The following is a 57,671-nucleotide window of genomic DNA, read 5'->3' on the forward strand; positions in this document are numbered from 1 at the left end:
AATCCTATCTATGGTAGTCGTTAGAACTTTTTACTCGGAGTTTGTAGGCCCTTGCAATGGAACATCTTGACGAGATCTCCGTTGCGGATCTTCAGGACGTACTCGACAACGTAGACGGAAAGAAGCCGACTCAGCGACTGTTAGCCGCGATCGCGTACAAAAATGGCGTTCCACAGATTGAACTTGCCGAGTGGTACGGAGTCGAACGGAAAACGATCTATAATTGGCTCACGCGACTCGACACTGACGAGTCGCTCGAGCAAGCCGTGACTGATACTCATCGATCTGGGAGGAAACCTAAACTCTCAGAAACAGAGCAAGAACAGTTCGAAACAACCGTCCACGAATCGCCTGCGGAAGTTGGGCTCGACGCGCCGGCGTGGACGCCGGCGCTCGTCCAGCAGTATCTCGACGAGACGTACGATGTCCAATACTCACTCCCGAGTTGTCGGCGGTTGCTGAAAGAAGCGGGATTGACCTACCAGAAACCACGGCGTTCAGCCGCCGAAGCTGACGAAGACGAGCAAGCGGCGTTCCACGACAAACTCAACAAAAGCGGCGGGAGCTGGACGCTACCGTAGTCTGTATCGATCAACCCAAGGTCCAGGTCGAACCGCGTGCCGCGCGGAAACCACGCGGCACGCGGCCAGCTGTCGAAGTCTCTGCCCAACACGACTGGACGTGTCTACGTCACCGCCGACTACGCAAAGCATTTCATTTTCGTAGTATACAAAGTATTCGAAGATGATTTGCTTGTCGTGCTCGATGGAGCGTCGTATTTCCAGCCGTCACGGGCCGCTGGGTCCGTGACGCCCTCGCCTTCGTCACGTTACCAGCGTATTCACCAGAGCTCAATCCAGTCGAAGAGTGCTGGAGACAGCTGCAATCAGCGCTGAGCAACCGATTCTTTGACTCATTTTCTGAGCAAACAACAGCGATCGATACCACTCTTGATCAACTCTCCATTCCAAAGATGAGTAACCATTTCTAACGTCTACTATAGATGGTAGGTGTGACGACGAGAAACACGGCGTCATCGAGGTCGTGTTTCTCACGAAGTTCTTGCAGAAACCGTTGGGTCAATGTCGTCGTGGTCGTTGTAAAGAGGCTAAATGCAGGAAAACGTCGGAGAGTTCGAGCGAACAGCAATCGGTAGCAGGCTGGACGTGCCGCTACTGGAGTCGTTGGAGGAGTAGGTACCCGAGTGCTCCGAGGACAAAGGCGATTCCGACGTTGGTCACCAGCCCTACGAGTCCGATTCCAATCGTAAGCGCCAGATGATCGGTCTTGAGTCCTGCTCGTCCGAGTTCAACGGCGATCAAGGCGAGGACCACGCCGAGCATCGACAGGGGGAACGCGGCAACGATCCCGACAGCGATCACGGCGGAAATCGCATAAATCACCCCCAGAATGAGGTTCGACCCGGCGTTGCGTGCACCGAACGCATACTTTCCGGCCACGCCTCCGCTCCCGTGGCACATCGGCATCGCCCCGAGCGGGATCGCAATCAGGTTCATGACACCCATACTGGATGCGAGTTCGTCAGCTGAGACATCTGCATCGTAGAAATCTGAAAGGAGCAGTGAGGTCGCGACGGCCGCGTTCCCAACCGTCATTGCAAGCTGTGCGACCGTCCCCTCTACAGCTGCGATCGAGAGTGCCTGTGTATCTGGAAGGTCGACTGCGACGGTCGGATATACCGGTGTTGGAAGGCCTGTCTGAGCAACGGTGATACCAACACCGACACAGAGGACAACGAGTGCGCTCGCTCGGTGATGCCCAGCGAGGATGACAATACCGGCGGTAGCAACCGCGATGAGTCCGTACGGAACACTGTTGAGACTGAGTTGAATGCCTGTCTCGAGGAGGATAAGCGCGACCGCGACTTGGACGCCGCGAATCACGGGCTGGCCGATGTACTGGGTAATCCTGCCGAGTGTTCCGGTCCATCCGACGACGAGAAGAATACCTCCGGCGAAAAGGCCTGCGACCGCGAGTTCGCCTGCGGTAAGTGACCCAGCGATCACCAGCGCAGCGAGGGCCTTCATCGGTTCGACGGACATCGGCAACCCGTAGTAGAGTCCCCACACGACCTGGAATACCGCGAATCCGAGAAGGAGCTGGGTGAGCGAGAGGTCGGTCAGCGCACCGATAGCGACGACGATGGGGAAGACTGTAACCGAATCTCCTAACGCGCCAGTAAACTCACCGACTGAAAAATCGATGGCGGGTGTCTGTTCGTAATCGCTCGGATGAGCCACTATCTGGGGATGTGGGCTCTGAACTTATGAATTCATTCAGTAACGAGATTCGGTGACCAGTTATCTCTTCACAACTAGAAATGGTTACTTACTCAGTTTGCCCCCGCCGACGCTAAATCACTATTGCTCTTCTTCGCTGAGACCGTCGAAGAATCGGGAAACCCGGCGTTTGAGCTCATTTAACTGCGCTATGGTATCAGACGTATCGAGGTCCCAGACTTCACTCTCTCCCGACCATCCGTCTGGCTGGAACTGCTCGACCGAACAGCCCATCGTCACGACGTGCGTCGCGTCTTCGATGTCTGTTGGGGTAATCTCACGGGGCTTGCGATCACTGATGTCGATTCCTTCCTCCTGGAGGGCTTCAATAACGTCATCGTGGACGGAGTCGGCGGGATCCACGCCGCCGGTGACAATCTCGATATCGAGCCCTCGGTTGTCTCGCTCGCGTTCCGCAAGTACTGTCGCCATCTGACTCCGCCCAGCGTTTCCGACACAGACGAACGCGATTTTTGTCATCAGGTCTACTACGTCCTAAACGCATATGAACTCGGTTCCAGTGTTCACCTCCGCAACGCGAAACTCACTGGTCTTCCTCCCACTGTCGCTCGCGCTCCCGTCGGGCAACGCGCTCGCACCGGCGGTTGTCTTCATCCAGATACTCGTTGAACTGATTAGAACGGTTGTTCCTGCATGAGTCAACCCGGTCTGGTTGATCTTGAAGTCACCTGGTCAGATCCTCGATTTTGACGTTGGACGGAGTAATTGAGTCACTCTCAAGGCGTCAATTCAGAACGCAGATTTGGGTCAGCGGAGTTCGTGTGTTTCCTCAGCGAAGCCGACCGCAATCAGGTACTCGAGGAACTCGTCGAACAGCTCGGCGTCGCTGGGCGTGTCGGTCGCAAGGTGACGCGCCCATTCGATGGCCCACCGGAAGACGGGATCCGTTCCGCCTTTGCCATGGACGTACCACCAGCGAGCCCACGGGTGATCGACTCGATTTTGTCGGGAACGTCGGTGGGATCGACGTCGCCTGATTGCGTGTTCGCGATATCGACTGGAATGTCGTCGATTGAGACGTTGTCGGCACTTTGTTGTTGACTTACATGAAGTCACCTCGGGCTGAGAACTCTCGATAGAGCCCTCACCCTCTCTGGAGGGCAAAGAAACACTCACGACGGCTGGTTCTCCGGAGTTTCAGCGGCCGATAGTGCCCTGGCGCGTGACCGGAGCGTCGGGGTTGATGTTGAACGCGACGATGGTGGAGTCCTCGGTTGCGGTGACAGTTACGTCGCTGTCGTCGGGCACGAGTGCGCTCTCAGTGTACCCCACTGGCTCATTTCCGACGTCGACTGCTCCGTCGAAGACATAAAGGTAGGTGTACCATCCCGGCCGCGATGGGAGCGTGGTCGTTGCGCCGGCGTCGAGTTGGCAGTCGTAGAAGTCGACATCGTTGCGGACGTACAACGGGGCGTCAGTCTCCTCGGGGCCGAACAGGGGGCGCCACTCGCCGGCGACCGGGTCGGGGATCGGCTCGTGCTGGATGCCGGGCTCGAGGTCGAGGCTGTGCGGGCGGACGAAGATCTGGAGCATTCGCAGCGGCGGGTCGTCGGCGAGTGTCTCCTCGGCGTGCCAGAAGCCACTGCCGGCGTTCATCACCATCAGGTAGTCGGGATCGGTGACGAGTTCGTTGCCCTGACGGTCGTCGTGGCGCATCACGCCGTTGGGAACCCAGGAAATGCTCTCCTCGTTGCGGTGCTGGTGCATCCGGATCAGCGTGCCCGGGTCCATGAACGACTCGACGACGGTCGCGAGCGGACCGTAGCCGTGGTCGTGGTGGTCCGGTACAGCGCGACCAGGGAAGTTGAAGTGAATTCGGAACTTCCCCTGATTTTGCGAGATATCCGTCCGTGGGGCGGTATAGATTCGTGGCTGGGTCTGTGCCGACGCAGAATCGTCCATTAGCTGCTAGTAGTTCCTCGGGCGCTATATGGGTTCTGCGCGGTGATCCCCTCACCTATCGGAGTGGAGCTCTTGTACGGCATCTAGTAACCACTCGCGCCGGCTCTAGGGGTACCCGCCGAAACTCTTTCCGTATCAATCGTCATCGCCGGGAAGAGCGGGCTTACGGCGATTTCGCCGGAGGGGATCCGGATGATGCGCTGCTCGTCCCATTACGCCGGAAGACGAGCAACGCGGCTAGCACCGCCGCAATAATTCCGACGGGGAGACCCCCGAATATCATCGCTGTTGCGAGGCCAACCGCCTGCGTCCAGAGAACCACCGCCGCGAGTCCACCACCAACGACGAACCCGACGATTCCCGCTGCCGTCGGCCGGAGGCGACCCACCGTCCGTGCAGTGGCTCGGCCAGTGTCAGCGACTTCTTCCCGGTACGTGACGCCCTGATACGTGAGCACGGCCAGCACGATTCCGGACACGAGGCCGGCAGGGAGCCCTAGCATCACGGAGGGCCAGACGTAGGGGTCGAGGGCCTCGCTCACGCCGACCCCGACCACGAGAAGACCGAGAAGGCCGACGAACACACTCACAGCGACCTTGAGGATACTGTTCATGGTTCTTATACGGCAGCTGAGAATATATCCCTCTCCGTTGGTTCCCAATCGCAGAGAGGGACGGCTGCTGGACGAGAGGCGAGAACCCGATCTCGTCGAGTAAATTCGCGAACGGACGACTGCAGGGGCGCCGACGTTGCCACCGACGCTCGAAAGTCCTCGGCGACCTCGAGCAGTCCAGCTGATGGAGAGAAGAAGACGGGATCATCAAACCGCTAATTCACTTCGACTAGGGTTCAAAACCGGCCCAAGAATATAATGAGGGAGGCCGATGACGGTCGAGTATGTACCAAACGATTCTGCTGCCGACCGATGGAAGCGACGCCGCAAACAGTGCCGTTGGACAGGCCTACGAGGTAGCCGAGCGCTTCGATGCGACCGTTCACGTGCTCTACGTCATCGACGTGGAGCAAAACTACTCGTTCGAAGCGTCCGAGGAGGAACTGTCCGAAACGTTTAGAGAAGAGGGCGAGACTGTAACGGAGGAAGCGGCCCGCCGGGCGCCGGAGAGCGTCGACGTCGTCACGGCCATCGAGGAAGGGTCACCGCACCAGTGCATTCTCGAGTACGCCGACGAACACGGTGCGGACCTGATCGCGATGGGGACACACGATCGACGCGGTCTCGATCGGTTCTTGATCGGTAGCGTTACGGAGCGCGTCCTGCGTGGGGCAGACGCGTCGGTGCTGGTGACGCGAACGGCGGCGGAGGCCGGCGTCGAAACCGCCGAACGCGCGATCGAAATCGCTCGAGACGTGCTCGCCAGTGAAGGTCACGAGGACGTGACCGTGCTCGAGGAACCGTACGAACAGGGCGGGTACTGGATCGTTCGGACGGAGGCGGATCACGAGCAGTTCAACGTTCACATCGAGCGCTCGAGCGGGGATGCCCGGGTTGCTCGGATCGAGAGGCGGTGACGGTGACTGGTGACCGGTGACTGGTAACTGACACGCGCCACCTCGAACTCGATTCATCGTTGGGCCACGTTATTCCCTCCGTATCTGAAGGCTGGCCGACTGTGGTAGAAACCCGACCACCTGCACTGAACTACGTTGGCGATTTGATGCAGACGACGTCGTCGACGAGCTTTCGGAATCGCTCGGCTGCCGCCGTCGGCTCATCCACGACAAACCGGCGTCTGAGACTGTATGGCTCGTCACTATGTTTAGATGTGACTGACCAGAGCGTACCACCGTCTAAAACATCGCAACTGAACTGGCGACGGGGAGGAAGGTACCCGTCACCAATCCAAGGTCAGGGTCTAAAGGAAAAACAGCGCGAGTTCCCCACCCCACCGTGGGCGGGGGTGAAGCGCGTCACTCCGGCGCGTGTTCCGTCTCCTCGATATACCGTTCAACCACTTCCTCCGATACCGCTCCTGTCGACCCCACGTAGTACCCGACCTTCCAGAACCCACCACCCCAGAAATACGCCTCTCGAATTTCGGGATACCGCTCCAGCAAGTGCTTGCCAGAGTACGACTTGAATTGCCGAGCGATGTCCGCCGGACTGTGCTTCGGGTCAGTTTGCACGAACAGGTGTACGTGGTCGTCTGCAATCTCCAACGCCAGAATCTCGTGCCCGAAGTGGCCAGCAGTCTCACCAAACAACTCTCTCACGTCGCTCTCCACTACATCGAGAACTGAGTGGCGATACTTCGGACACCACACGAAGTGATACTTGCAGGAAATAACCGAATGTGCATGACTTCGGTACTCTTCCATCCCTAATCCCTACATTTATGACTAATCGGGACAACCGTCAAAGTATGGGTGAAGAAGCCACGAAGACGATTCAGACGCGCCTTCACATGGCGTCTGGTGAGCGGTCGTGGCTTCACGACGCCCGCCTAGCGTCACGCGAGATATTCAACCAAACCATCCGCCTCAAACAACAAGGGTACAATCGCACCGAAATACAACGAGAGGTTGACCGCGACGACTTCTTGCGGAACAACAAGTGCGCGGTCGTCGGCAAAGCCCTCCAAACATGGGACTCCTATCAATCGCTCAAAGAGTGGTGGGAGAATCAAGATGACCCTGATGGTGGCAAGCCGACGCCGCCGAGTACGGACAAATCTGGTGCGTACCCGCTCGTCATGGCGCACACGGAAGGCTACCGCCTCACCGTGGACGACGACACGAACCGCGTCCAGTTTCGCATCAGCCCGAAACCCTACAAGAAAGTGAAGGGGCATCTGCGCGGTGAACCGGGCGCGATGGACGAACTTCGTGAGGCCATCACGTCGAAGGAGGTGGATGTGGGGCAGGCCGAACTCCTGTACCGAGATGGCGTGTACTACCTACACGTCACGGTCAAACGCGAGTTAGACGTGCCCGAATCCGACACCGCTGATACTGTGGTTGGCGTAGACATCAACGAGCGTAACGTCGCTCTCACCGCCCTCGACCGCCAGACGATGCAGACGAAGGGCACACTCGTCCTCGACTACGGACGGGTGAAGCAGGAACGTCAACGCTACCACACTATCACCACTCGCTGTCAGGAACACGGCAAGACCAGTATCCATCAGAAACTCGGTGACAAAGAAGAGCGATTCACCGAATGGACACTCCATCGTCTCTCCCGTGCTGTCGTGGAGTTCGCAGAACAGTTCTCGAACCCGGTTATCGTGTTCGAGGATATGAGCGGTATCCGCGACAAAATGCAGTACGGGACGTATTTGAACCGTCGGTTGCACAAACTACCGTTCCACAAGTTCGAGAAATTTGTCTCGTACAAGGCGACGTGGCGAGAGATTCCGACGGATACGGTGGACGCGTACTACAACTCACAGACGTGTTCGTGCTGTGGCGAACGTGGGTATCGGCAGGGATGCCGGTTCCGCTGTACGAACGACGAGTGTGACGTGGTGCAAGACCACGCTGATCGGAATGCGTCGGTGAACATCGCGTGGCGCGAGACGACGAAATTCGACGGTAACGGTACGAATTACCGGACTCACAAAACCCAACCGCAGGTGCGGTTGGTGCGTCTGTCCGGGTCGGGGCACGTAAGCCGCCCAACCTCATCCCGTTCCCTTGCGGAACAGGGAGTGCTAGCGCACGGCTGAGGAAATTAGAAAAGCCTCGGGCCACCGCGCCCGAGGTTGTTTACTAGGTGGGTACTGATCGGATCGATACTGTCGCGCACGGTAGATAGCGCGACAGGTTGTCGTGGTGGTGCGAGTATTATCAATTTCGTCGCGATTCCCACTCACTTGTAATCGTCCCACGCGCTCAAAGCGCAACGTTCGGTGAGCCCGTCTAGTGGGGCTCAGTTGACGTAGAGATGAGAGGCCACGCAATAGAGACTGGAAGCGCAATCAGCCCAAACTGGTGGACTGCGACGATTGACTCGGTCCGCAGACGGGGGACGAGCAAGTGGTTCCAGCAGGGCCAACGTATACGGCACCACTGATCGTACGGCCGCGCATGGAGGCGATGGTTATCACCGACTTCGGCGGTACCGAGGTGTTCGAACGACGTGAGGTCGATCAGCCAACTCCGGGGCCGACCGAGGTCCTGGTTCGTGTCCGCGCTTCGTCGGTCAATCCCGTCGATTGTAAAGTTCGGCAGGCGGGTTCGTGGGCCGGGATCTCTCCGCCGACCATAATCGGATACGACGTCTCTGGCGTGGTCGAAGCGATCGGAGACGAGGTCACCGACTTCGAGGCGGGCGACGAGGTGTTCTACACCCCCGAAATCTTCGGCGAACAGGGTAGTTACGCCGAATATCACGTCGCCGACGAGTCGATCGTCGCCCGTAAGCCCGGGTCGTTATCCCACGAAGAGGCGGCGGCGCTCCCGCTCGCGGGCGGGACCGCGTGGGAGGCAATCGTCGAACGTGGTGACGTGACCGCTGGCGAGACGGTGCTGATCCACGGCGCTGGCGGCGTCGGTTCCCACGCCGTTCAGATTGCCGACGCCGCCGGCGCACGGGTAGCCGCCAGGACGAGTCCCGCGACCGTCGAACAGACCGAAGACCTCGGCGCGACGCTCGCCATCGACTACGAGTCGGAGGCGTTCGTCGACGAGATCGAGTCGTCGTTCGACGAACCAGTCGACCTGGTTTTCGACACCGTCGGTGGCGAGACGCTGGTTGAGAGTACCGACATCACGAAGCCCTACGGACGGCTGGTCACGATCCTCGAGCCGGAAGGCGAGTGGGGCACCGCCTACCAGAAGAACCTGACCGTGGAGATGCTGTTCCTCGAGCGCGATCGACGCCCCCTCGACGGACTGCGTCGGCTCGTCGAACAGGGGCGTCTCGAGCCCGTGATCGATTCGGTCCTGCCGCTGTCGGACGTGGCGAAGGCCCACGAGATGGTCGAGGAGGGCGGCCTCACCGGCAAGATAGTGCTTTCCGTCGACGGCGAATAACGTCGGGAATCGGTCCGTTTCGCGGTCCGGTTTCGGGAAGGACCGCCAATAGGTGAGTGAAAACTTCCGTGGTAATCGACCGGCCGTCTGGCTATATTAATAAACTTGTCACCACATACACCATAATTATAGTATTCTGTAGACCTGTAGTAGAGAAGCCATTACAGGTCGCCATTGTAAATAGCTCCCAAGGTAGAATACGGATGATATTGGGTAAATATTGCAATATTAGCAGAACAAAAGTTGCTCTCGATGTCGAAGGGCAGGGACGACGAGCTACCGACCCAATGCCGTCGACGTACCTAAATAATCAAGAAGAACGAATCGTCTCACCACCGGTTTCTCGTCGCTGATTGGAACTATCTGACTGTTTTCTCTCTCGAGTAGAACAATCGTTCAATTCGATTACGTCGGACGAGATCCCTCGAAAAGAGGCTGCATACGCTCAAAATCCGTCAACCGCTATTCAGCCTCACGAGTTGCGATCGGTGGATGTTAGAATAGTTTGGCAATATCACACAATACAACTACGCCTAAGGATCGTGCCAGTCACTAAGGATATAAATTCATTACATTCTTTATTATCAGCATATGGATAATAAAGACATAACTTTTATTATACAATGGTTTCTGAAGAGTCTCCGCCGGCACAGCTTCACTCGGAGTGTGGCAACGGACCGGGGCGAACGGACGCGATGTCGACGCGTTCGATTACGGAGGAGCGGTTGTAATCGGACCCATTACAGACATAAGCGCGTAATTCATGGGTCGGGAAACGCGATCCCTTCGACAGTGATGATTTCGGCTTCGACGTCCTCGAAGACGGCGCCCCAGCCACCGATCGTGTACTGTCGGCTCCCGGAATCGACGACGAGCGTCGCGTAGCCGGAGAGTTCGGTGACGGTCGGATTACGACGCGGGACGGTTCCGCCATCGACGGTGATAGAGGAGAGTTCACCCCTGACTTCGGTGTACTCGCCGGTTTCCGGCTGCTGGCCGAGCACCCGCACGTCGATCGCCGCACCGTCGTGCCACAACGGCGCGACGTCGAGAATGAACCCCTCGATACTCGCATACGTCGGGAGCCGATTCGGATCGACGTACAGCCGGTTGCTCGGCAGCCAGATGAGCGTCAAGTAGAACCAGTGGAGCACCAGCGTGAGGATGTCATCGTTGATGACGATTCCGTAGGGTTCGCCGTGGTGGATGGCCGGCGCGAAGAACGCCCGCCGTCGGTCGACGATGGCGATGAACGGCCCAGGAAGGGCCCGCCAGCGAACCTGCAACACGCCCGCGTCCCGCGGGTCGATCGACGGCTCCTCCCCGCAGAGCGTGACCCAGGTGTTGACGCCGCGATCGTCCGCGTCCCGCAATGCTGGCTGGAGCTGTTCGAGTTGCACTGGCGTGGCGGCCACTTCTACCGACACGGTCGCGTCCTCGATCGCTTCTCGAGCGTTGTTTACGAGACTCTCGCGACGCTTGAGAACGTTCACCCGAAAGTCCTGTGCGTCGGGGCGTTCCCACCGATCCTCGACCTCGTCTGCGGCGTCGGCCAGCATCTGGCTCTTCTCGCGAAGCTGGTCGATGATCTCGACGGGTTCGCGGGCTCGAGCGTGGAGCTTGTCCCGCTCGATCGTCTCTACGAAGCCGTGGTCCTCCAGGCTGCGGATCGTCTCGTAGATCTGCGGTGCCGGAACGGACGATCGCTCGGCGATGCCGACGACGGACGACGACCCCACCTCGAGGAGTGTCAGGTAGGCGTCGACCTCGTACTCGGTGAGCCCACCTTCCTCGAGCGCCCGTCGCAGCGTGTCGGTATCCATAGGGTATCTCCCACGGCAGTTTCGGTAAAATCTTCCTATTTCGGGCAGAGCGACCACTCAGTGACGTACCACTAACAATCGAGACATGTCCAATATCGATTATTCTCCTCGATAACCGGCAGAAGGGACCTTCCCGAGCGGACACCAAAAAATAGTAACCGAACTACAAAAAAGACGGGTGACAGGAATCGAACTGTCGAACGGCAGGCCCGCCTGAGTTCGCTGCGTCACCACATCACCTCAAAACGTATCGCGGCGAAACGCCGGGAGCGTAGCGCCGCCGATCAGTACGCTGAGTCGACGTCGACGGTCGTGGACTGGTCGCCACAGAAGAGGGTGAAGGTTCCGGGTTCGACTGTCTTCCGTCCGTCGGAATCGATGACCGCGAGTGCGTCGTTTGGAATCGTCACGTCGACGGTCGCTGATTCGTCGACGTCGAGGTCGATCTTCTCGAAGGCGACGTGTTCTCGGACGGGTCGGACACGGGAGGAGACCTCGTCGCGCAGGAACACGTCGAGCGCCCGGGAACCGTCCCGATGGCCGACGTTCTCGACGGTGACCGAGACGGAGACCGATTCGCCCGGACCGATCGACGAATCAGCCGCCTCGAGGTCGCGAATCTCGAAGTCGGTGTAGCTCAGTCCGTGGCCGAACGGGAAAAGCGGGTCGTACGAATCGGGATGTTCGTCGTCGCCGATCGGTGTCGGATGGGCGAGCTGGTCGAAATGCGACGGGAGGTGGCCCGTCGACCTCGGAACTGAGATAGGAAGTCGTCCCGACGGATTGTGCTCGCCGAACAACGTTTCCGCGATCGCCGTTCCCCCTTCGCTACCGGGGTAGTAGGACATGAGAATCGCCGGAACCTCCGCAGCCGCCCACTCGACCGCGAGCGGCCGGCCGGTGATCAGGACGAGCACTGTCGGCGTTCCCGTGCCGTGGATTCGCTCGAGGAGGTCGTGCTGGGCGTCCGGGAGTTCGAGTTGCGTTCGGGTCGGGAACGCACCGGTTTCGCCGGCGACCTGCTGGGGACCGAACTCGTGGTAGTACCAGTTTTCTCCGAGGGCAACGACGGCGACGTCCGCGTCAGCCGCAGCGTCGACGGCGGCGTCGACATCGTCTGGCTCGTCGATGCCCGCGCCGCGCTCGTACCGGACGGTCGTCCGTTCGTCGGCCGCGGCTTCGACGCCCTCGAGCAGGGTCGTCCCTGCGTCGGTCACCGGCTGCTGGACGCTCCAGCCGCCCAACTGGTTGCGTAGCGAATCGGCGTTCGGGCCGGTGACGAGCACCTCGTCGAGCTCGGAATCGAGCGGGAGGACGCCGTCATTTTTGAGCAGGGTCTGGGACTCACGGGCGGCCTCGAGCGCCGCGGCGCGGTGCTCGGGTGCACCGACGGTCTCCGTCGCGGCCCCGGGATCGACGTAGGGGTCGTCGAACAGACCGAGGTCGACCTTGAGTCGGAGAATGCGGCGAACGGCGTCGTCGAGGCGGGACTGTGGGAGTTCGCCGCTCTCGACGAGGTCGCGGACGTGCGCCGCGTACTCGGCACGTCCGATCGAGATGCTGTCGAGGCCGGCGGTAATCGCTCGCCGCGCGGAGTCGCGTCGGTCGCGCGTGACGCGGTGATCCTCGTGTAAGTGATCGACGCCGCCCCAGTCGGAGACGACGGCGCCGTCGAACCCGAGGCGTTCTCGCAGGAGCTCGGTCAATATGTGGGCAGAACCGTGGGCAGGATCACCGTTGACGGCGTTGTAACACGGCATCACCAGCGAGACCCCGGCGTCGATCGCGGCTTCGAACGGCGGGAGAAACGTACGGTGTAGCGTCGCTGGATCGCACTCGACGGCGCCCGTATCCTCGCCACCGGTCGGATCGCCGTACGCCGGGAAGTGCTTGATCGTCGCGGCTACGCGGTGGTCGCCTTCTGACTCGAGGCCGCGGACGGTTGCGGCGGCGAACGCGCCACAGAGCAGCGGACTCTCTCCGAACGTCTCGAAGGTTCGTCCCCACCTGGGATCCCGGGCGACGTCGCCCGTCGGAGCGTAGTTGACGTTCGCGCCAGTTGCGCGCATCTCGGTCGCGGTAATCCGCCCCGCGGTTCGTGCGAGCGGTGTCCGGCGGGTCGCGGCCAGGCCGAGCCCGTGGGGAAAGACCGCCGCGTGATCGACGTAGCCGTGACCGTGGACCGCGTCGACGGGAATGAAGAGCGGAATTCCGTGGTCGGTCTCTTCGACGGCGGCACGTTGCATCTCGTTTGCCACCTCGGCGACGCGTTCGGGGTCGTGAAACCACGAGACGCCGATACCGAAGGCTGCGACGGTACCGAGGTGGTGATCTCGGATCATCGTTTTGGCATCGTCGATCGTCACGTCCTCACCCATCGATCCGACCCACGTCCCGACGAGCTGGCCGGCTTTCTCCTCCAGGGAGAGTTCGTCCAGAATTGCGTCCGGATCGGGGACTCTAGTCCCCGAGCTATCGACTCGTTTTTGAGCCATACGCCATGCAGAACCACGGAGGAAATAAAGACTGCGGTCGTCCCCGCTTCGAGGGTGCGCAGGCGTATGAAGCACTACTGCAGCCGTTCCAGAATTCGATTTAGCAGCAGTCCTCGTGCCGAGGCCGTCGTGAGTAGGGCGAACGGACGAGGTGACGAGTGAGCGTTACCACCCTTCCCGTCATCATAGTAGTAACATTTATTACGACAGACTATGAGCAGGGTAGTGTATGTCACGCAGAGGTGACTCCAGCATCTCACGGCGCGAACTCGTGGGTGTCATGGGAGCAAGTGCGACGGCAGCGGCGCTCGCAGGGTGTGTCGGACTCGGAGACAACCCCGGCGAACAGGACGCAAGTGGCGTTCCGACCGACGCGGAGCTGTCCGACAGCCTCCAGATATGGAGTCTGGGGACGCAACCCGACGGTCTCGAGGTGGTCGCCGAACAGTACGTAGAAGAGACCGGCGACGACGTCGACATCCAGGTCGAGGAACTCGGCTACGGCGAACTCCACGATTCTCAGCAGGCGGCAGTCGCGGCCGGCGACGGCGGTCCCGACGTCGGCGCCTACGAAGGTCGGTGGACGAACCAGCTCATCGGTACGGGCGGGCTGGTCGATCTCGAGGGCGAGCTCGACGAAGAAACCGTAGACGGCATGGTCGACTGGACGTGGAACATGCTCTCGGACGACACCGGCGACGGTCGGTACGGCGTTCCGATCGACATCGCGCCCGTCGTTACATTCTACAATCGGGAACTCTACGACCAGATCGGTATCTCGCCGGAGGACATCGAGACGTACGACGACGTCATCGAGTACGCAGCCGAACTGCCCGACGACGTGTCCTGGATGGGGATGGGAAGTGGCGTCCTCGAGTGGCGCTGGGAGATGCTGTTGCGCCAGCAAGGCGGCGAGGTTTACGACGAGGAGGGAAACCTCATGATCAACACCGAGGAGACCCGCCGAGCAGCCGAACTCATCAAGGAACTGTACGAGACGGACACGGCGATCGACGAGGAGGAGTTCACCGAACCGTGGGTTACGGGTCTCTCCGGAAACCAGATCGCAACGGTCACCAGTGGCGCGTGGATGGCCGGCGCACTCATCGGTACGGTTCCCGACATGGAGGGGCAGTGGGGAATCCACCTCCCGCCTGCCGTCACCGAGGGCGGCGGCCGTGCGACGAACCACGGCGGCTCGAACATGGTCATTCCCAACCACAAGGAACCGGAGACCGTCGCCCGCGCGTGGGACTTCCTCGATTTCGCGCTGACGAACGAAGAGCAGGTGATGACAATCGCCCAGGAAGCAGGCATCTTCCCGCCGCTCGAGTCCACCTACGACGACGACTGGTGGGAACAGGAACAGGAGTTCTTCGGCGGGGATACGTACGAACCGATCGTCGACGTCGCCGCCGACATCCCGACGATGCGGCTGACCGCAGATCACCGCGAGGTGTACGATCGGATGGGCGATTTCCTCGCGGATTACGTCGTCGACAACTACGACTCGGCCGAAGCGATGGCCGAAGACGCCGAACAAACGCTGGCCAACGACCTCGGTCGGGAGATTGCCTGATACATGTCGCTACGGGACAAACGGCGGGTGCAGTCGGTAAAAACGAGCCTTCGTACGACGCGCAACGGCGTCCGCGACTCGCTCCCGAGCTTTCCGGGCGTTCCGTACCTGTACATCCTCCCGTTTTACGTGCTCTTCGCGCTGTTCATGGCGTTTCCGGTCGCGTACACGTTCTACCTGTCGTTCTTCCGGTATAACGGGCGCGGATCGGGATACATCCTCGAGATTGACCTGCTCGTTGTCGAGACGGGCGTGCCCCGGCTGTCGAACCTCGAGTTCGTTGGACTGGCCAACTACCAGCGGCTGTTCGGCGACGCGCTGTTCCTTCAATCGGTGGAGAACACGATCGTCGTCATGCTGTTGCAGATGCCGTTGATGGTGCTGGTATCGCTGCTCGTTGCGTTGATGCTGAACGCGAAATTCATGCAGTACTCGGGGTACTTCCGAACGGCGATTGCGCTGCCGGTCACCGCGAACTACGTCGCGTACTCGGCGATCTTCCTCGTGATGTTCGCCGAAAACTTCGGGTTCATCAACTACATGCTCGGCGCTGCGGGGTTGCCGACCGTTCCGTGGCGCTCCGACGGGTTCTGGGCGAAAGTTTCGCTGGCGGTCGCGCTGGACTGGCGATGGATGGGCTACAACATGCTTATCCTCTTTGCCGGTCTGCAGGGGATCGACCGACGGCTCTACGAGGCTGCGGAAATCGACGGCGCGAACCGATGGGAAAAATTTCGGTTCGTCACGCTTCCCCAACTCAGGCCGATCATGTTGTTCGTGATTATTCTCTCGACCATCGGTTCGCTGCAGCTGTTCGCGGAACCGATGGTCATTACCGACGGTGGCCCAGCCAATCAGTCGATAACGGTCGTGATGTACATGTACCAGGAGGCGTTCAGCCGGTTCAATCTGGGGTACGCGAGTGCGATTACCTACGCGCTCGTCGTATTCGTCACCATACTGGCGTACATTCAGTTGAAGATCGGAGGTGAGTAACTGTGTCGACAACTCGATCGAAGGATCCGCTTCCCGTCCGATTCGCCGTCTACATCGGACTGCTCGTCATCGTCGCGATCACGTTCGTTCCGCTCTACTGGATGATCGTCGCCGCGTCGCTTCCCCAGGAGGAGTTCTTCACCCTCCCGCCGCGGCTCCTCCCGGGAACGCACTTCGTCGAGAACGTGCAGGCTCTCGAAGCGCGGTTCCCCTACCTGCGCAGCGTCTGGAACAGCGTCTTCGTCGCGACAGTTTACACGATCATCTCGCTGTTTCTGTGTGCGCTCGCGGGCTTCGCGTTCGCGAAGTACGAGTTTGCGTACCGGGAGCCGCTGTTTTATTTCATCCTGGCGACGCTCGTGTTGCCGGTTCAGATCATGGTCATTCCGATGTACCTGCTCATGGCTCAACTTGGGTTACTCGACACCCACCTCGCGTTGATACTGCCGTTCCTCGCGAATCCCGTCGGGATCTTCCTCATGCGCCAGAGCATGCTCTCGATCCCCGACTCGTGGCTCGACGCTGCGCGAATCGACGGCGCTTCGGAGTTCCAGATCTTCTATCGCATCGCACTGCCGGCGATGAAGCCGATGTTAGCCGCCCTCGCGGTTATTCTCTTTATCTCCCAGTGGAACATGTTCCTCTACCCGCTGGTGATCTTAGAGAGCGAGGAACTGTTCACGATTCCGCTGGCGATCGAACGGTTGACTGGTCACCATCGGATCTACTTCGACCAGATCATGGCCGCGGCGACGATCGCGATCATCCCGATGATCGTCCTGTTCCTGTGGCTACAGGATCACTTCGTCCGCGGGTTCACGAACTCGATGTAATCGGTTCGTGCCTACCTCACCGTTCTCGCTTCACCCGTTGCCCCTACCCGGCACATTAATACTGATGGAGTGATAGCATACACGCGAATGACGTCGATCGAATTAGCGAGCGTTGACAAAATTTACGACCCCGACGGACAGGCCGTCCAGGCGGTCGACGATCTGAACATCTCGATCCGAGACGGCGAGTTCCTCGTCTTCGTCGGCCCCAGTGGCTGTGGCAAGACGACGACGCTGCGAATGATCGCCGGCCTCGAGTCGGTTACGTCGGGATCGATCGTCTTCGGCGACGAGGACGTTACCGACATGCGTCCGCGCGAGCGGGGCGTGGCGATGGTGTTTCAGGACTACGCGCTGTATCCGCACATGACCGTCCGGAAGAACATCGGGTTCGGACTGCGGCTGTCCTCGGACCACTCGGAGCTAGAGATCGAACAGCACGTCGAGGAGACGGCCGAGATGCTCGGCATCGAGGATCTCCTCGAGGATCAACCTGGTGAGCTCTCGGGCGGCCAGCAACAGCGCGTGGCCCTCGGGCGAGCGATCGTCCGCGATCCGACCGTCTTCCTGCTCGACGAACCGCTGTCGAACCTCGATGCGAAGCTTCGCGACGTCATGCGCAAGGAAATCCTGCGACTCCAGCGAGAACTCCAGGTGACGGCGGTCTACGTCACGCACGACCAGACCGAGGCGATGGCGATGGGCGACCGAGTCGCAGTGATGAACGAGGGCAAACTCCAGCAGGTCGGACCGCCGGAGGAAGTCTACCTGAACCCGGCGAACGAGTTCGTCGCAGGATTCCTGGGCAGCCCGAGCATGAACTTCGTGACGGCGACGGTCGAAGCGGCCGACGGGAGGGTGCAGTTCGACGGTCCGGGGACGTTCACCTATACGGTTTCGAACGATTCGCTCGCCTCGAGTATCGACGAGTACGATCGGCTGACCGTCGGCGTCCGGCCGGAAGACCTCTCGATCGTCGACAATGGTGGCTTCTCCGCCGAGGTCACTGTCGTCGAGGCGATGGGTGACGAAAACGTCGTCTACCTCGAGGTCGGCGACGTGGAGCTAACCGCACGTATCGACTCACACATCCGATTCTCGCGAGGCGATCAGGTCAGACTCGACTTCTCCGACGACGACCTGTACCTGTTCGATCCCGACACCGGCGAAGCGCTCGAGACGAAGACGGCGCGGACGGTCGACTACGCCGATATGCAGAAGGCGGACGCGACCAACCTCGGATGAGTGACACCAGCCAGATGTGGGCGGGAGCACAGAGGTACCACGAACTGAACGACACACCGCAGTGATCACCCGATCGGTCAAACGGATGGTCAATCGGCGTAGACCACTCCTCGAGAGACTAGAGACCGGTATTACGAGCGCCGGAAACTCCGTAGAAATTGACTCGATAACCAACGCGAACGAGCAGAGAAGAATCTACAGTTGATCCGGATATATTACACTTAAACTAGGGCGACTCGAGAGAGGAATTGGTCGTAGGAATCGACGGCTCTCGCGTATGCCGAGGGTAATTCTCCGGTTCAAGGAGCGTTTCGAGATAGGGCGAAAACGAATGCCGCCCACACCGAAGTTTCCTCTGGATCGGCCTCGAGACGAATTAGCCGGCCAGCCCGCTACTGACTCGTCACCAGTCAGTCGGTCGTCCACGACACCTCGAACGTCCGGTCGGACAACGCGGATTTGAACTCGATGCTCCGTTCCGGGAGGTGGTTGATGGCGAGTATCGTGCAGGTCAGAAATAATCGTATTCGTACATTTGTGTGGACGTATCTAGTCCATCCCCTCGAACAACACCCATATATAATTTATTCGTTAATTAGACGTCACCAGAGTAGTGTGGAAAACATTCAAATAACCTCTCAGACTGGCCCGACGTAGCACCCACAATTTGTGGAAGCGGCCAACCTCAATGCTCAGCGTGTGAATTATCATTCGAAGAGGTTTGACAATCATAGTCGATCTACTGTCACAATTCAAATTGGGAATGGCAGTCAGATATCCGTAGTCATCGACGAAAGAGACGCGGCACCGACTCGAGGATTGGGGCGCTTAGTATCGGGCCATCGACAAAAACAGCGACATTGCCGAGATCTCCGCGCCGTAGTTGATTGGTCCGACGTCAACGGTATCGTCCTCGGCGATTGCAAGCAATTCCCGTCTGGTAGGCAGTGATCAGAAGTGACTCTCCGGTCGATTATCCTCGAAGCCGATTGTCCCGTAGTCGTCACCAGCGCCACAGAATATCTTGAACAGATAGTCCAATACTGAATCACGAAATTCACAGACCAACCATTAAACACACATATTCGATTGGAGGTGCTAAACTAGACTTCCTACCATAACAGATATGATATAATCCGCTCGAGCCACTACTCCAGTGTACACCGCCGATCTACCCCTGGCTACCCTTCGACCGGACATTTAATACCGGGCCAGTACATTCGATACGTATGTCCTTCCTCGACCAGGATTACCTCCTCGAGTCGGAGTCCGCGCGAACGCTTTACGACGAGATTGCAGATCTCCCTATTCTCGACCCGCACAGTCACCTGGACGTCGAGGCGGTCGCCCGAAACGACGGTTGGACCGACATCTGGGAAGTCGAGGGCAAAACTGATCACTACGTCTGGGAGTTGATGCGAAAGCGAGGCGTTCCGGAACGAAAGATTACCGGATCAGCGTCGAACCGGGAGAAGTGGATGGCCCTCGCGGAAGTATTCCCTCGATTCGCGGGTAATCCAACCTACGAGTGGGTTCATCTGGATCTCAAACGGCGGTTCGGGATCGAGAAACCCATCTCCGGTGAGACGGCCGAGGACATCTGGAGGGAGACGAAAGCCGCTCTCGAGTCACCCGAGATGCGACAACAGCCGCTCCTCCGGGAGATGAACGTCGAGGTCGTCTCCAGCACCGACGATCCCACGTCCTCCCTCGAGTACCACCAGCAACTCGAGAGCGAGCTGGACGACGTGACCGTTCGCCCGACGTGGCGACCCGATACGGCGATGAAGATCGACGAAGCGGGCTGGCGGGAGTACGTCGACGAGCTCGGCGCCGCGACCGACACCGACACGTCGAATCTCGAAGGGTTCCTCGCGGCGCTCGAGGTCAGCCACGACCACTTTGAGGTCAACGGGTGTGGAGCGAGCGACCACGGTCTGCGTGAGGTCGTCTCCCGGCCTGTCAGCGATAGGCGCGCAGCGGACGTGTATCAACGGGCGTACGCGGGTGAGCCGCTCCCACTTGAGGCAGCGGACGATTTCAAAGCGTACATCCTCGAACGAATCGGCGAACTGAACCGCGACACGGGGTGGGTCACACAGTTCCACATCGGTCCCGTTCGGGACTATCGCGACTCGTTATACGACGAGCTCGGTGCAGACGCCGGCGGAGATATCTCGACCCAGGACGTCGAACTCGTCGAGAATTTCGAGTACTTCCTCAATCGCTTCGACGGTGACCTCGAGATCGTTCTCTACACGGTCGACCCCACGCACTACCCGACGGTCGCGACGATCGCCCGCGCGTTCCCCACCGTCAGCGTCGGCGCCGCGTGGTGGTTCAACGACAGCCCGTTTGGAATAGGCGAGCAACTCGAGTACGTCGGCACCGTCGACCTCCTCGCGAACTATGGCGGGATGGTCAGCGACTCGCGAAAACTCCTCTCGTTCGGTTCCCGTTTCGAGATGTTCCGACGATCGCTCGCGAACACCGTCGGATCGATGGTCGAACGAGGACAGATCCCTATCGACGTCGCGGCCGACCTCGTTCGTCACGTCGCCTACGATCGGCCGAACGCGCTCTGGGGGTTTTGAACGGGCGAGTCAGACGCCGCTGAACGCCGAGAACCCGCCGTCGACGGGGATTACAGTCCCGTGGACGAACTCCGATCCCGGGGAGAGCAACCAGAGCACAGTCGTCGAGAGGTCCTCTGGGTCACCGAACCGACCCTGCGGCGTGTGGTCGATGATCGACTGGCCGCGGTCGGTGTACTCTCCCGTTTCTTCGTCGATCAGGAGATACCGATTCTGCTCCGTGAGGAAGAATCCAGGAGCGATGGCGTTGACGCGGATGTCCGGCGAGTAATTGTGCGCCACGTGCACCGCTAGCCACTCCGTGAAGTTCGACACAGCGGCTTTCGCCCCTGAATAGGCCGGTATTTTGGTCAGCGGCGTGAACGCGTTCATCGACGAGATGTTGAGAATCACGCCCTCGCCCTGTTCGACCATCTGTTCGCCGAACACCTGCGATGCGAGCACCGTTCCGACGAAATTGACGTTCAATACGTGCTCGAAACCTTCTTTCGAAAGGTCGAAGAAGGACGTCTCGGGGCCCGTCGTCGCTTCGGGGCTGTTTCCGCCCGCCGCATTGATGAGGACGTCAATCCGGCCGTACTCGTCGAGAATCGTCTCCGCAGCGGCCTCCAGTTCCGCCCTGTCGAGGACGGAGGCCGGTACTGTGAGGTGATCGATGCCCAGCGCCTCGAGTTCGTCGCTGGTCTCTTGTAATCCTTCTTCGCCGCGAGCGAGGATCACGACTTTTCCGCCATTTTCGCCGATCGCTCTGGCCATTTCCGAGCCGAGGACGCCGGACCCGCCCGTAATAACACACACGCGACCGTCGATGTCGAACTGATTGGGTACGGTCATTGGAATCGTTCTATCGAATTACTGCGAGACCCATGGTGATGTATTTTCCGTAATCGGCGTCCACCAGCGGGTGTGGGAGTTCTGGAGTTACACCGAAGCGACGTTCAACATCGTTGGAAACTGGAGCTAGTCTCGGCTTGTAAGGGCGACGGGCACCGACCGAATGTACGAGGATCGAAGCCACCGTTTCGATCCTGGGACGACTAACGGGCGAAGCAACCGTCGAATCTACCGCGCCGATCATGGTGTTACAATAGTAAGTATGTAATCCTGGGTTTCAGTAGTGCTTGTACTGGAGTTCGATGACGTTCGCCGTGTTCTGGAGCTCTGGCAATAGTTCCGACTCGATGCGTTCGTCGCTAAATCGATGTTTTGGACCCGCTATCGAAATCGCAGCGTTCCCCGGTTCGTCATCTTCGCCTGGAATCGGAACGGCAATGGACCTGACGCCGTTGACCCGTTCCTCGTCTTCCATCGAGTATCCCTGTGAGCGAATTGTCTCCATTTCTTCGAGGAGAGTGTTCGTGTCCGTGATGGTATTGTCCGTTGCCGCGGGCAATCCATACCGTTCGACGATATCCAGTACCTCGTCGTCCGACAGCTGTGCCAGGAGAGACTTCCCAACGGCGGTCCAGTGCATTCGTGTAAACTCGCCTGTTGGGGCGTTATCGGAGACGCCCTCAGGCGGCTCGGAGCGGTAGACGAGGACACGCATGCCGTCTTCTTCGTAGCCGATGGTTGCGACCTCGCCGGTCGTCCGAGAGAGGTCGTCGACCTCCGACCTCGCGGCGAGATATACCTTCCTCTCGTGTCTCACTCGGCCCCCGATCTCGAGAAAGCGTAAACTGAGTCGATACGTACCGTCTTCGTTGATCACGTATCCGAGGTCCTCGAGCGTTTTGAGATAGACGTGTGCCGTGCTCTTCGGGATGTCGAGGTGGTCGGCGAGTTCCGAGACGCCGCACTGGCCTCGCTCCTGAACGGCGCTAACGATGTTGAACGCATTTGCGACCGCATTGATGCGGTTGGTCGATCCGGCGTCGGTTCGATCCTGGCTCATATCGTCATATCCATCCCGAATCGGGTTAACGGTACCTCATAATTACCGGCATTCTATGTCCAATAATATTGGATAGTCGGTATTTCTGCCGAGGCAGCGCAAGTGGCGACCGCGATCCAATAACTGCTCTACAAAGGTCACTTCCCGTTTTACGAACGATGGATGGATTCGACGCTGGCAGCAAACCAAAATGTATTAATGGGAGAGTGGGGGACTCTTTGACAGACTATGAGCATCGATGTCAGTACGCGAGAATATGAGTCACCGGTCGTGTCTCACGAGTTCCAATCGAACGACCGACAGACGTTCGCGACGACGCCTCGCCGGTAACACGTAAACACTACTCATGCCATCAGAAGACACCCAGTCGTTTTCCCCACCGAGGCTCGTCACACTCCTCCTCATCGGCGTGATCGCATCGTTCTCTGGCGGGCTAATCAATCCCACCATCCCGGCGATTCAGAGTTCGTTTGCACACTTGCCGAACTCGGAAACGCTCGCCCAGCTCGTGAGTACAATGTCGGCGCCGATCGTCGTGATCGTCGCCCCAATCGTTGGATATCTGCTGGATCGACACCGGCGAAAACCCATCCTAATCGCGGCAATACTGATTTACGGGGTCGGGACGAGTATCGCCTTCTTCCTCGATTCGCTCTACCTGATCCTCGCGACGCGGGTTCTCGACGGAATCGCCGTCGCTGCAGTCATGGTGACCGTGCCGACGCTCATCTCGGACTACTACTCGGGCGGCCGGCGCGAGTCAGTGATGGGTTGGTACGGTGCCGTACAGGCGGGTGGCGGGGCGGTTGCGGTCATCATCGGCGGCCTCATCGCTGACGTCAACTGGAAGTATATCTTCCTCGTTTTCGCGCTCGCACTCCTGTTGATCCCGCCCGTGATCCGATATCTCCCCGAACCGGACGTAACGAGAAGTCCGAGCGAGGTCGGACGCCTCGAGGCTGTCGCCAAAATCGTTCGTGATTCGCCGATATTCGTCCTCGTCGGGATCTATCTGGTGGTCGCGTTCGCCATGCTGACGAACAACCTCATCCACATCGAGGCACCGTACTACCTCCAGAACACCCTGGGGATTAGCGGATCCATGACTGGGGTCACGCTGTCTGCCGCCATGGTCGCTGGTGTCGTTGCAGCCGCCTCGTACGGGCGGGTCAAGAAGCGTTGTCGCCACATCACGATCGTCGCGTTCGCGTTCACGACTGCCACGATCGGCTACGTAATCATCAGTGCAATGGACTCCTTCCCGGTCGTCTTCGTCGGCATCGTTATCGGCGCGTGCGGACTCGGTTTCATCCTCCCGACGGCGAACGACTGGGTCGCCGCGGTCGTTCACGAACGGTATCGGGGACGCGCCCTCAGCGGCGTGACGATGATGATGTACCTCGGGTTCGCTATCTCGCCGTTCGCACCCGCCCCGTTGATCGACCAGTTCGGACGGAGTACGACATTCTTCGTCTGGGCCGGGTTCCTATTGGTAGCCGCGGTTGGTGCGACGGCTCTCTGGTGGGTGAGTGAGGACTCAGTCGTCTCCGCTCCGGCGGAGGCGGCCGACTGAGCAATCGAGGCTTCGGATCGTTTTCACGCTTCGCTCCGGCAACTCCCGGCAGGTCTAGCGGTTCGTAGAAGAGTAGTCCGTTGACCGAGTGCTACAGCGAGTCGAGTAGACCCCGCATGTAACCGATCGCGAAGAGTCGGCCCTGGGTGTGATAGCCAGGGTTCGAATTGTCTTCGCCGGCCATCGTCGGAACGTGATCAGGTCGCATCACCACGTCCTCGCCGACTGCCTCGTCGTAGGCCGCCATCGCCGCGTGCATGTCCGTCGGTCCGTCGTCGTGCCACGTTTCGACGAAGCGATCCGCATCCCCCTCGACGTCGCGAAAGTGGACGAACGAGATCCGGTCCCCGAACCGGCGAATCGTCGAGGGGATATCGGCGCCCATCGCCACGAAGTTCCCCTGACAGAACGTGATTCCGTTGTACTCGCTGTCGACGACGTCCACGATCCGCTGGTAGTTTTCGACGCTGTTTGCGATTCGAGGGACGCCACGGACACTCTCACGAGGCGGGTCGTCGGGATGCAATCCGAGTTTGACGTCCGCCTCGGCGGCGACCGGCACGACCTCCTCGAGGAAGTACGCCAGCGCCTCGAAGACCTCCTCGCGACTCTTTTCGGCCGCCGGGACGGTTGGACCTCCCTGCATCTTCGCGTCATCGTATCCGGTGACGAGCGAGTTGCCGCGGGCCGGCTCGTGGGCTTCGGTGCGCGCCCAGCGAACGCCTGCCATCCAGTCGTAACAGACGGTCGAAATGCCGAGATCACCGCAGTACCGAAGAAATCGCTTGAACTCCGCGATATCCTTGTCCCGACCGTCGAGTCCGAGTCGGATCCGATCGGTCAGGGGGACGCTCCCCTCGAGGACGGAAAACTCGAGACCGGCGTTATCGAGCCAGTTACGTAATCCACGCAGTTCGTCGTAGGTCCACGTCGTTTTCCCGTTACCGATCTCGAGAGGGTGAATCACTGCGTTCCCCACGCCCATCTGTTTGGCGAGGTCCCATCGCAGATCCGGTTCGGGGGGTAGCACGAGAGCTAACTCTACCATGTCAATCAATAGTAGCCATCACCACGTATAAATTCTCTTCGACTGCAAGAGATCGATACAACTCTCGAGAACGACCCGGCTTCTGGAGCCGCCGGTGTAACCAAATTGGCGGCAACCAACAACTATTAATATAGTAGTTCGTGAAAGAGTGAGTGTACCATGGCAGACCGTAGCGGCGTAAATAGACGTCAGTTTATTCGAGCAGCGGGTACGACCGGAATCGGCGCTTCGATCGCCGGCTGCCTGGGCGGTAGTTCGTCCGGGGAGGGATCCGGCGACCGAACGATCGAAATGACACTCCTTTCGCAGATGACCGAGGACCAGATCGACGGATTTGAGCCTGCACTTAGGGCTGGGGGGCTCTCCGAAGACATCTCTATCGAGATCGATACGGCGACGCCCGGCCAGCTGGAAGACCAGTATCGGCAGTGGCTCAACGCCGGTCGCGGGAGTCCGGACGTGTTGACGATGGACGTCGGCTGGTCCATTCCGTTCATCCGACGCGGTCAGCTCCTCAACCTCAACGAGCACCTAGACGACAGCGAAATCGACACGCTCGAGTCGGAGTTCAACGACGCGAGCCTCGACTCCAGTCGGGGGCAGGAAGGAAACCTCTACGGAGTCCCGTTCATGTTCGACGTTCGTGGATTGCTCTACCGACGAGATCTGGCCGAACAGGCCGGATACGATCCCGACGCCGAGAACTGGGGGAGCGAACCGCGGTCGTGGCAGGAGGTCTCGGAGATCATCGCCGACGTTCAGGAGCAACAGGATCTGGATTACGGACTCACGATGCCGTTCGAACTCTCCCAGACGATCACCTGCTGTACGTTCAACGCCATGATGTCCCAGTGGGGCGGGGCGTACTTCGGAGGTCGAGACAACCTGTTCGGCCCGATCGGCGACCGACCGATCACCGTCGACGAGGAACCGGTACTGAACGCCCTTCGGATGCTACGAACGTTCTTCCACGGCCACGACGACGAACACTCCTTGGACGAGGAGTTCGCCGGGGAGATCACCCCGACCGAAGCGCTGGGCTGGCGATACACCTCCGACATGGAGTCGTTCCTCAACGGAAACGCCTTCGCGTACACCGAGGGGCAGGTCGGATTCGTGACGCTCGGCGCGACCGACGACTACTTCGGCGAGGCCGTCAACGAGAAACTGGGATTGATGCCGTACCCCTACGGCGTAGAGCAGTCCGAGACCGAGTACGACGGGATCGGCGGCCCGATGTCGCCACTCGCCGGCTACAACCTCTCGGTCAACCCGAACTCGAACAAGACCGACGCCGCACTCGAGGTCATTCGTGCGGCCATGACCGACGAGTTCCATCTCGAGTGGTTCAACGTCGGCGGAAATCCGCCGCCGAAGGAATCGCTTCAGGATTCAGAGGAAGTCATGGGACACGAAACGTACGGGCCGTACATGGACGCGATGTCGGTCGCCGCCGACCACGCGGTTCCTCGTCCGGTGACGCCGATTTACTTCCAGCAGTCGGACATCGTCGCCCAGGAAGTGCACAACGTGGTCTCCCAGGACAAGTCACCCGAACAAGGGATGGCGGACCTCAAGGATCAGTTACAACAAATTGAGGAGGACAATGCCCAGTAATCCGATCGGCCTCTCCGCCCTCAAAGCCGCAACGCCGAACAGCGTCCGACGATCGGGTTCGCGACTCAACGACTGGATCGAGAACCTCTCGGAGGCGGGTTTCGCGTATCTGGTTCTGGGGCCGGTGATCGCGATATTCGCGCTCGTCGCGTTGTGGCCGGTACTGTACACGTTTCAGACGTCGTTCTTCGCCGATAGCTTTAGCCAATTTCGGGGCGAGTTCGTCGGCCTGACGAACTACGTCGACCTGATCACCGGAAATCGGGACGCACTCCTCATCCGTCCGTTCTTCGACCCGAGCAATCCGTTTCAGAGCATTATCCCGACGACGCTCATTTACACGGTTGTCAGCGTCGTGCTCATCACCGTATTGGGCTTCGTCCAGGCATTAGTCCTGAATCAGGCGTTTCGCGGACGCTCGCTCGTCCGAACCGCGGTGTTGATTCCCTGGGCCGTCCCGATCGTTATCCAGGGCATGATCTTCTACCTGCTGTTTATCCCTCAGGCCGGACTGGGGACCCAGGTGCTCAACGACCTGGGACTCATCGGAACGCGACCACTCAACAGCAGCGGGCCGACCCTCGGCGTCGTCACGCTCGCGGCCGTCTGGAAGCGGTCGGCATTCGTCGCGCTAATCGTCCTCTCCGGGCTGCAGAGTATCGACCAGCGACTCTACGACGTCGGAAAGGTCGCCGGCGCCTCGAGATGGGAGCAGTTCCGTTTCATCACGCTGCCCCAGGTGATGCCCGTCCTGCTAGTCGCGATGTTGTTGACGTCGATCGGGTCGATGCGCGTCTACGGCCAGATCGACGCGATTTCGAACTGTAGTACGATGCCGTCGATCACGTGCGCCGTCGTCGGCACGTTCAACGGGAGCCTCTACGGGACCGCCTCCGCGCTGGCGTTCATCACGGCGATCCTGATCGGCCTCGTCTCGATGATTTACCTGATCAAGTTCAACAACTCGAAGATGGGGGGTATCTGAGATGGCAATCGACTCCGCTAGCGAAAGTCGATCGGTGACTGAACGCTGGGTCAAGCGAGCGATTACCAGTTCCGAGACGGTGTATCGAGGGTTATTCTACGTCACGACGGCGCTCTTGCTGTTCATCGCGCTGTTTCCGTTCTACTACCTGGTCGTCATCGCCCTCACCCCGCAGGGACGGACGACCCAGGCCGGCCTCCTCCCGGCGGGGTTCGACCCGAGTTCGTTCGTCGAGATGTTCCAGGTGCTTCCGTTTCACCGGTTCATTTTCAACAGCCTCGTGATCGCTATCGGCGTCACGGCCTTCGTGCTCGTGTTCGCCAGCTTCGCCGGCTACGCGTTCGGACGAATGGAGTTCCGGGGGAAGAAACCGCTGTTCCTCCTCCTGATCGCCGTCTCCTACTTCCCGGGCGCGACGTTTATCGTCGGCCTGTTCCGCCTACTCACGGGGAACGTGTCCGCCTTCGGCGTCAGTAGCCCCGACCTGTTCAACACGCCGGCGGCCGTCGGCCTCCCCCTGACGGCGCTGGCACTTCCGTTCGCCATTCTTCTGTTGACGACGTTCTACAGCCAGATTCCCGACGGTCTCGAGGACGCCGCTCGAGTCACCGGCTCGACTCGTATTGGGGCGCTCTATCGAGTCATCGCACCGCTATCTGCACCAGGACTCGTGACCGCCGGCGTGCTCACGTTCATCACCGCGTACAACGAGTTCTTCTTTTCCCAGTTGATGACCAACGGCTCCGCGGCGGACTGGTCACCTATCGTCTGGGGACTTACGAACTACCAGGCAGAGGTCGCCATCCGGTACGACCTGATGGCTGCGGCGAGCCTCGTCGGCGTGTTACCCGTCGCGATCCTCGTCCTCGTTGCACAGAACCGAATCGTCAGCGGACTCTCTTCGGGTTCGCTGAAAGGCTGACTATACACACTAGACACGACGCTACCCACACATGACCCACCTCAAACTACACGACGTGACGAAGCGGTACAGCGACGTCGTCGCGGTCGACGACGTAAATTTGGACATTCAGGAGGGGGAGTTCGTCTCCCTCATCGGCCCCTCGGGCTGTGGAAAGTCGACGACGCTCGAGACCATCGCCGGGTTGACGAAGCCGTCCGACGGAGCGATTCAAATCGCCGGCAGGGACGTGACGAACGAACCGCCGAAGGACCGGGACATCGCGATGGTCTTCCAGAACATCGCGCTGTTCCCGCACATGACCGTCCGCGAGAACGTGAGCTTCGGGCTTCGGCTGAAGAATTACGATTCCGAGGAGATCGACCAGCGGGTGAAAGAAGCGGCCGACATCCTCCAGATCAACGGTATGCTCGACCGGATGCCCGACGAACTCTCGGGCGGCCAGCAACAGCGCGTCGCCATCGGACGGGCGATCGTCATGGATCCCGAAGTCTTCCTGATGGACGAGCCGCTGGCGAATCTCGACGCCAAACTCAGAGTCCACATGCGGACCGAGCTCCAGCGCCTCCAGCAGGAACTCGACGTGACGACCGTCTACGTCACCCACGACCAGGCCGAGGCGATGACGATGTCCGATCGCGTCGCGATCATCAACGACGGACAGCTCCAGCAGTTCGCGCCGCCCCTCGAGTGTTACGACTATCCCGCCAACCTGTTCGTCGCCGGATTCATCGGCTCCCCCAGTATGCGGTTCCTGACGGGCGAAATGGAGGGGTCGACGTTCGTCGGCTCCGAACTCGACATGCGCGTGGACCTCTCGACGGTGGACCTCGAGGGCCGTTCGGACGTGACTCTCGGCGTTCGTCCCGAGGACGTCCACCTGGCTGCCGACAATTCTCTCGCCATCCCGTCCCGTCCGTTCGAACTCCAGGTCGACGTCGTTCAGCCCATGGGCAACGAACTCGTGGTCTACCTCCGCTCGGACGATGCGGAGACGACGCTCGAGGCCGATTTAGACGACGGGTCACCGGGGCAGACGGATCAGCTCCTGATGACGGCCGATCCCGACCTGGATCTCGAGGCGGGACAGTCGATCGAGGTCGTCCTCGACAGGGAGAAGATCCACCTGTTCGATTCGGGAACGGGTAACGCTATCGTCCACGGCATCGAGGACCCGGTTGAAGTGACGGCACGATAGACCCAGGTTCGAATCGCACTCGAGCGGATGTTCCGATCGCCCGTCAGTCTCTCGCTTCGAACCGGACGACTATTGAGACCGAAAGCTATCGTTCGTCCCTCAAGCCACGGGGACCGCTGCGTTTCGTTCCCCAGGAGTCCCTGATGTCACCGGCGATCACCTGACGCCACCGTAATCTACTTACAATGGCTCCGAGAATAATTGGGTGATGCACCTGTTAGCCTATCCCAGAGAGTCGCAGGCACTCGACGGTACCTGGGAAACGATTCCCGACCAGTACGAGATGATGGAGGGGTACTTCGAGGACATGATCGACGACGACGACGGGGTTCCTGGCGGATTCGCCCCGAAACCTATCTACGAACCGGAGGCGTCAGTCGAGAACGACCCGTGCGATTTCAACGTCTACGACGGTCGGTCGGTCGAGATCCCCTCGAGTTGGGGCGAGGAGATTCCGGAGTTTCGTCACTACGAGGGCTGGGTGTGGTTCGCGAAACACTTCGACTGGGACGTCCAGGCGGCCGAGGATCGGACGTTTCTCCGGTTCGGCGCCGTCAACTACAAGGCCAAGGTGTGGCTCAACGGCGAACTGCTCGGCTCCCACGAGGGTGGTTTCACGCCCTTCAGTTTCGACGTGACTGATCAGCTGGTGGATGGTGAAAACACGCTCGTCGTCCAGGCGGACACCAAGCGCTACGACGACGGGATACCGAACGCCTCTACGGACTGGTTCAACTTCGGCGGTATCAACCGTTCGGTGGAACTGCTCTCCGTCCCGGAGACGTTCGTTCGAAACTTCAAAGTCGAGACGACGCGCTCCGACGAAGGCGTTACCGTCGGACTCACAGCGTGGATCGCGAACACCGACGCCGATACGTCGGTCTCCGCGACGTTCCCGGAACTGGACCACACCGTCGAACTGACGCCGGACGAGGACGGTGAATACGCCGTGGAACTCACCCTCGAGGAAGACGAAGTAAGTCTGTGGAGTCCATCGGATCCGCAACTGTACGCGATTCGGCTCGAGGCCGGAGACGACATCGTCGAGGATACCGTGGGACTTCGCGACATTCGCGTGAGCGAGGGCGACGTCCTGGTGAACGGCGACCCGATCTGGCTCCGCGGCATCGCACTCCACGAGGAGGTTGCCGGGAAGGGGCGCGCGCTCGACATCGAAGACGTCGAAACCCGGTTCCAGTGGATGGCGGAACTGGGGTGCAACTACGCGCGACTCGCTCATTACCCCCACACCGAGGAGATGGCCCGGAAGGCAGACGAGGAGGGCATACTGCTCTGGGAGGAGGTCCCCGCCTACTGGGACATCAACTTTGGCGACGAGGAGGTGCAGGAACTCTACCGGCAGCAACTTCGGGAACTGATCCAGCGCGACTGGAATCGGGCGTCCGTCGCGCTGTGGTCGATCGCGAACGAGACCGACCACACCAACGACACCAGAAACGAGGTCCTGCCCGAGATGGTCGAGTACGTCCGCGAACTCGACGACACGCGACTCGTCACCGCCGCCTGTTTCGTCGACGAAACAGACGACGGCCTCGTTATCCGGGACCCGTTGAAGGAACACCTCGACGTGATCGGTATCAACGAGTACCACGGCTGGTACTACGGCGATGCCGAAACCATGGAGCAGTTTCAGGAGGAGCCAGACGGCACTCCGGTCGTCATCTCGGAGACCGGCGGCGGCGCGAAGTGGGGCCACCACGGCGACGAGGACGAACGGTGGACGGAGGAATTCCAGGCGGCGATCTATCGCGGACAGACGGATGCGGTCAAGGACAACGAGCAGATCGTCGGTATGTCACCGTGGATTCTGTTCGATTTCAGGGCACCGTTGCGACAGAACGAGTTCCAGCGCGGGTACAATCGGAAAGGCGTCGTCGACCAGCACGGTCGAAAGAAGCAGGCGTTCCACGTCCTCAGGGACTTCTACCAGTCCGAACACGTCCAGTAAACGGACTCGGTTCGCACTGAGGACGACGTACTGGTCGGCCTCGAGTCCCCGACCTCATTCGCAGAACAGTACCGCCTTCTCACGGTCTAGTGAGTCAGTTTCGATATAGCACTCCACGATGAGGTCGCGGGCAAGGGCCACACGTTCGATGCGGAAGATGCCGCGAAGCGGTTTCAGCGATCCGGCATCCACTGCATACATACCGGTTCCTGAATTGACAGGGATTCGTCTATCGGAGAGAGGCTTCCAGTCGTCGTATCGACATCGAACGCAACGATTTCGTTCGTGTGTCGGTTTTCTACGAACAGAAACTCCCCATTCGGGGCGATTGCAAAGTGACGGGGCCACTCGCCACCGGTCGGCGTTTGATCTAGTCTGGTGATCGTCGTCTCGTCAACGGTGAACGTGACGATCGTATCCAGGCCACGATTCGAACCGTACACGTAGTCTCCCGACGGGTGGGTGGCGATTTCGGCCGTCTTGTTGTCCTCGTCGACATCCGACGGTACGGTCGAAACGGTCGAGCAGTCGGTCAACAGTCCGTCCGATTGCCGATCCAGGACGGTCACGGTCGAGTCGAGTTCGTTGATCAGATACACCTGCTCGCCGTCCGCGGAGAACGAGAGATGCCGCGGTCCAGAGCCGGGGGAACAGTCGACGACACCGGCACGAGAGAGCGAGGCCCCGTCGCGATCTACCGCGTAGATGTGAACCTGATCGGTGCCGAGATCAGGAACGTACGCGAATCGATTCTCGGGACCGAGCGTGATCGAGTGGGGATGGGGTGCCGTCTGGCGGTCCGGGTCGATACTCGAGCCACGATGTTCGATCACCTCGCAGGGCGACCCGATCCTGCCGTCGAGATCGAGGGGGAGCATCGATATCGCTCCGCCGGTGTAATGGGCGACCAACAGGAACTGACCTGTCTCGTCGACGGAACAGTAACAGGGTCCCGTTGCCCCGCTCGAGGCACTATCTCGCTCGGTCAGTTCGCCGGTGTCGCGATCGACCTCGTATGATTGGACGGCTCCTTCCTCCTCTTCCCGAACGGCGGCGTAGAGGTACGCTCCCGAAGGGTGAAATGCCACGAACGTCGGGTCGGGACCAGCCACCGCCGCGTCGAGTCGCGTCATCGATCCCGTGTCGGGATCGACCGCTACGGTGTGTACGCTCTCGTCGGTCGCTGCGCTGTACGTTCCAACGGCGGCTATGTAATTCTCGCGTATCATGGTCGAATTTGCTCTGAAGGTCTACTGTCTATGTGGATAGCTCTCGGCTGTCTCATGTCCGCTCGTCAGGTTCGGACGGCGGTCCGTCCCACGTCTCGCCGTTGTCGAGCGGTTCGTACCCGAGGCGTTCCCGCGCGTTCTGGATGGAGAACCAGCGACGGTCGTTGTCACTGACGCCGTTGAAGATGTCGAACGTCACGTCTTCATCGACGAGGCAGCACTCGACTAGCTGAGCGAAATCACGACGGGAGTGCCACGTCGCTTTCGTTCGTGCGACCGATCGCTCGTAAGCGTCGCTATCACGATCCATCGTCCCGTTTGCGGCGCGACGCTCCGCTGGACCGTATGGATGGTCGAACCCGCGGGGGAGAACCGAACAGATCCGCAGGGCGTAGAAGTGTCGAGGATACTCGTATCGTTCCACATAGTATCGGCCAAGAGCTTCCCCGAACAGCTTCGTTGCCCCGTAGTACGAGTCTGGTCGAGCCGGATCGGTCGGTTCGAGACACAGGTCGTAGTCGGGGGCGTACAGGTCCGGCGCGTGCTCTTCCTCATACATCCCCATCACGTGGTTCGTCGACGCGAACACGAACGTGTCTACCTCCGCGGTGCGTGCGGCTTCGAGCGCGTTGTTCATTCCGACGATGTTCGGTTCGAGGACGTCCTGCCACTCACCGTCCGTGTAGGGGTACGCCGCGAGATGCACGACGGCGTCCTGGTCGTCGAACGCTGGCCGGATCGCCTCGTACTCAGAGACGTCGGCGACGTACGTGTCGAAGCGACCGTAACGATGACCGGACGGACGGTCGGACCGATTCAGGTAGGTGAACTCGTATCTCGGCTCCCCTTCGAGGTGGTCGATGATTGCGGTCCCACATCTGCCGTAGGACCCGGTCACGAGGACGTTCATACGAATTCGGGTTGGATACGACGGAAATGGACTTGTGGAGTGATGACTCACCGCCCCCTGTTATCCGAACACGACAGGATCCCGTTCAGATAGGCGACCGCGTGGGCACGCGACCGATGGCCCCACTCCGTGTCTCCGATGACGTCGGGAACGTGGTCCGGGACCATGACGCCGTCGAATCCGACCTCGCGGAGTCGTTCGATCGCCACGCCCGGATCGAAGTTGCTCCGCTCGTCGTCCAGGAACGTCTCGGTGAACCGCGGCCAGGTTCCCACGACGTCCCGGAAGTGAACGAACACGATGTCGTCGTTCTCGCCGAAGTGTCCGATTACCTCCTCGATGTCGACGTCCGGCATTTCCGAGAAGCAGCCCAGACAAAGTTTGAGTCCGTGGTTGTCGCTCGGGACGATCTCCATCGCTCGCTGGAACGCCTCGAAGTTACGGAAGAGGCGAGGGATCCCGCCGAGTTGCTCTACCGTCGGCGGATCCGCCGGGTGGAGTGCCAGCCGTACGCCAGCCTCCTCAGCCACGGGAAGCACCTCCTCGAGGAACTGCTCGTAGTTGGCCCACAGTTCGTCCTCTGTGTACTCCCGCTCTACTTCGTCGACGGGTTCGTACGGCGCGTCGAGGTCGTCGATATCGAACTCGCGCCCTCGCGCCCCGCCGCGCAGCCGCACGGTCTGGGACGTTCGCATCGGGACGACGCCGCGAGGGTTCCACTGGTAACCAAGGATCGGGATGTCCGCTCGGCCGAGGTTCCGGATCAGCTGTTTGACCGTCTCGAGCTGGCTCTCTTTGCCCTCCTTGTCGAGCATGATCTTCCCGTAGACGTTGTAGCTCAGCGACTGAATCCCCATCAGTCGGAGGCCGGCGTCTTCTGCACGCCGACGTGCCTGGACCAGATCCGACACAGTTGGAACAGTCCCGTCGTCGATCGTGATCGTCTCGTCGTCCTGGCTTCCCTCGTCTTCGAACACGTCGCCGCGTGGGGACCGATGATCGAGGAAAATATCCTGGACACCGATCTGCCGACAGAACGCGAGTCGATCGTCTGACAGGGTCCGAGTCCGGAGGCCGGTTCGGAGTGGTAGTTCGTCTAACTTCGTGTCTGGTCGTTCTTGTTGCATGATTTCGATTGTCTCTGTTTCTCGCTCAGGTATTTTGGAATCGTTCGACGGCTTTGCTGCACCAATTACTCGAGTTTCTGGATCGATAGGCGATCACATCACCGCCCATTATCCGATGACCCGGTCGATGTCGTCGTCCAGTTTGTTGTAGATCCGTTCGGCCCGGGCGGCTTCGTCCGACGAAAGCGAACATATCGGCTCTCTCACGGCGCCGCCGTGGAGTCCGGCAAGCTCGAGACCCTTCTTGACGGCTGGGACGCTGAGCGCTCCTGCGAGCGAGTTGTTCCGTCCTGTTTCGTCTCTGAAACGCTGATACGGGAGACAGAGGTCGCGTAGCGCGCGGGCGCGTTCCCAGTTCTGCTCGGATAGCGCCCGAAATAGTTCCTGACCAACCTCGGGGCGAAAGTTGCTGACGCCCGCCGTAAATCCTTCGACGCCTTCCGCCCAGTAGGCTATCGCGTACGGTTCCGCGAGCCCGTTGACCCAGACGACGTCATCGTCGCCGGCTCGGATCGCTTCTCCGAGTTTCACCGAGTCCTTCAGGGCGTACTTGATCCCAGCGACGCCATCTACCCGGGAGAGGTCGGCGAGGAACGCTACTGACGGATCGAACCCGCGTACGTATGGAACGAGCGGGACATCGGTCCCCGCCGCTAGCTTTCGGTAATACTCCAGTAGCCCCCGTTCGTGGAGGTAGGTGTGGTCCGGCGGCATGATCATCATCGCCTCGGCGCCGACTCGGTCGTACGCTTCGATCAGGTCCAGAGCGTCGGACGTGCTCCCGCCGACGCCGGCGAGGACGCACGCGTCCGATGGAAGCGTTTCGACGACAGTCTCGACGCTCTCGACGCGCTCTTCCTGTGACAGGGAGTGATACTCACTGATGTTCGCGGCTGCCAGAAAGGTGCGCATCCCCGCATCGTAGAGCGACTGTGCATTTTCCTCGATCTTCCAGTGTTCGATTTCTAATTCCTCGTCAAAAGGTGTGAGCAGTCCGACAGCAACACCTCGCAATTGCTGTTTGACCTGCGCTGCTGGCGATGACATCAATTCCCACATTACGGCCATGAGCAATAAACCCATCGTCGGCGGTCACGACTGCCGCTCGCGTCGGGATCGGATGTCAGCCAAAAGGGCGACACTACAGCGGATCGCCTGCCACCGCGTACGAAGGGAGGCGACGACGCAGTCAGTAGTTCCGGTACACCGTCTTTGTCGACGTGAAGAAGTCGAGCCCGGCGTCGCCCTGTTCTCGATACGTGTTCGTCGACGAGTTCTTGTACCCGCCGAAGGGGACGTGCAGCTCCAGTCCGGTCGTCTTCTCGTTGACCTTCGCAACGCCGGCCTCGATTCGGTCGACAAACTCGTCGGCCTCGGTGAGGTCCTGCGTAACGATACTCGCCGCAAGTCCGTAGTCCACGTCGTTCGCCAGCCACAGCGCCTCCTCGAAGTCACTCGCCTCGATGACCGAGAGGACTGGCCCAAAAATCTCCTCCTGGGCGATTCGCATTTCGTTGTCGACCTCCGAGAACACCGCCGGCTCGACGTAGTACCCGTCGCCGTACTCCGCACCGGAGGGGCGCACTCCCCCCGTTTCGAGCGTCGCTCCCTCATCCTGGCCGAGTTCGACGTACTCGAGGGTGCTCTCGAGTTCGCTTTTCGAGACGTGCGGTCCCATATCCGGATCGTCGAGCCCTGGTCCGATCTCGACGTCGTTTGCGTACTCGACCATCGCGTCGACGAATTCGTCGTAGATCTCCTCGTGAACGATCGCCCGGGACGCCGCCGTACACGACTGGCCTGTCGTCCCGAACGCCCCGACACCGAGAATCTCCACGGCCTCGTCGACGTCGGCGCTCGGCATCACGACGGTCGGATTCTTGCCCCCCATCTCACACTGGACGCGTTTGAGACCCTTTGCGGCGGTCTCGGCGACGTTCGTTCCGACAGCCGTGCTGCCAGTGAAGGACACGCCGTCAATATCGTCGTGCTCGGCGAGTGGCGTCCCGACGTCGCTACCCGATCCGGTTACCATGTTGGCAACCCCATCCGGTATCCGCGCCTCGTCGAGACACTCGAAGAGGATCTGCGTCATCCCTGGGGCGCCGGACGCCGGCTTGATGACGACCGTGTTTCCCGCAGCCAGCGCTGGAGCGAGCTTCCACGCAGGAATCGCTACCGGGTAGTTCCAGGGCGTGATCAGGCCGACGGTTCCGAGCGGTTCACGCCTGGTGAACAGCTCTTTGTTCCGCCCGCTCGCCGACTTGCTGATCCCGCCGAGATCGAGGGATTTCTGGGCGAAGTAGGCGAAGATGTCGATCGCACGCTGGACTTCCCCGGCGGCCTCGGAGCGCGTCTTTCCTTCTTCGCGCACGAGCGCCTCGGTTGCCGACTGCTTGCGCGCCTCGAGCAGTTCACCGGTACGCTTGAGAACGTCACCCCGTTCCGGTCCGGGCATATCGGCCCACGTTTCCTGGGCGTCGACTGCCGCGTCAATCGCGGCTTCGATGTCACCGGTCGTCGAGGCCTGGAATCGGCCGGTGGTCGACGACGGATCTGCCGGGTTCAGGACGTCGAATGTCTCACCAGATTCGGAGGCGGTCCACTCACCATCCACGTAGTTCTCGTAGACTGTTGGCATCCAAGGTGGATTCCACTGCTACCGTTACAAATGTTTTGATGAAGTGATCGTCGGGATCGATTACGTTCGCATACCCGTTCATCGGGATCAGGCAGGAGAACGTGTGCTGAGCGACCGATATCGAATGGAGATGTGACCCAGATGCACTCCCTCCAACGGTGCCGATGAATATCGGACACCCCAGGTTGTCGACCTCCGAATCCTTGCGAGTATCGGCGACGCATATCGAGAACGTAGCGCTCGGGTGACTCCGGTATCCTTTGCGGATACGTACACCCTTTTGCTTCCGGACAGAGTTTGGTTTCCTATGGCGATCAAGACAGTTCTGTTAGCCGTCAACGACGAGGACGACCCCCGTCTCGAACGACTGACCGGCGTCGTCCTCGACGTTGCGAAGCCACTCGATGCGACAGTCATCATCGCTCACGTCTTTCCCGAGGACGACGAAATCTTCGCAACGAGCACCACACCGATAGCCGGTTCCTCAGCACCGTACGTGCTCTCAGACGATGAGTACGACGACCTGCTCGAGGAGTTTCCACTAGAGGAGTACGCGGTTGACGAGGTCGTCGCCAAACAGGAGACAGTGCAGGCAGTCGTCGACAGGATAGATGACGCTGGCGTCGACTACGAGGTTTGCGGTGCGGTAGGTGAACCAGGCGACGGACTCGTCGCACTCGCGGACGAACTCGAGGTGGACCGACTCGTCGTCAGCGGACGACGTCGATCGCCCACCGACAAGGTGATCTTCGGCAGCGTCGCACAGTCCGTACTGCTCGAGTCGCCCTGTCCGGTCACGTTCGTCCGAGACGACTGAGTCGACCGGCACGCAGAAATCGGCGAGCACTGTGCCGAAAAACGTTCGAGTATATCAGTTTTTGCAGTGCCACGCTATCCTGTCAGGTGAGTTCTGTCGTCGAAGCGAATTTCGGTGGCGTTGAGGTACGAAAGCGTGCGAAAATAGGGCGGGTGTCGTTCCGGTCAGTCGACCTGACCTGCGTCGGCTGACGGACTGGAAACCCAGTCAATCAGCCAATGTACCCTAGACTAGCCGCGTTAGCCATCAAGAAGTGAGCTCAGATCAGCAGCATCGTACTCTGTGCGAACGCATCGGTCAGTGAGTGTGGGTACAAATGGCGAGATCGCAAATCAGAGCCGAATTGCCGACAATGGCGTAGTTGCACATTGGTTCACGAAGGCGTCTCGACGTCCTTTCGGTCGAGTCGGTTCCAGGTTGCCGTCAGGAGCCTCATCATCCAACACTATTGGACGAAAAATATGCCAACAAGAGCAGGACACCAACAACTGTCATATAAAACTTTCCCGATGAGCAGAAATAGGGCGGTCGCGGACGGAGCAAACGGTCAGTATAGAAAGCCATGTGTTCAACATTATTGAACCAGCCAGGGAACTCGAACGGACTGGCGTCTTCGAATTGGCGACCCACCTCGATGCCCCGAAGAGCACCGCTCCCTCGAGACGCTTGAGGTTCCCGAAGACGTGATCGATGAAAAGGGTCAGTACCGACAGAGTTTGCGGTTACTCCAGGTCGGCGAAGTAGTTCAGCACGACTGAAATAGTGACTCACCAACGTGATGGGAAGTCGGTATCCTCTCTCAGAGGATGATGGAAGTTGAGACCATCAGACACGAGGAAGACGGATGCGAGTACTCGTTTACCGGCCCGAGTCTATCGGAGTCGTTCCGGACAACGCCCCGACCGGCGGGCTCACTAGAATGCACTGACCGCCACGAGGAAGGTACTTCTGGCGCAACGGATGGAAGACGAGATTCGGAACGTCGTCCATCGGTACGGAATGCCAGCGACCACGAGGACACAATTACGGATATCGACGAATTCCTCGAGGGGACTGCCAAAACCCGTGTACAGAGATATGGAATGGAAGACGAAGGGCGAGTTAGCGGGATCGAGTCCGTCATCGTCCCAATCACCGGTAACGATCATGACTCGGAGAACCTCGCAATAGCAATCGCCAGCCCAAATCACCACTTCGGTGCCAAACGCATTGAAATCGAGTCGTTGGTCGGCCTCCAGAACGCCGTAAACGCGGTCGAACTCCAGTCCAGACACTACCAAACCCCGACCCACGTGATTACAAACGTAACACTGTAAAGGCCAGCATTCGGCGTCCAGTATTGTTGGACGTTATTGATCAATTCTCTTTGGTGGCGACGCGTCCGATCACGTCAGACGGACGTCTCTGTCTTGCTCTTGCGAAAGCCTCTGTACACGCCTTCAGGCAAGTGATGGGAGGTAGTAGCAGGCCAGCCAGCAATAGAGGCCTCCGGGCGGCCCCCAGTTCGGCGGTGTAACTGCGTCGTCGTGTATAGTTTCGCGAGTCCCACTAAATGCGAAGGCTTACAACCACGTTTCAGGGGTCGCTGGATAGAGATGGTTAAAATTGTCACTAAACAAGGAATTTTGAGTTTATACGCATTGAAATACTTGTTCTACAGCGTTTCGATTCCCATGTCGAATGTTTTGAAATTGGAGCCTTGATCGTTGCAATGCGACAGCTAGATGCTGGGCGTGGCTGACGTGAAACTCGGCGTTGGAGATGTCGCATTCAGACATTGCTCCTTTAGACACCGCCGCGCCAATGTCGTTGTAGCCGTCTTAAACGGCCGTACATGCAGGAATTTGTTGTCTCTAGATCCAGGGCCAGCGTACAACCATAACTGCTGGCCGTTGATTTGGATCACCGGCACCTCGAGCGCGACGTGAACCGGACTCCATTCAGTTTCGGGGTGTAGACTGGCTTTGTGAGCCCAGTCGTGAAGGGTTGATCGTGCCCATTTAGCACTAGAACTGTCGATAACTCGTATAGTATCTAAAATCGAGAATACAGCAAGATGGAACTGGGCAATAACTGTATGCTCTGTAGTAATTGATCAGCAACCTCCGTAGATGTTCTTCGAGTTGTGCCATATTCCTGCCCTGGATTCAGCGCGTCTCATCAGCACGCCTCGGAACTCCGAGTGTTTCACGCGCACTGCATGCCCCTCATTTTTCCCGGTAGTCGTGGGCCGTTCCCTGATGAACACCATCGATCGAATCATCCCGCGACGACAAACATTGCGCATGGGCGGCGCAACTCTGTTCGGAATCGCGGGAGTCGCAAGCGAAATCGGATCGGCTGCACTCGGGCGGTCCGCACAGGAAGATGGTGAGGGCACGCTGGAGGAAACGATAGTCGCCTCGAGCGAGGCGGTCGACGTCGGATCGGACGAGAGCCTCGAGACGTGGGTGTACAACGAGCAGATCCCTGGCCCCGAGCTCCGAATCAGTGAGGGGGAGACGCTTCGTGTCTCGCTCGAGAATCAGTTGCCCGCGGAGACGACAATTCACTGGCACGGTGTTCCCGTGCCAAATCCGATGGACGGCGTCCGCGACGTCACGCAGGAACCCGTTCCGTCCGATGGGACGTTCGAGTACGAGTTCGAAGCGACGCCGGCGGGGACGTACGTCTACCACAGCCACGTCGGATTGCAACTCGATAGGGGGCTCTACGGACTCCTGATCGTCGAGGAGGAACCACCGCACGTCGAGTACGACCGCGAGTACACACTGCAACTCGACGGTTACTTCACGGAGGAACCTGCGTTGGACTCTATCGAAGCCCCGCCGGGAGGCGGTGACGCGATGGGCCCTGGCGGTGGCGACGGGCAGGGCGATGGACGAGATCCGAACGACGGCATGGGCCCAGGCGGCATGGGTCCCAGAGGCGGCGACGGGCCTGACGACGGTCGCGGCCCGGGCGATGGAATGGGCCCTGGCGACGGTATGGGCCCCGACAGTCAGATGATGAGTCAACGACCGCCGTACGAGAGGCTGCTCGTTAACGGTCGCCTCCCGTCGAATCCACCGGTGTTCGACGTCGAAGAGGGCGAGCGCGTTCGTCTGCGTTTCATCAATCCGAGCAGCGCCACGACCTATCGCGTCGGCGTCGGCGGACACTCGCTGACCGTCACGCACGCCGACGGGCGACCGGTCGAACTCGTCGACGCGAACTCGTTCGTCGTGAGCATGGGCGAGCGATACGACGCAATCCTCGAAGCTGACTCCCCAGGTGAGTGGGCCATCGTCGCGGAACACGTCGTCGGCACCGAAGATCCCGCGGAAGCGAGACTGCGATACGAGAATACCGACGACGGCTCTGTCGACCGACCGCAGTTCGACGGCCGGGAACTCGAGTACGGCGACCTCGAGGCGCTCGAGCCGCTGGATCTCGACGGGGAACCGGATCGGACGTTCGACCTCATGCTGTCGGGCGGGATGATGGGTGGTGCCGACGCCGACGCGTGGACTATCGACGGGGAGGTGTACCCGGACGCCGACCCGCTCGAGATAAGTGAGGGCGATCACGTCCGCGTCCGGATGGTGAACCGCAGTCCAGCGATCCATCCGATGCACCTCCACGGTCACTTCTTCCAGGTCGGCGACGCGGTCAAGGACACTGTCCTCGTCGCGCCTCACGGCGATCAGGTGACGTTCGACTTCCGCGCAACCAATCCGGGCCACTGGCTGTTCCACTGTCACAACGTCTACCACCTCGAGCGGGGGATGGCTCGCGTGTTCGAATACGAGTGAGGAATATCGGGTAAACCACACCCCGGATTGATTGGGGCTGCCGTAGAGGCTACCAGTATGGTCAGCGCCCTCGAGTATCACGAGCGCACCAAACACTCCCCGAAGAGCGTCCGTGAGAGCGGCCACCGGCTCGATTTCGATAACAAGCCCCGCTCCTTCAAGCGCTACGAGGATCTCCCGCGACGAGCGCTATCGGAGCGCGTTCGCGTGACCGGCATTCCTGCACTGTCGGCGATCACGCCCACCCACGCCGATTTCTCGCCCGAGCGAGCCGTCGACCTGGACGCGCTCACGGCGCTGTCGTACTTCTCGACCGGAATCACGAAGCAGCTCACCCGCCAGGGCCGCGAGCTACTCTTTCGTGCCGCGGCCTGCACCGGGGCGCTGTATCACGTCGACCTGTATGCGGTCTGTGGCGACCTCGCGGATCTGGAAGCCGGCGTCTACCACGTCGAGCCCCGGTCGCTGTCGCTCGACGTGCTTCGCGAGGGGGACTACCGGGGCGTGCTCGCGGTCGCCAGCGATCACGACGGTGTCGCGACTGCACCGGTCACGTTCGTCGCGACGTCAACCTGGTGGCGAAACGCCTGGAAGTACCGCGATCGGACGTACCGTCACGCGTTCTGGGATTCGGGAACGGTACTCGCAAACCTGCTGGCGACCGCGGATTCGCTTTCCCTACCCGCCGAGGCCGTCCTCGGGTTCGCCGACGAGCCCATCGTCGAACTGCTGGGTGTCGACCCCCGGCGGGAAGCGCCGCTCGAACTCGTCCCCGTCGGCGCCGGAAATCGTGCGCCCGACGCACCGACCGTCGAATCAATCGATCCGGCGACCACAGCGCTGTCGACCGAGGAGAAGGCGTTCCCGCTCATCCACGAAGCCTGGCGAGCAAGTACGCTCGAAAGCGGAGACGCCGTCCGCGAGTGGCGCTCTTCTGCACGAGCGCAATCGGTCGGACGACGAGAGGGCGGTGATGGAGACCGGATCGAACTCGACCCGGTCGATTACAAGACGGAGTCGAAGCGACCGCTACACGCGACGATCCGTCGCCGGGGCTCCTGCCGCGCCTACGAGCGCGAACTGGTGAGCTTTCGGAAATTTTCGACGGTGCTCGATCGTGCCACACGAGGCGTTCCGCTCGACGGTCGTGAATCCGACGCCTCGCCGCTCCAGTTCGTCGACGCGTACGTACTCGTCAACGGCGTCGCCGACGTTCCGTCCGGCGCATACCACTACCACCCCGAGGCGGGCGAACTCGAGCGCCTGATCGATGGCGAGTGTCGCGAGGAGGCAGCCCACCTCGCGCTCGATCAGCGCCTCGGCGGGGAAGCCGCGGCCTGCGTGTACTTCCTGACGGACCTCGAGGCGGTCGTCGATCGACTCGGGAACCGGGGGTACCGACTGGCGCAGCTCGAGGCGGCGGTGACCGCCGGTCGTTGCTATCTGGCGACCTACGCACACCGCGATCTCGGCGGAACCGGGCTCACGTTCTACGACGACCGCGTGACGTCGTTTCTGTCCCCGCGTGCCGATGGACAGACGCCTATGTTCCTCTACACGTTCGGTAAACCGGAGTAGAGACGTGGAACCGTTTGATTGCTAAGATATCATATATCAAATGTGCATCCATCGCTGAGCCGACTTGCGGGTCGATTGCACCGACCTACTCTCGCAATCATCGATCGTATTGATATAGCGTTCAGTGGTTTATGACTGATTTCAGCGAGCATCCGTGGTTACTCGATGATTCGGGACGAGCGTACTCTCTCGTGTAGTCAACTGTTCTAGCCCCGACGGATTAAAGCGATAACGCAGACGAAGTGATTGAAGCAAGCCAGTCAGTGGTGAATCAGTTCGGTTCGACTATTCATGCGCTGCTGTCGTCAACGAACGGTTCGTCGCTACCGGCTACAACGTAGTCGTCGAGGAAGCCGATTGCAAGGCCGAACGAGCATTGATAGAACGGGCGAGCGAGAAACGTAACTGGGATTGACGTCAAAAAACACCGCGGATTGGGAATTCGCATAGAGAGATTCTCCGAGCCATCGACGAGTACGAAGGGGTCTCGACAATGGGTACACACGGACGGAACGGACTCGACCATTTCTTCAGGTCGGGAGCGTTACCGGTCGTGGAATTCGTCGGCTTCGGTAGTCGTTCTTACAGTATTCAAATCAGACTTCAGCAGACGGGCTCTCGATCAAGTGACGTTCACCTGGGAGCAGCTAATCGACGATGTATGTCGTGTGGCAGAGATGGGCGCGGATTCAGTACAGAGCAACTCCAGATTCGACTGCCTGGGTCGGTCAGCAACGACCGTAAGGGGCCCACACTTGCGTCCAGAAAGAAGAACACCTCGTTCACGTGGGCCCCTAATGACGGCTAGGAGGAAAGAGTGTGCTTCCTACAGTTCGATGCTACCGAATCACCGACGCAGTGTTCTGATGAACAACTCGACGTACTCTATGAAGGAGACAGTCGGTGTTCCAGGTAGATATACCGGAGGCTCGGACTGATCGAGCGGCTCGTTGAATTTGGCCGAGTTCATACACCTGTTACGGGCCAGAGGTATTTATGCATTCGTAAATATAATACAGGAATTAAAAATTAATGTTCGTGATTGTTGGGTGTTGGCGTGGTGTTGAGAACCACTGGTCGCCAGTCACGGCGATCTGCTAACCAGCTGAACAGAATATAGTCGAGAAAAATTGTGTACCGGGCTGAACGCAATTTCGTGTGACTTCGAGGTATGAAGAGACCCGGCGGATCGATCAGATATTGCTGTATACCTGGCCTGAACACGGCTCTACCAGTAAGTGAATAAAAAGCGTTGGGCGCCATATTGGTCCAGGTTATGCGGTTTGCAGTGTCGTAACCCCCAACTGCCGGAGCATCCCGAGTACGTCGGGCCTGACTCGACGCTCCGCTATCTTGCCGTCCTCGAGCCGCAGAAACGCCATAGCCTCGATCTCGAACACGTTCCCGGTCGGTTCGTGTCCCATGAACACTCCCTCGTGTGTTCCGCGCTGTGTCATCCGGACGACGACCGTGTCTTTTTCCGCGACGGTCTCTTCCGGAATGACGACGAAGTCGGGAAACGCCGTCCGTAGTTCCTTCGTGGTTTCCACGACAGCCTCTCGGCCCGTTGTTTCGCCCAGCGGAGTGGAATCGACGATATCCGCGTCCAGAAACTCCCTGGCTGTGTCGTAGTTGCTCTCGTTGACGAACTCGTTCGCGAATCGACGAACGATCTCTTTGTTTGCCCTGGTTGTCGATGCTGATGCCATAGTCTCCCTCGCACGTCCGTACGCTCGACTCGGATCCTCGCGCTCCTCGATGGCCGATATCTAACGCAAGTGTATGTTACGCCGTGAACCGCGTTAACAGTTTTCTCAGTGTTTCCGGAGTCTTCGGCCGAGAGGCCTCCTTCGACACCAGATTCGATGCAAGCCGTTGGTCGATAGCACTGCTCTGGAGTGGTATCGTGCTGGATGCCAATTCTGGACCTTGCACGCCGTTGTAGGGGTGAAAGGTACGTGAAAGAATGTGTGCGTACCATCGCACGCCGTCTGATCCTCTTCTGTGCACTCGATAGATCAATAGTTGGTAGAACAACGCGAAATCGTTCCTCGACAAATCAGCGATAACCGTGATGGATTTTGGATACTGAACACTACCTTCTGAACTGGACGGGGCGTCAAAGCGACTCAAACTCATCCACAGAGAAACCATCTTACTCCACTAAGCCGCTCAATAGGATCCAAAAAGCACGCACATTGCCGGTAAATTGGAGGTTTCTGGACGGATTAGGCGCATAAGCCGTCCTTAACCACCACTATTAAGTGATTGTCACGAGTCCTGATCGGTGAGACGATGCAGGACAAGCGATCCCTCAATGTCGACGTCCCCGAGTACCAACTCGAGATCTACGACGAAGAGGCCGAACGGATGGGGTTCGGCTCTCGAGCGGCGTTCATTCGCGCGATGATCAACGCTGGACGGCGGGATTTCGGCCTCGACCCCCAGGGTACAGGGGACGAAGACACCACTCTAGACGATCTGATCGAACAGCGTATCCTCACCCACCTCAGACAGACTGGTTCTCTCCCCACCGACGAAATCGTCGATGGGGTGACCGACGAGGTCGAGCAATCCACGACGGCCGCACTCGAGCGACTGAACGACGCCGGTGACATCGATTACTCCGTCCAGGATGGCGGGTTCGTTCTTAGCCGGTGACCGAAATGGCAGGAAGAGACCTCACGCGAACATCGACCGACGCTACGACGGACCCGATCGCGACGTTCATCGAGGAGATGGAGCTGTACGGGCGGTCGGAAACGACGGTCAACGACTACGAGACGACGCTCCGGCAGTTCGACGACCACCTTGGGCAAGAAACGCTCGACAACGCTGACCGCCTCGACTGCTTGCGATGGATCCAGGGATTGCGCGACGACGGCTACGCACCCGGTTCGATCCGGACGAAGGCTGTCCACCTCAACCGATTCTACGGCTACATGGCCCAGGTCGGCACGTTCGACGCCAACCCAATGGTGGTCGTCATGGAAGAGATGAGCGAGAAAGGCGACTCCTCGCCGACGCGCCGCCACGTAACCGTCGAACAGATGAGCGAGTTCGTCGACGGTATTAAACACCCGCTCAGACGGGCACTCGTGACGTTGCTGGTGAAGACTGGAATGCGGGCCGGCGAAGCGTGCAACCTCGACCTGCGTGACGTCCACCTAGACCACGCCGCCATTCGAGAACATCGTTCGACGCCGGTGCGAGCGGCGATCCGCGATCACCCAGATACGCTATTCGTGAGCAGCACCATCGGCGTTGGAAGCGTCGTGAACGACGAGAAGCGCGTCGACGGGAACAAACGCCACCGAGACACCCGAATCCCGATCGACGAAGAGTTGCGGGACGCACTCGTGCGGTGGCTGGCCGTCCGGCCCGACCCGATCTCGGACGCCGACCCGCTGTTCGTGAGCCTCTCGAGGGATTACGGCGAACGGTTGACGAGTGACGCCGTGCGAGCTCACGTCCGCTCGGTAGCCGAAGGGTGGGGATGGTACGCTGAAGGTGCCGGGCCGGAAGAGAACGTCACGCCACACTATTTCCGTCACTTCTTCACGACGGAAATGCGCAACCGTCTGGGAGATGCGTACGTCGTCAAGTACGTTAGAGGCGACGTTGGTGACGTGATGGACAGGTACACGCACAACTGGGAGGAGCTCGTCGAAGCACCCTATCGAAACAATATCTTTCGTTTACAGGAATGACTGGTCTGGGCCGAGTAAATCCTATATCGCTATATGGAACTCAGGCCGTCGTTGGCTAATCCCAAAGCCCACACCGTTGGATGATTGCGAGCCGTAGTGATTCATGAATCATTCAAGTCATTCGCGTCCGCTCGTCTGCCTGTTCATCCGTGGCCAATGAAGGCGGATACCTCAATACAAGTTACTGTTCGTAATGACGGTAAGTCGTTACCGATGCCGAGCATAACGTGAATCGCCTCGAGTGTAACGGCCACGATCAACGGGCCATCGGTACGATCCAGGAGAGTGGGTGGCGATTCGGCGACAGGGCCACATTGGGAAATCCAATCCTCTATCGTGTCGTTACACATTCGACCGTGTGAGGCGGTCCGGTACGTCGGCTCTGTAGACGAATTCCCCACCAACGATCGTCGCCAGGACGTCGATATCAGCGATATCTCGGGGGTATTCGTACGGATCTCGGTCGAGGATCACCGCGTCGGCAAGCATCCCTGGCTCGAGCGTTCCCTTCCGGTCTTCCTCGAACTCGGCGTAGGCTCCACCGCGGGTGTACGCACGAATCGCGTCGTCGACGGAGAGTCGCTGGGCTTGGTGGGGTGCGTTCACCGCGCAGTGAATGCCGTACAGCGGCCCGAACGGCATCTTGTCGCTGCCGAACGCGAGCGAGACGCCAGCATCCTGGATCGACCGGAAGCGATTGTTCTCGCGCAACCAGCGTTCGCCGAGGCGCGCCTCGTAGAGTCCGCCCGATGCGGACCACTGCAGGAAATTCGGTTGCATACTCGCGACGACGTCAAGGTCGGCCATCCGCTCGATCTGTTCGTCGGTCGCGAGTTCGACGTGTTCGATCCGTAATCGTGGGTCTGAGACGTCGTAGTCGGCGAGAACCGCCTCGTAGGCGTCGAGGACGACGTCGATCGCTTCGTCGCCGATTGCGTGGGTCGCGATTTGTTGGTTGGCTCGAGCGGCGGTTGCGAAGGCCGATTCGAGGTGGTCCGGGTCGATCACGAACTGACCGTCGGTGCCGGGGTCGTCGGCGAACTCGCCCGTCAGTTTCGCCGTTCGAGAACCGATTGACCCGTCCGCGAACACCTTCAGACCGAGTATCCGAAGTCGGTCGTCACCAAAGCCGCTGGCGAGTTCCAGCGTCGAAAGTTCGTCGACGTGGTCGACGTGAACGTAGTACCCCAGGCGGATCGGGAGGTCGTTCTCGCGCCACGCGTCGTGGAAGGCGGCGTGAATCGAATCGCCCGCACCGGGTGGCGTCGTCATCCCGACCATGTCCTGGATCGACGTCAGACCGAGTTCGTTTGCCCGTCGAACGCCGAGGTCGAGGATCGTTCGTGCCTTCTCGCGGTCCGGGTACGTCGACTCCTGAACCCGAATCACTGCGTCCTCGACGACGACGCCGGTCAGTTCGCCGTCGGCGTCTCGTCGAAGGTCGCCCTCGACGCCGTCGAAGTCGACGCGTTCCAGCCCCGCCGTGTTGAGCGAAATCGTATGGCCGTCGACTCGTTGAGCAGCGATTGGATGGTCGTCGCTGACGGCATCGAGCTCTGATCGAGTGAGGTACTCGCGGTCGCCGACAGGCCAGGTACTCTCGTCGTACCCGAAGCCGAGTACCCAGTCGTCGGGGTCGGTGCTCGTCGCGTTTTCCGCCAGGCGGTCGAGCGCGTCCGACCGACGTTCGACCGCTCCGAGGTCCGTCTCGTGTAACGTCATTCCGACCGACGGAATGTGGGTGTGTGCGTCGTTGAATCCGGGGAGTACGACACACCCGTCGAGGTCGACGGTGTCCGCGTCCGAACCCGAAACGTCTCGAGCCTTGGCTCCGAGGGCGTCGACCCGGCCGTTTCGAAACCTGATGGCGTTCGACGTCGTCCGATCGTCGTCGAGGGTGTGGACGGTCCCACCGTCTAACAGCAGCGACTCGGCGGTCATATCTGGGACTCGAGCCGAGGACAGTAATACGTATCGTTAGGGACGGATTCGACGCTCTCGCGGCAGCGGTGTTCGATCTCTCACACCTGCGTTCGTTCAGGCCAGGAGTCCGTTGCGCTCGAGATCCTCGAGGAACGACTCGACGCGGTTACGGTCCTCGGCCGAGAGTTCCACGAGCGGTTCGCGGATGGTGCCACCGTGCATTCCCTGCAAATCCGTGCCGTACTTGACGACGGGAACGTTTTTCGCGGATCCGAATGCGGGGCCGCCGCCATCCTCCTCGCGCAAGTCCTCGTAGGAGCGCAGGGCGTCACGGATCTCCTTCGCACGCGCCCAGTCGCGGGCAGCGAGTGCGTCCGACAGCTCGAGGACGGGTCGCGGGATGAAGTTGCCGATGCCCGTCGTGAAGCCGGTCGCACCCTCGATCGCGTAGGCGAGCGCGTAGCGCTCGGCGACGCCGTTGAGCCACTCTACATCACCCGAGACAGACTCGACTAATCGGGAGAATTCCTTGACGTCGTTGACGGCGTACTTGACGGCGACGACGTTCTCGATGGTCGAGAGTTCCTCGAGCACCGGTTCGTCGAGCAGCGAACCGCGCTTGTAGACGACGAGTCCGAGATCGGTCGCGTCCGCGAGGGTGCGATAGTACTCGATCAGTCCTTCTCGATGAACGTAGGTGTGACGCGGATACATGATCATCGCAGCGTCGGCACCCGCCTCGGCGTAGTTCTCGAGGAGTTCGGTCGCATTCTTCGTGCTGCCGCCGGCCCCGCCGACGACCGTGGCGTCGTCGGGCAGCGCGTCGACCGTCGCACTGACGACGTCGATTCGTTCGGCCTGTGACAGCGAGTAGTACTCGCCCGTGTTCCCGCAGGGGATGAAGACCCGAGCGCCCTCGTCGTACAGCGTTCGTACGTTCTCGGCGATCCGTGTCTCGAGGACGTCCTCACCATCCTCGCTGAACGGTGTCGGTATCGTGAAGGCGACTGACCGAAGGTTCTCCCGCAGTGGGTCGTAATCCATGATCGCTGTCGGTATCATTCGGGTGTTGGACCATTATATTTCCGGTCCCCCCTCTCTTGCGTACGAAGCGCGTTCTCGAGTACGGGGAAACGTATAAACCACATTGCGTGAGTGAGTACCATAGAAGGGAAATGAGAGACGAGATCTCGCTTTCGCGCGGGCTCCTCGGACACTGGTCGGGCGAACGATCGCCCGACGGTATCGTTCGAGACCGCTCGCTTGAGGGCAACCACGGTAACTACGGGGTCGACGCGCGCTGGATCTGGTTTACGAACCCCAGAGCGGTCAGGCACGTCCGCGACCGGGAGCGAACGTACGTCTGCTACCTCGGCGGCCCGACCGGACGGGATATCGTCGCCGCGGCCTACGACCACGAGACGTGGTCGTTTTCGACGACCGTCGTCGACGAATCGTTCTCCGACGACGACCACACGAACCCGTCGCTACTCCTCCGCAACGACGGGCGGATTCTGCTGTTTTGGGCGGGCCACAACGGCGACGCGTTGCACTACACCGTCTCCTGTGATTCCGAGAGCGTGTCGGCGTTCGGTCCGACCCGCCGGATCGAACAGGAGAGCGTCACGTACCCGAACCCGGTCCGGTCGCCCGACGATCCGGAGACGCTGTACCTGTTTTACCGGGATCGAACATACACGCGCGACGCGACGAACGACAAGTACGGCTACATGGGCGACGGCAACCTCTACTACCGAGTTTCCGAAGACGACGGGCTAACCTGGAGCGACCAGACGCGAATCGCTGTCCCCCCGGAGGGCCACTACTCGATGTACTTCGTTCCCGCTCGCGGAGACGACGCGATTCACTTCTTCTTCACCGACGCCGAGCGCGGTGGCGATGCCCCCAAGTGGAACGTCATGTACGCCCAGTTTCGCAACGGTCACTTCCACGCCGCTGACGGGTCGCTCATCGCTGGCCCCGACGACCTGCCGATGACGAAATCGGACCTCGAGGTCGTCTACGACTCCAGCGAAACGGGGAACCACTATGCCTGGGTCTGGGACAGTGCGGTCGACGACGACGGTAACCCGGTCGTTGCGTACGCGACGTTTCCGTCGACGCTCGCCCACGAGTACCGGTACGCGCGGTGGAACGGCGACCAGTGGTGCGATTACCACCTCGCGGATGCGGGCCGCTACGTCGCCAGACGACCGATCGAGTTGCACTACTCCGGCGGACTCTCGATCGACCGCGACGACCCGAGCGTCGTGTACGGCTGCGTCTCTCGAGGTGAACGGTCCGAACTACGGCGGTTCGAGACCGCGACCGGCGGCGAGACGTGGGCGGAGATGACGGTGACGAAACGGCCGGTCGGCTGCGCCATCAGACCAGTCGTCCCGCGAAACGCTGGCAAGGACGTACCAGTCCTCTGGACGACGGGCTCGTACAAGCACATGGACACGGTACAGACCGTCCTCCGCGGGCTGCCCGCCGACCAGCTCGCCGGCTCGAAACTCGAGGGCGACGGGTCACACGGCGTCGACCTCGGGTTCGACCGCTACGACGCCGCCACGTTCGCCGGCGGAATCTCTGTCGCTGCGCGCATCGAACCGCGAGACGTAATGAGGCCGCAAGTACTCGCGAATTTCGGCGGTGCGGTCACGCTCGGAATCGGCCTCACGGAAGAATCGGGGGTCGAGTTCTCGTTGCACGGCTCGGACGAGGAGCGTACGGTCGCGTGGGCGGACGTAGCGGCGAACGAGTCCCATCACGTAGCGGGCGTCTGGGACGGGCGAGGCCGCCTCGAACTCGCCGTCGATGGCGAGGTGATCGACGAAAACCGCTTCGACGGACCACTCGAGTTCGAGACCGACTGGGCCAGCTGGACGCTATTGAAGGGGGAGTACCTCTTCGGTCGTGGCTACGACGGAACCGCGACGGACGTCCGACTCTACAATCGACCACTCTCGACGGCTGAGTTGCGGGCGCTCGCGGAGTAGCCACTTCGAGGCCCACCTCGAGAACGTTGCGGCGGCCACCTCGAGAACTGTCGCTCTTGCCCAATTCGAACGTCGGACTCACGGTCCTGGCGCGCCGAATCCTGTCACTGTGGGTACTGATATCGAAGCCTACAAGAGGATTACCTCGGTGTACGACGTATGGACGTAGGATTCATTGGAGCTGGCAAGATGGCCGCCACGCTGATGGAGAAAGTCGACGCCACTAGTGACGCGAGCATCACGGCAATCTGTGACATCGACGAGGACGCCGCACGAGAAGCCGCGGACCCTCGCAATGCGTCGGTGTACACCGAGCACGAAACCCTCTACGAGGAGGAGTCCCTCGACGCGGTGTTCATCGCGATCCCCCCGTTTGCGTACGACGACCAGGTGACCCTCGCCGCCGAACACGGAATCGCCGTTTTCGTCGAGAAGCCGGTCGCCCTGAAACCCGAGCAGGGCCGAGAGACGCAGGCGGCGATCGAGGACTCCGGGATCGTTACCGGGACCGGCTACGTCTTCAGGTACGACGAGATCACGGAGAAGGCACTCGAGTTGCTTGAAGGCCGGGAGATTTCGATGCTCACCGGCCGCTACTGGAGCAGCCTGCTCGCGAGTCCGTGGGGGAACGAACTCGAACTCTCTGGTGGCGAAATCGTCACCCGGACGACTCACATCTACGACCTGGTTCGGTATCTCGGCGGCGACATCGAGCGCGTGACGGCTGCGAGTACGGATCGGATCGGAACCCCGGAGATCGACTACCCGGACGCGACGACGGCGACACTGGAACACGAGAACGGCGTCATCAGCACCGTCTCCTCGGCAGTGACGTCGCCGGAGTGGACGGCCGAGTTGAATATCGTCGGCGAGGATGTCCATTTACACCTGGATTACACGACACAGGAGATCACCGGTACGGTCGGCGAGGAGTCGGTCCACTTCGAACTCCCGACCGATCGATACGGACAGGAGGTGACCAACTTCCTCGAGGCCGTCGATCGAAACGACCCCGCACACGTCCGTTCAGATTACGCGGACGCTGTTCGGACGCTGTCACTCAACTGGACCGTCATCGACGCCGCCGAGTCGGGCGAACCGGCCATCGTCGGTGAGACACCTCGATCCTGAGCGGAGCGAGCAGGCCCATCGACGGATCGGCGTGTGGGTTTTTCGTTCGACGTGTGGCGTTTTGAATCGGTTATCGAGATCGAACTCGAGTGCGTGAGGGGTTTTTATCGTAGCGTAGGCGGCTCGACAATCACGGCGAAGGCCGCTCGATGACCCGGTGACTCGAGTGCTCGCCGACCACTCAGATCGTCTCGGTCTGCCAGAAGTAGTACTCCAGAGGGAGGACTGCTCGCAGAAACGGCCGCGAGCGCCTGATCGGCCAGCACGCGTCGGGCGAGCCAAACAGGAGGCGGGTCATCGCCCGTCGGTCCAGGACGACGTCCGGTTCTCGCCTCGTTTGCTCGACGTGAACGCCGGTCGCGTCGTAGGCGACCGTCACGGCGTCTGTCGTCTCGAGTCCCTCGACGGCTAGCGTCACCGCCCCGGATGGACACCCGAAGTCGTCGTCGACGGTCGCCCATCGCTCCGCGAGCAGCGGTTCGTACGCCTCGAGCGTCGCGGGCAGGTCGAGTATATTCAGTTTTCGATGCGGGCGCGTCTCCCAGTCGATTGCCAGGTCACAGAACGACGGGACGAACGGGTGGTGGGGATGGGTGAACACCTCCAGTTCGGCCGCCGTTTCGAGGACGGATCCGAACAGTGTCGTGACGCCCTCACGCGAGCCGCCGAATTCGAGGACGGACGCGGGGTCAGTCCCCCGGTAAGCGAGGTACGCTGGACGGTCCCCGTCGAAGACGAGTGTCTCGAGGTCGCGCTGCGCGAGCAATCGCTCGTACCGCCGGTCGGTGCGGGTAATTCGGTACCGTTCGCGGTCGTGGATTTCCCTGATCAGTTCGAGATCCGTCCGGCTTCGATACTGACGGACGTCGGCGGAACCGGCGGGGTCAGTTGTGAACGATCGGCGCGTGATTCGGTATCGTTCCTCACGGCCGGCGTTCTCCCAGCCGAACCGTCCGTAGCCGAGTCGGTCGCCCTCGAGTTCCGCGAGGGGAACGTCCTGTAATTCGAGTCGATCGAGCCAGAACTCGAGGAGCTGCGTCATGTACCCGTTACCGCGGTGGTCTGGGTCCGTCGCGACGCCGGCGATACCGTGGCACTCGACGGTCGCTGCCCCCGCACGAAGTTCTGCCGGAACACAGGCCACGTGGCTCACGACGTCGCCGTCGAAGGTGACGACTGCGTGCCGGTTCGGCCGCGTTTGATCGAAGCAGTGGGGCATCCGTCGTTCGAGACCACCGCGTTCGAAGCCGAAACATCGCTCCGTGAGCGCCATCGCCTCTCGAAACTCGCCCGGCCGAATGAGCCGCGGCCCCTCGATAGCTGAGGTCACGGTGGCACGTACTCACCACGAGTACAACACGATTTCGGTGGTGGCTATCCGGGACGGCACCCGACAGAAATGGATTCGCATCGTTTCGAGTGAATAAACGGCGAGCGATGGAGCCGACGGTCGTGTTGGGGTTGGCTGTGACGTCGTGTCCTCAAGAGCGAGAATGGTTCGGAAACGATCCACAAGCGGGTGTGGGCACCTCTGACGAGGGCCGGGCGGCTCCCTGGTGGCTCGAGTCGGGCAGAGGACAGCAATCGAACCCAGGAGGAGTGTCGTACGGTAGTCGTCGAAACGAGTTACCCATCGGTCAGCCAGACGACTGGAATGGCTGGTTCCAGCCGTACAGCCGCGACCGAGTGTGCAATGACGTTCGATGCTCGTCTGATCGCCTCGTTCGATACACCGGCCGTACTGCTGGCGATCACCACGGAACGATTACTCATCGTCACCGAAACCGATCGTTCCACCGAGAGAGCCTCGACCAGGGATTGAGACAGTGCACAGGAACCCTCGCGTACGACGATTCGTTTGGATAGGGCAAACGTACGGCTGAGATCGAACTGATACAGCGATAGCTGACGATCGACCGTCTCGCTGGCGGACGAGCGGTCGATCCACGGAACTGGCCAGTTGGATCCATTTTAGGCCTTACAACACTATGTATGTCACACGAAGGAAAAGGGATGTAGTTGGTAAACTGATGATTAAATAAAAAAGAATCGAATTAGAACACCATCGCCCATATGTTTGATTATTCAAAACAAATATATTCAGCATTGGCCTCCGTGGTCGAGCAAACGGTTCTGAACAGGCGCACATTCGTCGAAGATGCCAGTTTCAGTGTTCGTTTCCCGATCCCAAACGATAGTTGACATCGTCGTCATTCGAAGTACCCACACGAACTAGGCAATCTGGTTCGGTGAAACCACCCCTCCGACCACCCCCACGAAGCCGGGTCGGAATAGCAACCGGGCGCTCGCCGTTTTCGATTCGATAGACTTCGAGGCGTACAGCGTATCATCACGGAAAGACAATCACCCATAATTTCAACTTGCAATGAACATAGGTTTTACGTGAATGTTATATGGCATTGCAACACACTATCATGTGAGGCACCCTCATGAACAGACGATCGTATCTTTCGTCCATTGGTATCGCAAGCGGCGTCCTGTTGGCCGGTTCGACAACCGGCGATGCGGACTCGTTCACCACCAGTAGCCAGACCCCATCCGACTCGTCCAATCGGATTCGAACAGCAGGCGATCTCGTTCGCCTCTCGGCCGACGAGATCCTCGCACTCGACGACGAAACCGTCCGTCGCCCGTTCAATCCGGAACTCGGCGGCGGTGAGGCGTACGACCCCGACGAGTTCGACGGTGCTGAGCAGTATCCCCACGGCGGTGCGGTCACTCGAGAACTGGCCACGTACGTCGTTTCCGATGCGGACGGACTCGAGACGGCGGCCGGGGATGCGACTGCCGGCGAGATCATCTGGGTCGAGGGAGACGCCGAGATCGATATGACCGGCGTCTCCATCACGCTCGCCGCCGGCGTGACACTCGCGTCCGACCGTGGACGAGACGGATCGGACGGGGCACTCCTCTCCCAGGACGAGAACGGGTTCAACGCGTTCATCAGTACGGGCGGTGACGACGTTCGACTCACCGGGCTTCGACTGTCCGGGCCCGAACACGAGTACTGGGACTACGAGGACAAAGGGATCGACAGTATCTACGACGTCGGAATCACCTACGGACTTCTGATCGACGACACTGACGACGTCGAGGTGGACAACTGCCAGTTCTCCGGGTTCACGTACGCCGGCATCCGGGTTGGAATGTGGGGTGCGTACGAGTGTAAAGGGGTCTACATCCACCACAACGAGTTCGCCGACAATCCATCGCCGGCACTCGGGTACGGAATCAACGTCTACGGCGGCGATCCGCTTATCGAGTACAATTATCTCGACAACAACCGCCGTTCCATCGCCGGCGTGGGCGGTGACGTGCCGATGAACTACACGATCCGGAACAACCTCTTTGGCCCTCGGACACGGCTGGCACCAATTGACGCCCACGGAGGCGAGGTCGACGACATGGACGAACCACAGGCGGGCGTGCGTATGGACATCGAGAACAACGTCGTTCTGTCGGAGAAGGCCGCCGTCTCCGGCGCGCCACAACCGGCGATCGTTATCCGTGGCGTACCGCGAGAGCGAGCCACGATCCGGAACAACTGGTTCTTCACCGACCGCGCCCCACCGTTCAGTGCGGACGAAGGGACTGGTGACGGTGGCGGGGCGATCCGCCAGTGGACCGACCAGTATACCTCGATCACCGCGTCCAACAACGTCTACGGAAAGTTCGTTTTCACGGAGGAACTCGGGACGTCTGGAACAGCGTGGAGACCCCAACAGAGGCACGGAAACCGAGATACCAACTGACGGTCGCCGGAACGTGATTTCGACGCGTTCTTCCGGCTGCACTCGAG

42 protein-coding genes and 4 pseudogenes are annotated in these 57,671 nt (G+C 60.1%); 25 read left to right on the plus strand and 21 right to left on the minus strand.

Annotated elements, in window-relative coordinates:
• Nucleotides 1-56: 56 nt before the first annotated feature.
• A pseudogene (locus ACFQO4_RS00770) lies at nt 57-991 on the plus strand (IS630 family transposase).
• A gap of 26 nt (nt 992-1,017) precedes the next feature.
• Here the strand turns inward: ACFQO4_RS00770 and ACFQO4_RS00775 are convergent.
• The 3 genes and pseudogenes from ACFQO4_RS00775 to ACFQO4_RS00785 all read right to left on the minus strand — a co-directional run.
• Nucleotides 1,018-1,107: pseudogene (locus tag ACFQO4_RS00775) on the minus strand (IS6 family transposase); the annotation flags it as partial.
• Between the two features lie 65 nt (nt 1,108-1,172).
• The gene (locus ACFQO4_RS00780; protein ID WP_500259110.1) at nt 1,173-2,261 is read right to left on the minus strand and encodes a putative sulfate/molybdate transporter; all 1,089 of its coding nucleotides are present in this window, start codon (nt 2,259-2,261) and stop codon (nt 1,173-1,175) included.
• Nucleotides 2,262-2,381: 120 nt separating this feature from the next.
• Entirely contained in the window at nt 2,382-2,780 is a 399-nt protein-coding gene (locus ACFQO4_RS00785; protein ID WP_500259111.1) for an arsenate-mycothiol transferase ArsC, read from the minus strand.
• A gap of 40 nt (nt 2,781-2,820) precedes the next feature.
• Between ACFQO4_RS00785 and ACFQO4_RS00790 the strand changes: the two are divergent.
• Nucleotides 2,821-3,030, plus strand: a pseudogene (locus ACFQO4_RS00790) (arsenic resistance protein); the annotation flags it as partial.
• A gap of 38 nt (nt 3,031-3,068) precedes the next feature.
• On the opposite strand, the pseudogene ACFQO4_RS00795 reads toward ACFQO4_RS00790, so the two are convergent.
• The 3 genes and pseudogenes from ACFQO4_RS00795 to ACFQO4_RS00805 form a co-directional block, all read right to left on the minus strand.
• Nucleotides 3,069-3,334 (minus strand): annotated as a pseudogene (locus ACFQO4_RS00795) (DUF8013 domain-containing protein).
• A 124-nt stretch (nt 3,335-3,458) separates the two neighbouring features.
• Nucleotides 3,459-4,223, minus strand: a complete 765-nt coding sequence (locus tag ACFQO4_RS00800) for a pirin family protein (protein WP_500259112.1) — start codon at nt 4,221-4,223, stop codon at nt 3,459-3,461.
• A gap of 163 nt (nt 4,224-4,386) precedes the next feature.
• Nucleotides 4,387-4,836, minus strand: coding sequence for a DUF8147 domain-containing protein (locus tag ACFQO4_RS00805; RefSeq protein ID WP_500259113.1), 450 nt, complete (start codon nt 4,834-4,836; stop codon nt 4,387-4,389).
• Nucleotides 4,837-5,120: 284 nt separating this feature from the next.
• Between ACFQO4_RS00805 and ACFQO4_RS00810 the strand changes: the two genes are divergently transcribed.
• Nucleotides 5,121-5,753: a universal stress protein gene (locus tag ACFQO4_RS00810; protein WP_500259114.1), complete on the plus strand. Its 633-nt coding sequence runs from the start codon at nt 5,121-5,123 to the stop codon at nt 5,751-5,753.
• Between the two features lie 399 nt (nt 5,754-6,152).
• On the opposite strand, the gene tnpA is transcribed toward ACFQO4_RS00810, so the two are convergent.
• Nucleotides 6,153-6,560: an IS200/IS605 family transposase gene (gene tnpA / locus ACFQO4_RS00815; RefSeq protein WP_500259115.1), complete on the minus strand. Its 408-nt coding sequence runs from the start codon at nt 6,558-6,560 to the stop codon at nt 6,153-6,155.
• A gap of 44 nt (nt 6,561-6,604) precedes the next feature.
• Here tnpA and ACFQO4_RS00820 point away from each other — a divergent pair, with 44 nt between their 5' ends.
• Nucleotides 6,605-7,909 carry an RNA-guided endonuclease TnpB family protein gene (locus ACFQO4_RS00820; protein WP_500260432.1) on the plus strand — a complete coding sequence of 435 codons (1,305 nt, stop codon included), beginning with the start codon at nt 6,605-6,607 and terminating at the stop codon, nt 7,907-7,909.
• 361 nt (nt 7,910-8,270) lie between these two features.
• Nucleotides 8,271-9,218 (plus strand): zinc-binding dehydrogenase, encoded by a 948-nt coding sequence (locus ACFQO4_RS00825; RefSeq protein WP_500259116.1) that lies wholly within the window; start codon nt 8,271-8,273, stop codon nt 9,216-9,218.
• Between the two features lie 761 nt (nt 9,219-9,979).
• Here the strand turns inward: ACFQO4_RS00825 and ACFQO4_RS00830 are convergent.
• A complete protein-coding gene (locus ACFQO4_RS00830; RefSeq protein WP_500259117.1) occupies nt 9,980-11,041 on the minus strand; it encodes a TrmB family transcriptional regulator in 1,062 nt (353 codons plus the stop codon).
• Between the two features lie 284 nt (nt 11,042-11,325).
• Nucleotides 11,326-13,536: a glycoside hydrolase family 3 N-terminal domain-containing protein gene (locus tag ACFQO4_RS00835; protein WP_500259118.1), complete on the minus strand. Its 2,211-nt coding sequence runs from the start codon at nt 13,534-13,536 to the stop codon at nt 11,326-11,328.
• A gap of 229 nt (nt 13,537-13,765) precedes the next feature.
• Here ACFQO4_RS00835 and ACFQO4_RS00840 point away from each other — a divergent pair, with 229 nt between their 5' ends.
• From ACFQO4_RS00840 to uxaC, 5 genes are all read left to right on the plus strand, one after another.
• A complete protein-coding gene (locus ACFQO4_RS00840; protein ID WP_500259119.1) occupies nt 13,766-15,115 on the plus strand; it encodes an extracellular solute-binding protein in 1,350 nt (449 codons plus the stop codon).
• A gap of 3 nt (nt 15,116-15,118) precedes the next feature.
• Nucleotides 15,119-16,111 (plus strand): carbohydrate ABC transporter permease, encoded by a 993-nt coding sequence (locus ACFQO4_RS00845; protein ID WP_500259120.1) that lies wholly within the window; start codon nt 15,119-15,121, stop codon nt 16,109-16,111.
• Nucleotides 16,112-16,113: 2 nt separating this feature from the next.
• Nucleotides 16,114-16,944, plus strand: coding sequence for a carbohydrate ABC transporter permease (locus tag ACFQO4_RS00850; RefSeq protein WP_500259121.1), 831 nt, complete (start codon nt 16,114-16,116; stop codon nt 16,942-16,944).
• An 87-nt stretch (nt 16,945-17,031) separates the two neighbouring features.
• A complete protein-coding gene (locus tag ACFQO4_RS00855) occupies nt 17,032-18,189 on the plus strand; it encodes an ABC transporter ATP-binding protein (protein ID WP_500259122.1) in 1,158 nt (385 codons plus the stop codon).
• 1,229 nt (nt 18,190-19,418) lie between these two features.
• Nucleotides 19,419-20,783 (plus strand): glucuronate isomerase, encoded by a 1,365-nt coding sequence (uxaC, locus tag ACFQO4_RS00860; protein ID WP_500259123.1) that lies wholly within the window; start codon nt 19,419-19,421, stop codon nt 20,781-20,783.
• A gap of 9 nt (nt 20,784-20,792) precedes the next feature.
• Here uxaC and ACFQO4_RS00865 read toward each other — a convergent pair whose 3' ends face one another.
• Both ACFQO4_RS00865 and ACFQO4_RS00870 read right to left on the minus strand, forming a co-directional pair.
• Nucleotides 20,793-21,617: an SDR family oxidoreductase gene (locus ACFQO4_RS00865; RefSeq protein WP_500259124.1), complete on the minus strand. Its 825-nt coding sequence runs from the start codon at nt 21,615-21,617 to the stop codon at nt 20,793-20,795.
• A gap of 277 nt (nt 21,618-21,894) precedes the next feature.
• On the minus strand, nt 21,895-22,677 hold the full coding sequence (locus ACFQO4_RS00870) for an IclR family transcriptional regulator (protein ID WP_500259125.1): 783 nt from the start codon (nt 22,675-22,677) through the stop codon (nt 21,895-21,897).
• Between the two features lie 346 nt (nt 22,678-23,023).
• Between ACFQO4_RS00870 and ACFQO4_RS00875 the strand changes: the two genes are divergently transcribed.
• Nucleotides 23,024-24,250, plus strand: coding sequence for an MFS transporter (locus tag ACFQO4_RS00875; protein WP_500259126.1), 1,227 nt, complete (start codon nt 23,024-23,026; stop codon nt 24,248-24,250).
• 91 nt (nt 24,251-24,341) lie between these two features.
• Here ACFQO4_RS00875 and ACFQO4_RS00880 read toward each other — a convergent pair whose 3' ends face one another.
• Entirely contained in the window at nt 24,342-25,298 is a 957-nt protein-coding gene (locus ACFQO4_RS00880; RefSeq protein ID WP_500259127.1) for a mannonate dehydratase, read from the minus strand.
• A gap of 159 nt (nt 25,299-25,457) precedes the next feature.
• Between ACFQO4_RS00880 and ACFQO4_RS00885 the strand changes: the two genes are divergently transcribed.
• The 5 genes from ACFQO4_RS00885 (at nt 25,458) to ACFQO4_RS00905 (ending at nt 31,989) form a co-directional block, all read left to right on the plus strand.
• On the plus strand, nt 25,458-26,915 hold the full coding sequence (locus ACFQO4_RS00885; RefSeq protein WP_500259128.1) for an extracellular solute-binding protein: 1,458 nt from the start codon (nt 25,458-25,460) through the stop codon (nt 26,913-26,915).
• A complete protein-coding gene (locus ACFQO4_RS00890; RefSeq protein ID WP_500259129.1) occupies nt 26,905-27,900 on the plus strand; it encodes a carbohydrate ABC transporter permease in 996 nt (331 codons plus the stop codon). Before ACFQO4_RS00885 ends, ACFQO4_RS00890 begins: the two co-directional genes overlap by 11 nt.
• A 1-nt stretch (nt 27,901) precedes the next feature.
• Nucleotides 27,902-28,822, plus strand: a complete 921-nt coding sequence (locus tag ACFQO4_RS00895; RefSeq protein WP_500259130.1) for a carbohydrate ABC transporter permease — start codon at nt 27,902-27,904, stop codon at nt 28,820-28,822.
• Nucleotides 28,823-28,853: 31 nt separating this feature from the next.
• The gene (locus tag ACFQO4_RS00900) at nt 28,854-30,020 is read left to right on the plus strand and encodes an ABC transporter ATP-binding protein (protein ID WP_500259131.1); all 1,167 of its coding nucleotides are present in this window, start codon (nt 28,854-28,856) and stop codon (nt 30,018-30,020) included.
• 208 nt (nt 30,021-30,228) lie between these two features.
• Entirely contained in the window at nt 30,229-31,989 is a 1,761-nt protein-coding gene (locus ACFQO4_RS00905; protein ID WP_500259132.1) for a glycoside hydrolase family 2 protein, read from the plus strand.
• Between the two features lie 173 nt (nt 31,990-32,162).
• Here ACFQO4_RS00905 and ACFQO4_RS00910 read toward each other — a convergent pair whose 3' ends face one another.
• The 5 genes from ACFQO4_RS00910 to xacF all read right to left on the minus strand — a co-directional run bounded on the left by ACFQO4_RS00910 (nt 32,163) and on the right by xacF (nt 37,896).
• Nucleotides 32,163-33,218, minus strand: a complete 1,056-nt coding sequence (locus ACFQO4_RS00910; RefSeq protein ID WP_500259133.1) for a lactonase family protein — start codon at nt 33,216-33,218, stop codon at nt 32,163-32,165.
• 52 nt (nt 33,219-33,270) lie between these two features.
• Entirely contained in the window at nt 33,271-34,128 is an 858-nt protein-coding gene (locus tag ACFQO4_RS00915; RefSeq protein WP_500259134.1) for an NAD-dependent epimerase/dehydratase family protein, read from the minus strand.
• Nucleotides 34,129-34,175: 47 nt separating this feature from the next.
• Nucleotides 34,176-35,255: a mannonate dehydratase gene (locus ACFQO4_RS00920; protein ID WP_500259135.1), complete on the minus strand. Its 1,080-nt coding sequence runs from the start codon at nt 35,253-35,255 to the stop codon at nt 34,176-34,178.
• A 108-nt stretch (nt 35,256-35,363) separates the two neighbouring features.
• Nucleotides 35,364-36,302 carry a dihydrodipicolinate synthase family protein gene (locus ACFQO4_RS00925; protein WP_500259136.1) on the minus strand — a complete coding sequence of 313 codons (939 nt, stop codon included), beginning with the start codon at nt 36,300-36,302 and terminating at the stop codon, nt 35,364-35,366.
• Nucleotides 36,303-36,444: 142 nt separating this feature from the next.
• The gene (gene xacF / locus ACFQO4_RS00930) at nt 36,445-37,896 is read right to left on the minus strand and encodes a 2,5-dioxovalerate dehydrogenase (protein ID WP_500259137.1); all 1,452 of its coding nucleotides are present in this window, start codon (nt 37,894-37,896) and stop codon (nt 36,445-36,447) included.
• Nucleotides 37,897-38,203: 307 nt separating this feature from the next.
• On the opposite strand from xacF, the gene ACFQO4_RS00935 reads away from it, so the two are divergent.
• The 4 genes from ACFQO4_RS00935 to ACFQO4_RS00950 all read left to right on the plus strand — a co-directional run bounded on the left by ACFQO4_RS00935 (nt 38,204) and on the right by ACFQO4_RS00950 (nt 44,085).
• Complete coding sequence (locus ACFQO4_RS00935) at nt 38,204-38,713, plus strand: universal stress protein (RefSeq protein WP_500259138.1); 510 nt, start codon at nt 38,204-38,206, stop codon at nt 38,711-38,713.
• A gap of 809 nt (nt 38,714-39,522) precedes the next feature.
• Entirely contained in the window at nt 39,523-40,029 is a 507-nt protein-coding gene (locus tag ACFQO4_RS00940) for a hypothetical protein (protein ID WP_500259139.1), read from the plus strand.
• 924 nt (nt 40,030-40,953) lie between these two features.
• The gene (locus ACFQO4_RS00945; RefSeq protein ID WP_500259140.1) at nt 40,954-42,507 is read left to right on the plus strand and encodes a multicopper oxidase family protein; all 1,554 of its coding nucleotides are present in this window, start codon (nt 40,954-40,956) and stop codon (nt 42,505-42,507) included.
• 57 nt (nt 42,508-42,564) lie between these two features.
• A complete protein-coding gene (locus tag ACFQO4_RS00950; protein ID WP_500259141.1) occupies nt 42,565-44,085 on the plus strand; it encodes a SagB/ThcOx family dehydrogenase in 1,521 nt (506 codons plus the stop codon).
• A gap of 1,274 nt (nt 44,086-45,359) precedes the next feature.
• On the opposite strand, the gene ACFQO4_RS00955 is transcribed toward ACFQO4_RS00950, so the two are convergent.
• Nucleotides 45,360-45,794, minus strand: a complete 435-nt coding sequence (locus ACFQO4_RS00955; RefSeq protein ID WP_500259142.1) for an ester cyclase — start codon at nt 45,792-45,794, stop codon at nt 45,360-45,362.
• 586 nt (nt 45,795-46,380) lie between these two features.
• On the opposite strand from ACFQO4_RS00955, the gene ACFQO4_RS00960 reads away from it, so the two are divergent.
• Both ACFQO4_RS00960 and ACFQO4_RS00965 read left to right on the plus strand, forming a co-directional pair.
• Complete coding sequence (locus tag ACFQO4_RS00960; RefSeq protein WP_500259143.1) at nt 46,381-46,746, plus strand: DUF5805 domain-containing protein; 366 nt, start codon at nt 46,381-46,383, stop codon at nt 46,744-46,746.
• A 5-nt stretch (nt 46,747-46,751) separates the two neighbouring features.
• A complete protein-coding gene (locus ACFQO4_RS00965) occupies nt 46,752-47,795 on the plus strand; it encodes a tyrosine-type recombinase/integrase (protein ID WP_500259144.1) in 1,044 nt (347 codons plus the stop codon).
• 342 nt (nt 47,796-48,137) lie between these two features.
• Here ACFQO4_RS00965 and ACFQO4_RS00970 read toward each other — a convergent pair whose 3' ends face one another.
• Both ACFQO4_RS00970 and ACFQO4_RS00975 read right to left on the minus strand, forming a co-directional pair.
• Nucleotides 48,138-49,736, minus strand: a complete 1,599-nt coding sequence (locus ACFQO4_RS00970; protein WP_500259145.1) for an amidohydrolase — start codon at nt 49,734-49,736, stop codon at nt 48,138-48,140.
• 96 nt (nt 49,737-49,832) lie between these two features.
• A complete protein-coding gene (locus ACFQO4_RS00975) occupies nt 49,833-50,762 on the minus strand; it encodes a dihydrodipicolinate synthase family protein (RefSeq protein ID WP_500259146.1) in 930 nt (309 codons plus the stop codon).
• A 131-nt stretch (nt 50,763-50,893) separates the two neighbouring features.
• Between ACFQO4_RS00975 and ACFQO4_RS00980 the strand changes: the two genes are divergently transcribed.
• Complete coding sequence (locus ACFQO4_RS00980; protein WP_500259147.1) at nt 50,894-52,720, plus strand: BNR-4 repeat-containing protein; 1,827 nt, start codon at nt 50,894-50,896, stop codon at nt 52,718-52,720.
• Nucleotides 52,721-52,879: 159 nt separating this feature from the next.
• A complete protein-coding gene (locus ACFQO4_RS00985; protein ID WP_500259148.1) occupies nt 52,880-53,851 on the plus strand; it encodes a Gfo/Idh/MocA family protein in 972 nt (323 codons plus the stop codon).
• Nucleotides 53,852-54,032: 181 nt separating this feature from the next.
• On the opposite strand, the gene ACFQO4_RS00990 is transcribed toward ACFQO4_RS00985, so the two are convergent.
• Nucleotides 54,033-55,181: a GNAT family N-acetyltransferase gene (locus ACFQO4_RS00990; protein ID WP_500259149.1), complete on the minus strand. Its 1,149-nt coding sequence runs from the start codon at nt 55,179-55,181 to the stop codon at nt 54,033-54,035.
• Between the two features lie 1,120 nt (nt 55,182-56,301).
• On the opposite strand from ACFQO4_RS00990, the gene ACFQO4_RS00995 reads away from it, so the two are divergent.
• A complete protein-coding gene (locus ACFQO4_RS00995; protein ID WP_500259150.1) occupies nt 56,302-57,624 on the plus strand; it encodes a right-handed parallel beta-helix repeat-containing protein in 1,323 nt (440 codons plus the stop codon).
• Nucleotides 57,625-57,671: the final 47 nt, after the last annotated feature.

The sequence above is a fragment of the Saliphagus sp. GCM10025334 genome (assembly GCF_042663485.1).
In the GTDB taxonomy this organism is placed as follows: Archaea; Halobacteriota; Halobacteria; order Halobacteriales; family Natrialbaceae; genus Natronosalvus.

Coding starts and splice junctions, on each gene's coding strand:
- ACFQO4_RS00890 (WP_500259129.1), top strand. CDS start 26,905: ATGCCCAGTAATCCGATCGGCCTCTCCGCCCTCAAAGCCGCAACGCCG.
- ACFQO4_RS00995 (WP_500259150.1), top strand. CDS start 56,302: ATGAACAGACGATCGTATCTTTCGTCCATTGGTATCGCAAGCGGCGTC.
- ACFQO4_RS00870 (WP_500259125.1), bottom strand. CDS start 22,677: ATGAGCCAGGATCGAACCGACGCCGGATCGACCAACCGCATCAATGCG.
- ACFQO4_RS00825 (WP_500259116.1), top strand. CDS start 8,271: ATGGAGGCGATGGTTATCACCGACTTCGGCGGTACCGAGGTGTTCGAA.
- ACFQO4_RS00800 (WP_500259112.1), bottom strand. CDS start 4,223: ATGGACGATTCTGCGTCGGCACAGACCCAGCCACGAATCTATACCGCC.
- ACFQO4_RS00875 (WP_500259126.1), top strand. CDS start 23,024: ATGCCATCAGAAGACACCCAGTCGTTTTCCCCACCGAGGCTCGTCACA.
- ACFQO4_RS00920 (WP_500259135.1), bottom strand. CDS start 35,255: ATGCAACAAGAACGACCAGACACGAAGTTAGACGAACTACCACTCCGA.
- ACFQO4_RS00925 (WP_500259136.1), bottom strand. CDS start 36,302: ATGTCATCGCCAGCAGCGCAGGTCAAACAGCAATTGCGAGGTGTTGCT.
- ACFQO4_RS00915 (WP_500259134.1), bottom strand. CDS start 34,128: ATGAACGTCCTCGTGACCGGGTCCTACGGCAGATGTGGGACCGCAATC.
- ACFQO4_RS00855 (WP_500259122.1), top strand. CDS start 17,032: ATGACGTCGATCGAATTAGCGAGCGTTGACAAAATTTACGACCCCGAC.
- ACFQO4_RS00820 (WP_500260432.1), top strand. CDS start 6,605: ATGGGTGAAGAAGCCACGAAGACGATTCAGACGCGCCTTCACATGGCG.
- ACFQO4_RS00970 (WP_500259145.1), bottom strand. CDS start 49,736: ATGACCGCCGAGTCGCTGCTGTTAGACGGTGGGACCGTCCACACCCTC.
- ACFQO4_RS00945 (WP_500259140.1), top strand. CDS start 40,954: ATGAACACCATCGATCGAATCATCCCGCGACGACAAACATTGCGCATG.
- ACFQO4_RS00900 (WP_500259131.1), top strand. CDS start 28,854: ATGACCCACCTCAAACTACACGACGTGACGAAGCGGTACAGCGACGTC.
- ACFQO4_RS00935 (WP_500259138.1), top strand. CDS start 38,204: ATGGCGATCAAGACAGTTCTGTTAGCCGTCAACGACGAGGACGACCCC.
- ACFQO4_RS00865 (WP_500259124.1), bottom strand. CDS start 21,617: ATGACCGTACCCAATCAGTTCGACATCGACGGTCGCGTGTGTGTTATT.
- ACFQO4_RS00880 (WP_500259127.1), bottom strand. CDS start 25,298: ATGGTAGAGTTAGCTCTCGTGCTACCCCCCGAACCGGATCTGCGATGG.
- ACFQO4_RS00885 (WP_500259128.1), top strand. CDS start 25,458: ATGGCAGACCGTAGCGGCGTAAATAGACGTCAGTTTATTCGAGCAGCG.
- tnpA (WP_500259115.1), bottom strand. CDS start 6,560: ATGGAAGAGTACCGAAGTCATGCACATTCGGTTATTTCCTGCAAGTAT.
- ACFQO4_RS00830 (WP_500259117.1), bottom strand. CDS start 11,041: ATGGATACCGACACGCTGCGACGGGCGCTCGAGGAAGGTGGGCTCACC.
- ACFQO4_RS00785 (WP_500259111.1), bottom strand. CDS start 2,780: ATGACAAAAATCGCGTTCGTCTGTGTCGGAAACGCTGGGCGGAGTCAG.
- ACFQO4_RS00810 (WP_500259114.1), top strand. CDS start 5,121: ATGTACCAAACGATTCTGCTGCCGACCGATGGAAGCGACGCCGCAAAC.
- ACFQO4_RS00905 (WP_500259132.1), top strand. CDS start 30,229: ATGCACCTGTTAGCCTATCCCAGAGAGTCGCAGGCACTCGACGGTACC.
- ACFQO4_RS00835 (WP_500259118.1), bottom strand. CDS start 13,536: ATGGCTCAAAAACGAGTCGATAGCTCGGGGACTAGAGTCCCCGATCCG.
- ACFQO4_RS00950 (WP_500259141.1), top strand. CDS start 42,565: ATGGTCAGCGCCCTCGAGTATCACGAGCGCACCAAACACTCCCCGAAG.
- uxaC (WP_500259123.1), top strand. CDS start 19,419: ATGTCCTTCCTCGACCAGGATTACCTCCTCGAGTCGGAGTCCGCGCGA.
- ACFQO4_RS00985 (WP_500259148.1), top strand. CDS start 52,880: ATGGACGTAGGATTCATTGGAGCTGGCAAGATGGCCGCCACGCTGATG.
- xacF (WP_500259137.1), bottom strand. CDS start 37,896: ATGCCAACAGTCTACGAGAACTACGTGGATGGTGAGTGGACCGCCTCC.
- ACFQO4_RS00805 (WP_500259113.1), bottom strand. CDS start 4,836: ATGAACAGTATCCTCAAGGTCGCTGTGAGTGTGTTCGTCGGCCTTCTC.
- ACFQO4_RS00955 (WP_500259142.1), bottom strand. CDS start 45,794: ATGGCATCAGCATCGACAACCAGGGCAAACAAAGAGATCGTTCGTCGA.
- ACFQO4_RS00940 (WP_500259139.1), top strand. CDS start 39,523: ATGGAAGTTGAGACCATCAGACACGAGGAAGACGGATGCGAGTACTCG.
- ACFQO4_RS00895 (WP_500259130.1), top strand. CDS start 27,902: ATGGCAATCGACTCCGCTAGCGAAAGTCGATCGGTGACTGAACGCTGG.
- ACFQO4_RS00840 (WP_500259119.1), top strand. CDS start 13,766: ATGTCACGCAGAGGTGACTCCAGCATCTCACGGCGCGAACTCGTGGGT.
- ACFQO4_RS00960 (WP_500259143.1), top strand. CDS start 46,381: ATGCAGGACAAGCGATCCCTCAATGTCGACGTCCCCGAGTACCAACTC.
- ACFQO4_RS00845 (WP_500259120.1), top strand. CDS start 15,119: ATGTCGCTACGGGACAAACGGCGGGTGCAGTCGGTAAAAACGAGCCTT.
- ACFQO4_RS00975 (WP_500259146.1), bottom strand. CDS start 50,762: ATGGATTACGACCCACTGCGGGAGAACCTTCGGTCAGTCGCCTTCACG.
- ACFQO4_RS00910 (WP_500259133.1), bottom strand. CDS start 33,218: ATGATACGCGAGAATTACATAGCCGCCGTTGGAACGTACAGCGCAGCG.
- ACFQO4_RS00980 (WP_500259147.1), top strand. CDS start 50,894: ATGAGAGACGAGATCTCGCTTTCGCGCGGGCTCCTCGGACACTGGTCG.
- ACFQO4_RS00965 (WP_500259144.1), top strand. CDS start 46,752: ATGGCAGGAAGAGACCTCACGCGAACATCGACCGACGCTACGACGGAC.